Source organism: Burkholderia dolosa, assembly GCF_902499135.1.
Classification (GTDB): domain Bacteria; phylum Pseudomonadota; class Gammaproteobacteria; order Burkholderiales; family Burkholderiaceae; genus Burkholderia; species Burkholderia dolosa.
Genome location: NZ_CABVPR010000041.1, coordinates 1 through 57,000, shown reverse-complemented (window position 1 = coordinate 57,000; position 57,000 = coordinate 1). Strand labels below are relative to the sequence as shown.

51 protein-coding genes are annotated in these 57,000 nt (G+C 67.0%); 37 read left to right on the top strand and 14 right to left on the bottom strand.

Annotated elements, in window-relative coordinates; translation table 11 throughout:
* Window positions 1–250 precede the first annotated feature (250 nt).
* Together BUB20358_RS18630 and BUB20358_RS18625 are read left to right on the top strand one after the other, a co-directional pair.
* On the top strand, window positions 251–721 hold the full coding sequence (locus BUB20358_RS18630) for a PM0498 family protein (RefSeq protein ID WP_223296978.1): 471 nt from the start codon (window positions 251–253) through the stop codon (window positions 719–721).
* A gap of 73 nt (window positions 722–794) precedes the next feature.
* Window positions 795–2,555, top strand: a complete 1,761-nt coding sequence (locus tag BUB20358_RS18625) for a ShlB/FhaC/HecB family hemolysin secretion/activation protein (protein ID WP_045552248.1) — start codon at window positions 795–797, stop codon at window positions 2,553–2,555.
* Between the two features lie 553 nt (window positions 2,556–3,108).
* On the opposite strand, the gene BUB20358_RS18620 is transcribed toward BUB20358_RS18625, so the two are convergent.
* Entirely contained in the window at window positions 3,109–3,252 is a 144-nt protein-coding gene (locus tag BUB20358_RS18620) for a hypothetical protein (protein WP_158380438.1), read from the bottom strand.
* Between the two features lie 207 nt (window positions 3,253–3,459).
* The gene (locus BUB20358_RS18615; protein WP_006765906.1) at window positions 3,460–3,867 is read right to left on the bottom strand and encodes an Ohr family peroxiredoxin; all 408 of its coding nucleotides are present in this window, start codon (window positions 3,865–3,867) and stop codon (window positions 3,460–3,462) included.
* Between the two features lie 521 nt (window positions 3,868–4,388).
* Between BUB20358_RS18615 and BUB20358_RS18610 the strand changes: the two genes are divergently transcribed.
* On the top strand, window positions 4,389–5,324 hold the full coding sequence (locus BUB20358_RS18610; protein ID WP_035975269.1) for a universal stress protein: 936 nt from the start codon (window positions 4,389–4,391) through the stop codon (window positions 5,322–5,324).
* A gap of 759 nt (window positions 5,325–6,083) precedes the next feature.
* Window positions 6,084–6,341, top strand: coding sequence for a DUF3562 domain-containing protein (locus BUB20358_RS18605; protein WP_006765908.1), 258 nt, complete (start codon window positions 6,084–6,086; stop codon window positions 6,339–6,341).
* A 47-nt stretch (window positions 6,342–6,388) separates the two neighbouring features.
* Here the strand turns inward: BUB20358_RS18605 and BUB20358_RS18600 are convergent, their stop codons facing one another.
* A complete protein-coding gene (locus BUB20358_RS18600; RefSeq protein ID WP_123806712.1) occupies window positions 6,389–6,571 on the bottom strand; it encodes a hypothetical protein in 183 nt (60 codons plus the stop codon).
* A 33-nt stretch (window positions 6,572–6,604) separates the two neighbouring features.
* Between BUB20358_RS18600 and BUB20358_RS18595 the strand changes: the two genes are divergently transcribed.
* A complete protein-coding gene (locus tag BUB20358_RS18595; protein WP_035974110.1) occupies window positions 6,605–8,404 on the top strand; it encodes a methyl-accepting chemotaxis protein in 1,800 nt (599 codons plus the stop codon).
* A gap of 86 nt (window positions 8,405–8,490) precedes the next feature.
* Here the strand turns inward: BUB20358_RS18595 and BUB20358_RS18590 are convergent, their stop codons facing one another.
* Window positions 8,491–9,537 (bottom strand): sigma-54 interaction domain-containing protein, encoded by a 1,047-nt coding sequence (locus BUB20358_RS18590; RefSeq protein ID WP_006765910.1) that lies wholly within the window; start codon window positions 9,535–9,537, stop codon window positions 8,491–8,493.
* Between the two features lie 342 nt (window positions 9,538–9,879).
* Between BUB20358_RS18590 and BUB20358_RS18585 the strand changes: the two genes are divergently transcribed.
* The 4 genes from BUB20358_RS18585 (at window position 9,880) to BUB20358_RS18570 (ending at window position 13,676) form a co-directional block, all read left to right on the top strand.
* Entirely contained in the window at window positions 9,880–11,853 is a 1,974-nt protein-coding gene (locus BUB20358_RS18585; RefSeq protein WP_035974112.1) for a hybrid sensor histidine kinase/response regulator, read from the top strand.
* 49 nt (window positions 11,854–11,902) lie between these two features.
* Window positions 11,903–12,319: a BON domain-containing protein gene (locus tag BUB20358_RS18580; RefSeq protein ID WP_035974113.1), complete on the top strand. Its 417-nt coding sequence runs from the start codon at window positions 11,903–11,905 to the stop codon at window positions 12,317–12,319.
* Between the two features lie 77 nt (window positions 12,320–12,396).
* Window positions 12,397–12,942 carry a hypothetical protein gene (locus tag BUB20358_RS18575; protein ID WP_006765914.1) on the top strand — a complete coding sequence of 182 codons (546 nt, stop codon included), beginning with the start codon at window positions 12,397–12,399 and terminating at the stop codon, window positions 12,940–12,942.
* A 146-nt stretch (window positions 12,943–13,088) separates the two neighbouring features.
* Window positions 13,089–13,676 (top strand): DUF4142 domain-containing protein, encoded by a 588-nt coding sequence (locus BUB20358_RS18570; RefSeq protein ID WP_223296985.1) that lies wholly within the window; start codon window positions 13,089–13,091, stop codon window positions 13,674–13,676.
* Window positions 13,677–13,697: 21 nt separating this feature from the next.
* Here BUB20358_RS18570 and BUB20358_RS18565 read toward each other — a convergent pair whose 3' ends face one another.
* The 3 genes from BUB20358_RS18565 to BUB20358_RS18555 form a co-directional block, all read right to left on the bottom strand.
* Window positions 13,698–14,198, bottom strand: coding sequence for a PRC-barrel domain-containing protein (locus BUB20358_RS18565; RefSeq protein ID WP_006765916.1), 501 nt, complete (start codon window positions 14,196–14,198; stop codon window positions 13,698–13,700).
* Window positions 14,199–14,304: 106 nt separating this feature from the next.
* The gene (locus tag BUB20358_RS18560; protein WP_035975275.1) at window positions 14,305–14,736 is read right to left on the bottom strand and encodes a CBS domain-containing protein; all 432 of its coding nucleotides are present in this window, start codon (window positions 14,734–14,736) and stop codon (window positions 14,305–14,307) included.
* A gap of 336 nt (window positions 14,737–15,072) precedes the next feature.
* Complete coding sequence (locus tag BUB20358_RS18555) at window positions 15,073–15,321, bottom strand: hypothetical protein (protein WP_006765918.1); 249 nt, start codon at window positions 15,319–15,321, stop codon at window positions 15,073–15,075.
* A gap of 139 nt (window positions 15,322–15,460) precedes the next feature.
* Here BUB20358_RS18555 and BUB20358_RS18550 point away from each other — a divergent pair, with 139 nt between their 5' ends.
* From BUB20358_RS18550 to BUB20358_RS18530, 5 genes are all read left to right on the top strand, one after another.
* Complete coding sequence (locus BUB20358_RS18550; protein ID WP_006765919.1) at window positions 15,461–15,760, top strand: hypothetical protein; 300 nt, start codon at window positions 15,461–15,463, stop codon at window positions 15,758–15,760.
* Between the two features lie 308 nt (window positions 15,761–16,068).
* Window positions 16,069–16,380 carry an ATP-binding protein gene (locus BUB20358_RS18545; protein ID WP_006765920.1) on the top strand — a complete coding sequence of 104 codons (312 nt, stop codon included), beginning with the start codon at window positions 16,069–16,071 and terminating at the stop codon, window positions 16,378–16,380.
* Between the two features lie 205 nt (window positions 16,381–16,585).
* Complete coding sequence (locus BUB20358_RS18540) at window positions 16,586–17,467, top strand: MipA/OmpV family protein (RefSeq protein ID WP_035975282.1); 882 nt, start codon at window positions 16,586–16,588, stop codon at window positions 17,465–17,467.
* Between the two features lie 93 nt (window positions 17,468–17,560).
* On the top strand, window positions 17,561–19,255 hold the full coding sequence (locus BUB20358_RS18535; RefSeq protein ID WP_006765922.1) for a VRR-NUC domain-containing protein: 1,695 nt from the start codon (window positions 17,561–17,563) through the stop codon (window positions 19,253–19,255).
* A complete protein-coding gene (locus tag BUB20358_RS18530; RefSeq protein WP_035975284.1) occupies window positions 19,252–21,552 on the top strand; it encodes a helicase C-terminal domain-containing protein in 2,301 nt (766 codons plus the stop codon). The genes BUB20358_RS18535 and BUB20358_RS18530 overlap by 4 nt, the downstream gene beginning before the upstream one ends.
* Before the next feature lie 30 nt (window positions 21,553–21,582).
* Here BUB20358_RS18530 and BUB20358_RS18525 read toward each other — a convergent pair whose 3' ends face one another.
* The 3 genes from BUB20358_RS18525 to shiA form a co-directional block, all read right to left on the bottom strand.
* Window positions 21,583–22,353 (bottom strand): IclR family transcriptional regulator domain-containing protein, encoded by a 771-nt coding sequence (locus BUB20358_RS18525; RefSeq protein WP_006765924.1) that lies wholly within the window; start codon window positions 22,351–22,353, stop codon window positions 21,583–21,585.
* Between the two features lie 386 nt (window positions 22,354–22,739).
* Window positions 22,740–24,041 (bottom strand): UDP-N-acetylglucosamine 1-carboxyvinyltransferase, encoded by a 1,302-nt coding sequence (locus BUB20358_RS18520; RefSeq protein ID WP_035974115.1) that lies wholly within the window; start codon window positions 24,039–24,041, stop codon window positions 22,740–22,742.
* A gap of 237 nt (window positions 24,042–24,278) precedes the next feature.
* The gene (shiA, locus tag BUB20358_RS18515; protein WP_035974117.1) at window positions 24,279–25,583 is read right to left on the bottom strand and encodes a shikimate transporter; all 1,305 of its coding nucleotides are present in this window, start codon (window positions 25,581–25,583) and stop codon (window positions 24,279–24,281) included.
* 344 nt (window positions 25,584–25,927) lie between these two features.
* On the opposite strand from shiA, the gene BUB20358_RS18510 reads away from it, so the two are divergent.
* Entirely contained in the window at window positions 25,928–27,055 is a 1,128-nt protein-coding gene (locus tag BUB20358_RS18510) for a 4-hydroxyphenylpyruvate dioxygenase family protein (protein ID WP_035974119.1), read from the top strand.
* Between the two features lie 286 nt (window positions 27,056–27,341).
* Here BUB20358_RS18510 and BUB20358_RS18500 read toward each other — a convergent pair whose 3' ends face one another.
* The 3 genes from BUB20358_RS18500 to BUB20358_RS18490 all read right to left on the bottom strand — a co-directional run bounded on the left by BUB20358_RS18500 (window position 27,342) and on the right by BUB20358_RS18490 (window position 30,163).
* The gene (locus BUB20358_RS18500) at window positions 27,342–28,676 is read right to left on the bottom strand and encodes a type II toxin-antitoxin system HipA family toxin (protein WP_035974121.1); all 1,335 of its coding nucleotides are present in this window, start codon (window positions 28,674–28,676) and stop codon (window positions 27,342–27,344) included.
* Between the two features lie 2 nt (window positions 28,677–28,678).
* On the bottom strand, window positions 28,679–29,137 hold the full coding sequence (locus BUB20358_RS18495) for a helix-turn-helix transcriptional regulator (protein ID WP_035974123.1): 459 nt from the start codon (window positions 29,135–29,137) through the stop codon (window positions 28,679–28,681).
* A 360-nt stretch (window positions 29,138–29,497) separates the two neighbouring features.
* On the bottom strand, window positions 29,498–30,163 hold the full coding sequence (locus tag BUB20358_RS18490) for a cation diffusion facilitator family transporter (RefSeq protein ID WP_035974125.1): 666 nt from the start codon (window positions 30,161–30,163) through the stop codon (window positions 29,498–29,500).
* A gap of 453 nt (window positions 30,164–30,616) precedes the next feature.
* Here BUB20358_RS18490 and BUB20358_RS18485 point away from each other — a divergent pair, with 453 nt between their 5' ends.
* Window positions 30,617–32,956 (top strand): ATP-binding protein, encoded by a 2,340-nt coding sequence (locus BUB20358_RS18485; protein ID WP_045552246.1) that lies wholly within the window; start codon window positions 30,617–30,619, stop codon window positions 32,954–32,956.
* A gap of 42 nt (window positions 32,957–32,998) precedes the next feature.
* Here the strand turns inward: BUB20358_RS18485 and BUB20358_RS18480 are convergent, their stop codons facing one another.
* A complete protein-coding gene (locus BUB20358_RS18480) occupies window positions 32,999–35,848 on the bottom strand; it encodes a glycosyl hydrolase family 18 protein (RefSeq protein WP_081293669.1) in 2,850 nt (949 codons plus the stop codon).
* 311 nt (window positions 35,849–36,159) lie between these two features.
* Between BUB20358_RS18480 and gbpA the strand changes: the two genes are divergently transcribed.
* From gbpA to BUB20358_RS18375, 21 genes are all read left to right on the top strand, one after another.
* Window positions 36,160–37,617, top strand: coding sequence for an N-acetylglucosamine-binding protein GbpA (gene gbpA, locus BUB20358_RS18475; RefSeq protein ID WP_006765932.1), 1,458 nt, complete (start codon window positions 36,160–36,162; stop codon window positions 37,615–37,617).
* Window positions 37,618–37,883: 266 nt separating this feature from the next.
* Window positions 37,884–38,300 (top strand): type II secretion system major pseudopilin GspG, encoded by a 417-nt coding sequence (gspG, locus tag BUB20358_RS18470; RefSeq protein ID WP_035975287.1) that lies wholly within the window; start codon window positions 37,884–37,886, stop codon window positions 38,298–38,300.
* Between the two features lie 192 nt (window positions 38,301–38,492).
* A complete protein-coding gene (locus BUB20358_RS18465; RefSeq protein WP_035974126.1) occupies window positions 38,493–39,677 on the top strand; it encodes a type II secretion system F family protein in 1,185 nt (394 codons plus the stop codon).
* 61 nt (window positions 39,678–39,738) lie between these two features.
* Window positions 39,739–41,373 (top strand): GspE/PulE family protein, encoded by a 1,635-nt coding sequence (locus BUB20358_RS18460; protein WP_035975289.1) that lies wholly within the window; start codon window positions 39,739–39,741, stop codon window positions 41,371–41,373.
* Window positions 41,354–42,169 (top strand): hypothetical protein, encoded by an 816-nt coding sequence (locus BUB20358_RS18455; RefSeq protein ID WP_105774031.1) that lies wholly within the window; start codon window positions 41,354–41,356, stop codon window positions 42,167–42,169. The genes BUB20358_RS18460 and BUB20358_RS18455 overlap by 20 nt, the downstream gene beginning before the upstream one ends.
* Window positions 42,166–42,696, top strand: coding sequence for a hypothetical protein (locus BUB20358_RS18450; protein ID WP_035974128.1), 531 nt, complete (start codon window positions 42,166–42,168; stop codon window positions 42,694–42,696). Before BUB20358_RS18455 ends, BUB20358_RS18450 begins: the two co-directional genes overlap by 4 nt.
* Window positions 42,693–43,244, top strand: a complete 552-nt coding sequence (locus BUB20358_RS18445; protein ID WP_006765937.1) for a hypothetical protein — start codon at window positions 42,693–42,695, stop codon at window positions 43,242–43,244. The genes BUB20358_RS18450 and BUB20358_RS18445 overlap by 4 nt, the downstream gene beginning before the upstream one ends.
* Entirely contained in the window at window positions 43,241–43,711 is a 471-nt protein-coding gene (locus tag BUB20358_RS18440; protein WP_006765938.1) for a hypothetical protein, read from the top strand. The genes BUB20358_RS18445 and BUB20358_RS18440 overlap by 4 nt, the downstream gene beginning before the upstream one ends.
* A 31-nt stretch (window positions 43,712–43,742) precedes the next feature.
* Window positions 43,743–45,863 (top strand): secretin GspD/PilQ domain-containing protein, encoded by a 2,121-nt coding sequence (locus tag BUB20358_RS18435; RefSeq protein WP_105774033.1) that lies wholly within the window; start codon window positions 43,743–43,745, stop codon window positions 45,861–45,863.
* Window positions 45,864–45,871: 8 nt separating this feature from the next.
* Entirely contained in the window at window positions 45,872–46,348 is a 477-nt protein-coding gene (locus BUB20358_RS18430) for a prepilin-type N-terminal cleavage/methylation domain-containing protein (protein ID WP_105774032.1), read from the top strand.
* On the top strand, window positions 46,323–46,718 hold the full coding sequence (locus BUB20358_RS18425) for a type II secretion system protein (RefSeq protein ID WP_006765941.1): 396 nt from the start codon (window positions 46,323–46,325) through the stop codon (window positions 46,716–46,718). The genes BUB20358_RS18430 and BUB20358_RS18425 overlap by 26 nt, the downstream gene beginning before the upstream one ends.
* Complete coding sequence (locus tag BUB20358_RS18420) at window positions 46,705–47,262, top strand: type II secretion system protein (RefSeq protein WP_035974130.1); 558 nt, start codon at window positions 46,705–46,707, stop codon at window positions 47,260–47,262. Before BUB20358_RS18425 ends, BUB20358_RS18420 begins: the two co-directional genes overlap by 14 nt.
* A gap of 12 nt (window positions 47,263–47,274) precedes the next feature.
* Entirely contained in the window at window positions 47,275–47,958 is a 684-nt protein-coding gene (locus BUB20358_RS18415; protein WP_006765943.1) for a response regulator transcription factor, read from the top strand.
* 153 nt (window positions 47,959–48,111) lie between these two features.
* Complete coding sequence (locus BUB20358_RS18410) at window positions 48,112–48,663, top strand: cytochrome b (RefSeq protein WP_006765944.1); 552 nt, start codon at window positions 48,112–48,114, stop codon at window positions 48,661–48,663.
* A 153-nt stretch (window positions 48,664–48,816) separates the two neighbouring features.
* Window positions 48,817–49,437, top strand: a complete 621-nt coding sequence (locus BUB20358_RS18405; RefSeq protein ID WP_006765945.1) for a TetR/AcrR family transcriptional regulator — start codon at window positions 48,817–48,819, stop codon at window positions 49,435–49,437.
* 214 nt (window positions 49,438–49,651) lie between these two features.
* On the top strand, window positions 49,652–50,695 hold the full coding sequence (gene curA, locus BUB20358_RS18400; RefSeq protein ID WP_006765946.1) for an NADPH-dependent curcumin/dihydrocurcumin reductase: 1,044 nt from the start codon (window positions 49,652–49,654) through the stop codon (window positions 50,693–50,695).
* A 91-nt stretch (window positions 50,696–50,786) separates the two neighbouring features.
* Entirely contained in the window at window positions 50,787–51,086 is a 300-nt protein-coding gene (locus tag BUB20358_RS18395; protein WP_006765947.1) for a putative quinol monooxygenase, read from the top strand.
* A 95-nt stretch (window positions 51,087–51,181) separates the two neighbouring features.
* Window positions 51,182–51,637, top strand: coding sequence for a (2Fe-2S)-binding protein (locus tag BUB20358_RS18390; RefSeq protein ID WP_006765948.1), 456 nt, complete (start codon window positions 51,182–51,184; stop codon window positions 51,635–51,637).
* A gap of 1 nt (window position 51,638) precedes the next feature.
* Window positions 51,639–53,858, top strand: coding sequence for a xanthine dehydrogenase family protein molybdopterin-binding subunit (locus BUB20358_RS18385; protein ID WP_006765949.1), 2,220 nt, complete (start codon window positions 51,639–51,641; stop codon window positions 53,856–53,858).
* Window positions 53,859–53,872: 14 nt separating this feature from the next.
* Window positions 53,873–55,183, top strand: coding sequence for a c-type cytochrome (locus BUB20358_RS18380; protein WP_006765950.1), 1,311 nt, complete (start codon window positions 53,873–53,875; stop codon window positions 55,181–55,183).
* A 161-nt stretch (window positions 55,184–55,344) separates the two neighbouring features.
* The gene (locus BUB20358_RS18375) at window positions 55,345–56,790 is read left to right on the top strand and encodes an NAD-dependent succinate-semialdehyde dehydrogenase (RefSeq protein WP_035974132.1); all 1,446 of its coding nucleotides are present in this window, start codon (window positions 55,345–55,347) and stop codon (window positions 56,788–56,790) included.
* The last annotated feature ends 210 nt before the right edge of the window (window positions 56,791–57,000 follow it).

Genomic DNA, 57,000 nt, shown 5'->3' with positions numbered 1-57,000 from the left:
GAGCATCTTTCATCGCCTGACAGTTTTGCCAATTGCAGCCCTCGTATCGTTCGGGGTTCATGCTGAACAGGCTCCGACGCCTGCCGCCCAAGCCGAGCCGCGTGTGCGAATGCAGAACAAGATCGGCAGGCGCAACGATCCGAATACGAACTCGTTCCCGGGCGCACCAAACTCAGTTAACAAGCTGCTAAACAATCCGAGCTTCAATTCCCGCAATTCAGAAGGGACTCAGCAAGTACCTTGGAGGTAAATGATGAAAATTAATCGCGCTATGAAGGGGGCATTGAGTGAAGTGCGACTGGACGGGCCGCTCAATCCATCGCTAAAGAGCATCGCAGATAGTGGATTCGATTTGCTTGAAGAGTGCTACTTCCTTCGTGGTCTATTAGGGGCAACGAACGTGACGCGAGGGAGTTTTACCGATTGCACGGGCTATGAATGCTTCGTTAATTCTTTGCATGTTGAAGACTACGATTCGGTGGCGCCACTTACACAGGCTGTCCTGCTTGTGAAGGAGGTGTTTATGGTTTGGAATGCAATGCAACGAACATCGCGAATCACCGCCATCATAAGTGCTGATGAATTTAGTGTTGTGACCAAATTTCATGTCCAACGACCCGGAGAGCAATGGTTAAGCGATAACATCGATGGTTATGATGATCCAGTTATGTCGATTGATTCAGACGAGGATGTTCTTTCTCAAATAGCGACGATTCGATGAACGGATACGTCGCGGAATGTGATGACGAACAGTTGTGCCACTTAATCTACCTCAGGGTTCTGCCCGTCTGACAATGAAAACAATTAAACGGCTGGCGGCAGTACCGCTTGCGGCTTTTGTATCGTTTGCGGTTCAGGCGCAACAAGCTCCTACGTCAGCCGACCAAGCCGCCGCCGCGCGTGCGAATGCAGAACAAGATCGGCAGGCGCAGCAGCAACGCGACGCGCAGCAGCGCGACGCAGCCGTGCGCGCACCGTCAGTGCGTTCGGAAGTGCCGCTTGTTGAAGCGTATCCAACGCTTCCGACCGAAACACCGTGCTTCCGCATTGACCGCTTCACGCTCGATGTTCCCGATTCGCTGCTCGCAATAGTGAAATCGCAAGGCGCGTCCGCGTTTCCAATGGACCGTTTTGCTTTCGCACGTGAGTGGCTTGAACACTACACCGGACAGTGCGTCGGCAAGCAAGGTCTTGATGTGCTTGTCAAAGCGTTATCGCAAGACATTCTTTCGCGCGGCTACATCACGACGCGCGTACTGCTGCCCGAACAGGATTTGTCGTCCGGTACGTTGAAAGTCTCGCTGATTCCCGGCGTGATCCGACACGTGCGCTTCGCCGATGAAAAACTGCGGGGCACATGGAAAACCGCGTTTCCAACACGCGACGGCGAACTGTTGAACTTGCGCGACCTTGAGCAAGGTTTGGAGCAGATGAAGCGCGCACAGAGTCAAGACGTGTCGATGCAGATCGTTCCGGCCGATGTACCTGGCGAAAGCGATGTCGTGCTCGATGTGAAGCGTGGCAAGCCGTGGACAGTCGTTGCATCGATCGACAACTCGGGCACGCGTGCGACCGGCAAGCTACAGGGCAATCTGTCGATCGGTATTGATAACCCGCTCGGGCTAAACGACGTCTTTAATGTCGGCGTGAGCCAAGACCTTGAACTTGGCGACAAGCGCCTTGGTTCGCACGGCTGGAACGGTTTCTATTCGATCCCGTGGGGCTATTGGACCGCGACGTTATCGGCCTACACGAACACGTACTACCAGCAAATCGCTGGCGTGAATCAAACATTCGTTGCAAGCGGCAATTCAAAGACGATCGATTTCAAGCTTGCCCGAGTGCTTGCACGCAGCCAGAACGACGTATTCGGCGGCTATGTCCGCTTGTCGCGCCGCTTCGGTCAGAGTTTCATCGAAGATACGGAAATCCCGCAGCAGCGTCGCAACAACACGTTCGTTGAATTCGGCCTGACTGATCGTCACTACTTCGACGGCGCGCAGTTCGACGGCACGCTGGCGTACCGACAGGGCGTCGGAGGCTTGGGTGCACAGGACGACATTCTTGCTGCCGGTGGCGGTCCGACTTACCGCTTCAGGATGGCGGTACTTGATACGAACCTGTCCGTGCCTTTCGCGATCGCGAAGCAGCCGTTCCGATACGTGACGAACATCCACGGCCAATATACCGGGAACTCGCTGTACTACATCGATGACTTGACGATCGGCAGTCGCTACACAGTTCGCGGTTTCGACGGCGAAACGATGCTGGCGGCGGCGCGCGGCTTCTACTGGCGCAATGAACTGCAGATGCCGATCGGACAGACCGGACAGGCGATCTATGCGGGATTGGATTACGGCCGCGTTTGGGGGCCGCAGCCGGTTGCGTTGGTCGGCACGCAACTGGCCGGTGCAGTGATCGGCGTGAAGGGCAGCGTCGCGACGCGCTTCGGCGGCTACGGCTACGACCTGTTCGCCGGTACGCCGGTCTACAAGCCGTCCGGATTCCCGACTGCGCGTGTGACGGTCGGCTTTCAGGTGACCGCGCAGTTCTAAGGAAATTCGAGGATGCAGAGTCGGGCGCGTGCACGGATCAAAGATTCGAAATCGTCGGCTAATGGCGAGGTCGATGAGAAGGCGTTGCGTCAGAGCCGCCGTGCGTTTGAACAGGCGCTACGCGACCACGTGCAAGCCTTGCTGTCGCCCGACGCAGACCCTGTTCCGTCGTGCCCGCGCTGCAAAGGAACGGCGATCGACAAAAAGGGATACACGCATCGATACACGGGGCGGCTGCCGACCTACATTTGCAGAGGCTGCGGCCAGTATTTCAACCGCCTCAGTTTCACACCGCTTGCACAACGTTGTCGAAGTGACGTTGTGAGGCCGTCTCTGACGGGCGAGGCAAGCCTCGACGGAATGCCTATGTCGAGCGATTCAATCGGACCGCGATACGCATGATCGCCGCGGTAACACCGGGAAGATCTGTCCCGCGTGCAGCGTCTCGTGGCCGACTGGATGTGGACTCGCAATCACGCCGGCCCGCACAACGTCGCCTGCAGGACCTTCGCTGCACCGAGGCGGCAGGCCGCGCAGCCGGCCCGCGCGCGAATTACTGCGGCGAGCCGTAGAGCGTGAAGCGGCTCAAATGCAGGCCGCTCGATGTCGTTCCGCTTGGGCAGGTGAGGTAGAGCAGGACGCCGACAGCACACAGCCACACCACGATTCCACCTATCCAGATTGAAATGCGCTTCATTTGGATCCCTCGTATTTTGGTCTTGACGGGACGTTCAACCGTCCTCTTTTAAGCATCGGATTCGGACCCGCCGGCTGCCGTGCGGGCGATGCGATGCGCAAATCATCGCTGTGCGCCTGAGTGGCGATTGCGACGGATCCGAATCCGCTGAGCCGTCGCGGATGGAACGCTGCGACCGGCGACCTCGACAGCGCCGGTTTTCCGGCGTCACACGAGCGTCAGCGTGACCTTGACGTTGCCCCGCGTCGCATAATCTGCGTTGTCGATCAGGGAGCGGGCGGTATGGCGATCCATGCGCGGCAGCGAGACCTTTAGCTCCGCCTCGATACCGAACCCGCCCACGACGGGGCCGAGCGCGATATGAGCATCGACTTTCGCGTCAGCGGGCATCTCGATGTTGTCGCGCGCTGCGACAAACTTCATGGCGCCGAGAAAGCAGGCGCTGTAGGCGGCAGCAAAGAGCTGCTCGGGATTGGTTTTTGTACTGTTGCCGCTGCCGGTCTGGTGCGGTTCCGAAAGCGTGAACCGCATATTGTTCTCGGGAATGACCGCGTGTCCGTTACGTCCACCTGTTGCGGTTGCGTGAGTGCGATAAAGAACCTTCTCGAGCGTCATGATGGATCTCCTGTGCAGTTATGCCGACGCCGTCGCGCGATCGATTGAACGACTTGTACGGGTAGCGCCGCCATGCGGTAATTTTCAGCGAGCGGCGTATCCGGTGATATGGGATGGTTCCCAAAACGAGATGGGACAGCCGTCTGAGCGGAAGACGAGCGGGTATCCCTTTTACGAACCTCGCGCTGAACGTGGCGCCGCGTACGCCTTTGCGCTCGGTGAGGGTTGCGGGCCGCACGCGACGCGACGCTTCCAAGCGCATATCCGGTGCGCGCGACGCCGAACAAATAATTGTCCGGCCGTCCCGCGTGCGCGACGGCGGTCGCACGCGCGTTGATCGAGGTCATGCACGCGCGGGCCGGACGTTCTATGCTGTCCGCATCGCTCGTCCGCGCTTCGCGTCGCGGCTACCGATGCCGGCAGCGGCACACACGCCGTGCGTCCGCCGCTCGCCACGGCCGCATCCGCGCGAAGCTTTCGTCGCCGTTTCGCGGCGACGCGCCCGCCCGGAGATCTTCGTCATGCAGCCTGCCCAGCCCGCCCCATCGCTCGACCGAATCGCGCTGGCCGTCGATCCGACGCCCGAATCGCTGACCGCCGCGCGTTATGCGCGCACGCTGCTGCGTCCCGGCATGCACTTGCGGATCGTCTGCGCGATCGACAATCCGCGTCTCGTGCTGCCCGACATCCCGCGCATCGACGCGCTGCTCACGTCCGCACGCGACGACATGGTGCGCGAAGCGCGCGCAACGCTCGAGCGAATCGCCGCGCTGTTCGCCGACAGCGGCGCGCACGTCGAACAGGCGATCGTCGATACGTCGGTCACCGGCGGCACCGTGGCCGATGCGCTCGCGAACGACACGTCCGCGTGGCGGGCCGACGTGCTGATCGTCGGTGCGAATCCGCATCACGGGCTGCTGCGGCTCGTCGAAGGCACGATGTCGGATACGCTGGCTGCACGCGCGCGCTGCGCGCTGCTGATCGTGCCGGCCGCGTATGTACGCGCATCGGACGGCCCGTTGCAGCGGCTGATGTTCGCGGTGGACGGCAGCGAACCGTCGATGCACGCGGTGCGGGTCGGGCTCGGCTTCGCGGCGCCGACGACGCTGCTGTATGCCACGTATGTCGTCGATCGCGCGGTTCGGCTGACCGACATCGTGCCGGTGCGCGCGCTGGAGGATGCGTATCGCGCGGAGGGCGAGGACGTGCTCGCGCGCGTCGCTCCGTTGCTGCAGGCGAGCGGGAACCCGGCGCGGCGCGCGCTCGTCGAAACCCGCCCGACGAGCGACGACGTCGCGCATGCGCTGATGCGCGAGGCCGTGCATTGGCGAGCGGAACTGCTGGCGGTCGGCACGCACGGCCGGCGCGGCATCGCCGCGTGGCTGATCGGCAGCGTCGCGCGACGTGTCGCCCATCTCGCGCAAGTGCCGGTGCTGCTGGTGCGCGGTGCCGGATGACACGTCGCGGCGTCAGGTGGCCAAAGCGCGTTCCGGTTGACCTGCGTCAGAAACCGCGCGCGCATCGCGTGAGACAGTGCCGCAACATCGAGCGCCGACGCAGTCCGCGACGATCGTCGTCGCAGCATCCGTCCGCGTATCGGCTGACGATGCACGATGCATCGCCCGCTCGCGACCGTTTCATTTCAACCGTTTTCCGGAGCCGGCCGCCTGTGCGCGGCACGTCGATTCCGGTCCGGAACTCTCCGGCACGAGGGTAGGCAACCGCCGGTTGCCTTGGAAGAGGGCGGGGTGCGCGTCACCCCGTCCGCTTTCGCGGCCCGCATCGCGACGCATTCGTCGCGGCCCGTGTGCGACATCCCGAATCCGCGGACGAGCACGCGCGCCGACCGCGCCGCGGCGAATCCGCCGATCGTGCACGTTCGACCGGACGAATGCCGCGTGCGCGTGCGTTGCTTGACGCATGGTTTCGATGGGTCTACGTTGTCCGCTGCGTCGACGCCGTACAGCTTTGCATCGTTTGCGCGACGCACCGACCCTACATTCCGGGGAATGCGGGGCAACGCTTCAACACGTTCGCGGGCACAATGCGCCGCGGACGCTGCGCGCAGCCGGCCTGTCGACGGCCGGCTCGACGGCACGCAACGTGCGGTCGATCGCGCGCAACACGCTTCGGCGCATCGCACGCCGGGCGACGATCCAACGTCCAGACTTCCAGCATCGTTAACCGCTTGTTCCTCGACCGTCAGGAGCCTGTCGATGTCCCAGGACAATTTGCTCGATTCATTGAAGGAAGCCGCCGCGCAGCGCGCGATCGGCACGGACGAACTGCGCGCGATGCTCGACGACGAGATGCGCGCGCTTGCGTCGGACGCACGCGTTCACGACTACATCCACGTGTTCGCGATCCGGCATCTGCGCGAACGGATGCGCAGGCAGCCCGATTCCGACCGCGACGACGCGGCCGACGATGCGCGGCACGCGGTGCGGGAGCCGCGCGCCGGCAGTAGCCGGTAACGCGCGCTCGCGTGCGCCGATCCACTCGAATGACGTCCGCGCGGCGATCACGTCACGACGAGAAGTTCGGCAGCCGACGAATGCACCGCGCCGGCGCCCGATCGCAACTGCCCGCCGGCGCCTGCGATCCGCGCCGCCGCAGCGGCGACGCGTTTCGTCATACGTATCATCGAGCCGTCATGGCGCTCAAGTAAGCGGCGCGGCTGCCGTTTACCGGTGAATTCGTCCACCGGGCGTTCGCGCGCCCTTACCGAGTCGTTGCCATGTTCTCGTCCATCCGCGCCCGCATTCTTGCCGCGTGCGTCGCCATCGTCGTGTTCGCGCTGGTCGCCACCACACTGATCAATTACTTCATCGCGCAGTCGTACAACGACGACGCGATCGACCGCAATCTGACGTCGGTCGCAAGCGGCCACGTCGTCGGGATCGCGGACTGGGTCGCGACCCGCAGCCGGATGATCGCGTCGCTGCAGGACGCCGCGCTGTCGCCCGATCCGCTGCCGGTGTTCAAGCAGATGGCGGCGGCCGGCGGTTTCACGAACGTCTACGCGGGCTACGCGGACAAGACGTTTCGCTTCTCCGATCCGACCGGCATTCCGCCGGACTACGACCCGACCGCGCGTCCGTGGTACAAGCAGGCCGCGCAGGCGGGCAAGCCGGTCGTCACGCCGCCTTACGTCGACGCGGGCACCGGCAATCTCGTCGTCACGTTCGCGGTACCGATCCTGCGCGACGGCGCGCTGAAGGGCGTCGTCGCGGCGGACGTCGCGATGGACAGCGTGATCGCGAACGTGAAGTCGATCCGCCCGACGCCCGCGAGCTTCGGGATGTTGATCGACGGCAGCGGCCACGTGGTCGCGCATCCGGACCCGAAGCTGACGCTGAAGCCGGTCGCCGACGTGTCGCCGGATCTCGGCAGCGCGAGCGCGGCGTCGCTCGCGACGGCGAACGCGCCGGTCGAAGTGCGCGTCGGCGGCGACGCGAAGCTCGCGCGCGCGCAGCCCGTGCCGGGCACCGACTGGTATGCGGCGGTGCTGCTGGACAAGGCCGAAGCGACGGTCGGCATGCGTTCGCTGCTGACGACGTCGCTCGTCACGCTGATCGTCATCGTCGGCGTGGCGTCGCTGATCGTCGGCGCGATCACCGCGACCGCGTTCCGTCGGCTGTCGCAGGTGCGTCACGCGATGGCCGCGATCGGCTCCGGTGCCGGCGACCTGACGCAGCGGCTGCCGGCCGAAGGCCGCGACGAAGTCGCCGATATCGCCCGCTCGTTCAACAGCTTCGTCGGCAAGCTGAACACCGTGATGCGGCAGATTCGCGACGCGAGCGAATCGGTACGCACGGCCGCGAACGAGATTGCGGCCGGCAACCAGGATCTGTCGTCGCGCACCGAATCGGCGGCGGCGAGCCTGCAGCAAACGGCCGCGTCGATGGAGCAGATCACCGCGACCGTCGGCCAGTCGGCGGCCGCGGCGGGGCAGGCGGACGAACGCGCGGCCGCCGCGTCGCGGATCGCGTCGCATGGCGGTGCGGTCGTGTCGGAAGTCGTGTCGACGATGGGCAGGATCGAACAGGCGTCGGGCCGGATCGGCGACATCATCGGCGTGATCGACGGGATCGCGTTCCAGACCAACATCCTCGCGCTGAACGCGGCCGTCGAAGCGGCGCGCGCGGGCGAGCAGGGCCGCGGCTTCGCGGTCGTCGCGCAGGAAGTGCGCAGCCTCGCGCAGCGCAGCGCGCAGGCCGCGCGCGAGGTGAAGGTGCTGGTCGAATCGACGGTCGAGAGCGTGTCGGCCGGCTCGGGGCAGGTGCGTCAGGCCGGCGACACGATGCGCGAGATCGTGTCGAACGTCGCGAACGTGACGACGATCATCTCGGAGATCACGCATGCGGCGAACGAGCAGACGCGCGGCATTCAGGAAGTGAACCGCGCGGTCACGCAGCTCGACGAAATGGTTCAGCAGAACGCGGCGCTCGTCGAGCAGTCGACGGCGGCCGCGACCGCGCTGCAGACGCAGGCGAACGCGCTCGCGTCGACGGTCGGACAGTTCAAGGTCGCGTGAGCGTAGCGGCTGGAACAACGGGCTCGAACGGCGGCCGCTGAAGCCGCGCACGCCGCGACGACGCGCGGCGCGAGCGGCCGCGCCGATCAGGAACTGCCGCCCGGCTCGTTGTCGCGCATCAGCGCGAGCCGGTTGTACAGCGTCTTCAGGCTGATCCCGAGCGCCTTCGCGGCGCGCGGCTTGTTGCCGTCGAAGTGGCGCAGCGTCGCCGCGATGAAGTGCTGCTGCGCGTGATGCAGCGTCGCGCCGAGCGGCAGCGCCATCGCGTTGTCGGACGTGATCTCGGGCTGCGCAGTCTCCTTCGGCAGCGTGACGTCGATCCGCTCGTCCGCGAGGATGTACGCGCGCTCGATCGTGTTGCGCAGCTCGCGCACGTTGCCGGGCCACGAGTATGCGCGCAGCGCGGCGATCGCCGCGTCGGTCAGCCGCTTGTGCGAACGATGGCGCGCGTTGAGCGCATCGACGAATTCCTGCGCGATCGTCTCGACGTCGCCTTCGCGCTGACGCAGCGGCGGCACGTACAGCGCGAACGCGGCGAGGCGATAGAACAGGTCCTCGCGCAGCCGGCCGTCGCGCACGGCTTCGGCCGGGTTGTGGCGGGTCGCGGACACGATCCGCACGTCGAGCGGAATCGTCTCGGTGCCGCCGACGCGCATGATCGTGTTCGACTCGAGCGCGCGCAGCAGCTTCACCTGCAGCGCCGCCGGCATTTCGGCGATCTCGTCGAACAGCAGCGTGCCGCCGCGCGCGGCTTCGAAGAAGCCCTCGCGCTGCGCGATCGCGCCGGTGAAGCTGCCTTTCTCGTGACCGAACAGCTGCGACTCGGCGATGTCGGCCGGAATCGCGCCGCAATTGACCGCGATGAACGGGCCGTTGCGGCGTTCGCTGAGCTCGTGCAGCCGACGCGCGACGATGTCTTTGCCGACGCCGCTTTCGCCGGCGATCATCACGCTCGCGCCGGTCGGCGCGATCTTTTCGATACGGGACAGCAGCGTACGCATCGCGGCGGAGCGGCCGGAGAGCCGGCGGCCGTCTGCGCGCTGCTTCGAGCGGTTTGCGGATTCACCCATCGGTATTAACGCACCATTTTGAAAATTGGCAACACGTCGATTGGACGTTGCAATATTTATCATCGACAGTCGGATCCGTGTGAAGGTGCCGTGTAATAGAAAATTTCAATCAGCGCGTGCGAGCTAAAAGGACCGTCCGCCGCGCCGTGCAAGGGACTGGCTCGCGACCGTATCGATCCGTTTTTACAGCGCCCCGATGAAAAAATCGGAACGGCCGCGCAAGCGCGCGCGGCGCGCGACCCGATCCGTCCGACGATACGCGGCAGCCACAGCCGGCACCGCGCCGCGGCCAGCCGGGTACGGCCGTTGCGGGCGCATCCCGACTCGCCGGGCACGCGGCGGGATGCCGGATCGCCGGCGCGGCATGGCCGATGGCGGCAGAAGCCGGCGCGATTCAAGGAAACGATGACGACCCTTACCCGTGAGCTGTGCAAGCAGGCCGCGTGGGTCGTGCTGGCCGTCGGGGTGGCGTCCGCGCTGCAGGCGTGGGCGGCTCGCGTCGTCGGCATGCACGCACCGCTCGCGCCGCTGCCTTTTTATGCAGCCGTCGCGGTCGCCGCGTGGCAGACCTCGTTCGGCGGCGGTCTCGCCGCCGTCGCGACCAGCGCGATCGCGATGGCCGCGCTGGCATCGCGCCACGCGCCGCTGCCGCATCTGCTCGCGCATGCCGGCACGTTCGTCGCGATCGCGTTCGCCGAATGCGTGCTGGTCGCGATCGCCAAACCGCTGTTCAGGAACGATCGCTTGCCGGACAACGCCGGTGTCGCTCCCGGTGCCGGTGCCGGCGCCGGTTCGCCACGGCGCGAACCGGCCGTCGCGCCGCGGATGGCGGACGACATGCTGCTGCGACGCGTGGTCGACGCGGCGCCCGACGCAATCGTCGGCGTCGACGCCGAACGACGGATCACGAGCTGGAATCCGGCCGCGCAGCGGATCTTCGGGATCGATGCCGGTGCAGCCGTCGGGCGGGACGTCACGATGCTGATCGCGCCGCGCTGGCTGCGGCTGCATCCGGTGCCGACGTCGTTCGCGAACCTGCGTGCGCCGATCGGCCCGCTCGACGTGCTGTGCATGCGCGGCGACCGCAGTTGCTTCCGCGCGACGTTCGCCGCGTCGCCGATCGTCGATGCGCAGGGCAGGTCGGCCGGCTTGTCGATGACGCTGCGCGAAGCGCGCGAACGCCGCCTCGGCGAACGGCGCGACCTGCGCTCGCTGCGCGGGGCGCGCGACGCGCGCGTGCAGGCGGACGAGTCGAACCGGATGAAGGACGAACTGCTTGCGACGGTATCGCACGAACTGCGCACGCCGCTCAACGTGATCTACGGCTGGGTCGAGGTGCTGCGCAGCGTCGACGGCCAGGGGCTCGCGCAGCAGGCGGTCGACGCGATCGATCGCAGCGCGCGCTCGCTGTCGCGCATGGTCGGCGATCTGCTCGACGCGTCGTCGCTTGCGACCGGCCGGCTGCAGCTCGAACGCGTGCCGGTCGATCTCGTGCGCATCGTGCGCGAAACGGCCCGCGAACTGGCGGCGACCGCGCAGGCGAACGGCATCGTGCTCGCGACCGACTGCGCGATGCCGACCTGCGTGATTCCGGCGGACGGCGAGCGGCTGCGGCAGGTGCTGTCGAACCTGCTGTCGAACGCGATCAAGTACACGCCGCCGGGCGGGCGCGTCGACGTGTCGTTGACGCGGGCCGGCGAGCACGTGCGGCTGTCGGTCGCCGATACCGGGCAGGGCATCGCGCCGGAACATCTGCCGCATCTGTTCGACACGTTCAACCGGCCGCACGGTGCGCCGACGTCGCCGAAGCGCGGGCTCGGGCTCGGACTGTCGATCGTGCGCAACATCGCGCACCTGCACGGCGGCGACGTGTCGGCGACCAGCGACGGCGCCGGGCGCGGCACGACCGTGACCGTCACGCTGCCGGCCGGCTGGGACGCCGACGATCCGCCGCCGCGGCCGGGCGGTACGCCGACTGCGGTCGCGCTCGACGGCCGGCGCGTGCTCGTCGTCGACGACGACCCGACGTCGCTCGCCAGCCTCGCGGCCGCGCTTGAAACGCTCGGCGCGCAGGTGGCGACCGCGCAGTCGGGGCGCGACGCGCTCGCCGCGATGGAGCGGGAGCGTCCGGACGTCGTGCTGTCCGATCTCGCGATGCCGGACGGCGACGGCTTCTGGCTGCTCGACCGGATCCGCCATCTGCCGGACGGCGGTGCACGGCTGCCGGTGGTCGCCGTCACCGCGCACGCCGGAAGCGCGGACCGCAGCCGCGTGATGGCCGCCGGCTTCGACGCGTATCTGTGCAAGCCGGTCGACATGCCGACGCTTGCGAGCACGATCGTCGACGTATCGCGCGACGACGAGCGGCGGACCCGATGACGCGGCCGCGCAGCGACAGACGAAACCGGACGAAGAACCAGGAGGCACGATGAACGGAACGAAACGCGCGCGACGCGGCCGCCCGGCCGGCACGGCTTCGCCGTCGGATACGAAGCGGATGCCGCCGGCCGTGCGGATCGCGAGCATACTGATGGTGTCGTGTGCGTGGTTCGCGATGCCTCGCCACGCGTCGGCCGAACAGGGCACCGGCGCGAAGCTCGCGAGCCAGGCGTCGGCCATCGGCGGCCAGCTCCGCGATGCGACGATCGTGTCCCGTGCGCGGGCTGCGCTCGTCGCCGAGCGCGGGCTGGCGTCCGGCGACATCGACGTGCAGGTACGCGGCCGCGTGGCGGAGCTGACGGGCACCGTGCCCGACGAACAGCAACGCGCGACCGCGGTCCGGATCGTGCGCGGCATCGACGGCGTCCGCAGCGTGCGCGACGAGCTGCAGGTCCGCCGGAAGTAACGTATGCGCGGGCAAGCGCCGGGCCGGTCGGGCGTCGCGCGCCTCGCGGCCGTGCGCACCGGGCAGGAGGGTTCGACATGGACACCATCATCGCGGGTCGTTTCTCGACGCTCGAACAGGCGGAACGCTGCGCCGCGCAATTGCGCGGCCACGCGATGCACCGGGACGACGTGAAGGTCTTCTTTCTCAATCCACCGGGGCAGCACGCGCTGTTCTGGCTCGGCGGCGACGCGTATGCGGATTCCGCGGCACGCCCGGGCGGCGTCGGCGCGCTGGAAGGCGTCGGGATCGGCGCGGCGGTCGGAGTCGGCGGCGCGGCGCTGCTCGCCATCGCCGGGTTTCATTCGCCGCTCGCGTGGATCGGCGTGCCGCTCGTCGGCGGCTATGTCGGCGCACTATGCGGCGCGCTCGGCCGGATGAACGGCGATGCGCCCGAAGGCCACGGCGCATTGAAGCAGTGCGAGAACGGCGTCGTGCTGGCCGCGCACGTGACGCGCCGCACCGCGACGTTCGCCGAGCGCACGCTGCGGGCGGCCGGCGCACTGTCGGTCGAGCGCGTGCAGGGCGCATGGCAGAACGGCGCGTGGACCGATTTCTTCACGTCCGCGCACCGGCCGGCGTGACTCGCATCGGCTTGCCGTGCGCGGCCGGCGCGACGCATCGATCCTCGACGCAGGCGGAGGCGCGGATGAATGAAAAAGGGAAGCGCAGTAGCGGGCGTCGGCACGCAAGTCGGGTGCGCGCCGCCCGGACGCTGACGAAGGTCGCGATGGCCGCGATCGTCGGCACGCTCATCTGCGCGCCGGCGCACGCGGAAGCGACGCCCGCTTCGTCGGCGTCGTCAGCTTCGTCTGCGCAGGTCGCGCCGGGTGTCGTGCGTCCCGGCGACACCGCCGACGAGGACATCGCGCGACGGCCGACCGGCATCGACGCCGAGTTCGTCGACAAGGCAAGCATGATCGGCAAAACGGAACTGCAGGCGAGCCAGCTCGCGCTCGATCGCTCGACGCATCCGGACGTGAAAGCGTTCGCGCGGCGAATGCTCGACGAGCACGGCCGCATCGTCGATGAACTGCGGCGGCTCGGTGCCCGGAAGGGCGTGCCGGTCCAGACGCGGATGCTCGTCGATCCGGCGGTGACCGCGCTGCGCGCGCAGCAGGGGCGCGCTTTCGACACTGCGTACGTGGCGTTGGCCGGCACGCGCGCGCACGAAGAAGCGGTACGGATCTATGAAGAGGAAGCGCGGACCGGCCGCGATCCGCAGTTGCGCGCGTTCGCAGCCGACGCGCTGCCCGCGCTGAAAGCGCATCTGGCCGCCGCGCGGCAGCTCGCGAAGAAGATCGACGCGGCGCGCTGAACGCGCGACGCGCGAGGCTGGTCAGTGACGACGCGTGTCGTCCTCGGGGCCGCCGGGCGACGCCTCGTACGGCGGCGAATCGATCGCCGTTTCGCCTTCTTCGATCAGCCAGTACGGCGAACGGCCGTAGTACGCATGGACGGCCTCGGCCCACGACGGATCGGCCATCGCGGGCCAGCGGTCCTTCGCGAAACCGGGCGCTTCGCGCACGCGCTCCGTCGGCACGGGCAGGACGAAGCACTTGCGCTCGACGTCGAGCGTGAGCGCGCTCCACGGCACCGCGAGCAGCTTGTCGCCGATCCCGAGAAAACCGCCCGACGCGACGACCGCGTACGCGATGCGGCCGGACCGCACGTCGAGCATGATGTCCGTCACCTTGCCGATATCGTGGCCTTCGGCCGTCAGCACACGATCGCCTTCGAGCGTGCTCGCGGCCATCACGTCGGGCCCCGGCCCGCGGCCCGAGCGGCCGCTGCTGCCGGCGATGCGCGCGCTCGCGCGCGGCGGTTTGTCCGTAGTCATCGATCACCTCGTCGTCGAAGCGGCATGCCGGCGCGGCCGCCCGCGCAACGCACGGGCGGCGCGGGACGCATGCGGCGGCGCCGCGAATCCATCGCGCGTGCCGCGCTCACCTGCGGCGCGGCAGCGACACGTCCTCGAGCGTATTGGCCAGTTCGTCGCGGGCGGGGCCGCCTGCGCGCGTCGCGATGTCGCCGAGCGACACGATGCCGACGACGTGCCGGTTGCGATCCAGCACCGGCATCCGGTGCAGTTGCACGTCGGCCATCCGCTGCTGGACGTCGCCGACGCCGTCGTCCTCGATGCACCACTGCACGGGCGCCGATGCAACCGCCTGCACCGGCGTGTCGGGTGAATGCCCGTGCGACAGCGCACGCACCGCGAGATCGCGGTCAGTCACGATCGCGACGAGCTTGCCGCCGTCGCAGACGGGCAGCACGCCGATGTCGAAGCGCTGCATCAGCTGCGCCGCATGGCGAATCGTGTCGGTCGGGGCGACGCAGACGACGTCGCGCGACATGATCTCGTTGACGCGATACATGAAGGCCTCCTTCGTGAGCGGAGCGACCCGGCGGCAGACGCCGTGCCGCATGCAATCGGTAGACACTGCCCGCTCACCGCGACGGGCACGGAGAAATTTGCCAGCTCGCTTGTACATCTTCCACGGCGGCGACGGGCAGTGTGCGACGTCGATCAGTGGCCGACGCCGGTCATCGCGACGATCGCGAGCACCACGGCGCTCTCGATGGCTGCCAGCGCCGCGACGCCGGCGGCGCCGCTGACTTCGTGCCATGCACGTTCCATCCGTTTCATCAGTTGCTCCGGTTCTCGCCGGTCCGGCGGTACGCCGCCGCGCACCCGAGCCGGCTGCCGCCGCTTAGCCGTGATCGCGGGGCGGTGGTGGGACGTCCGGCGCGCGGCGGTCGCGATCGCCGGACGGCTTCGCGGGGTCGATGCGGGATCCGCCGCCGACGGCGGGCGGGTCGCTGGCCGGAAACGTCTCCTCCAGCCCTTCGTCGATGCGTTGTTCCGTCTTGTCGGCAGACGGCTTGCGCGACGGTGCGAGCCGGAGCGATTCGGCAGCCGGCGACACGGCATCGCGGCGGCCGGTAACGTGAGCGGTCATGGTCGAACCTCCTATGGGTATGGACGGACGCAAGCGCCGTACCCGTACGGCACCGACGGCATGGTGCTTGCCCGCCGGCGAGGCAGGCGCAACGGTCGGGCGATCCGCGAGCCGTCGGCGTGGACAACCGGAAATCGCGATGAATGCATCCTCGGAAAGAATACGTTACGACGCGAACGTGTGCGGCGGCGACTTCGCGCACGTGCGCGCGCGCTTCCAGACATGGAAGCGCGAATCGCTCGTCTATCGGCCGGAGCGGCGCATGTTCGCCGGCAAGGACGACGTGCGGCAACTGAACGACACCGTCTACGACGGCCCGGAGCGCGCGCAGCGCGCGCTCGTCGAGCACTGCAAGCCGTCCGACACCTTCGCGCTCGCGGTGCGGCTGACGTCGGACGGACGCAGCATGTGGCTCGTGATGGCCGCGTACGACGACTGAGCCACGCGAGGCGAGCAGCACGTCGTCGCGCCGGGCAGGCACGGCGTTTGCGACGGTGGCCGCGCCATCGACACGCGCGAGCCGTCGCGCAGGAGTGACATGAATACGCGATCCATGCTGCACCGTCCCGAGCCGACACCCGACGTCGACCCCGAGCCGACCCCTCCGGAGCACGACGATCCGTTCGATCCGCCCGTGCCCGACCAGTCGCCGCACGGCGACCCGCCGTCGCAGCCGCCGCCGATGCGGATGCCGGGCGGCGACGGTGCATCGCGGCCGGCCGCGCGAACACCGAAAGGAGGACCGTCATGGACATCCATGTGCAATCGCCGGACAAGCGCGCGATCGCCCAGGTGCTGGGCCGCTATTTCGAATCGCGTTCGCTGCGCTATCGCATCGAGGAATTGCCGGGCGGCGTGCTGCAGATCGGCTTTCGTGCGAGCGGCCGGCCGGCTGCCGTTACCGTCTCGTTCGACGATTCCGCTTACGACGCCTATACCCATTGGGACGCGAGCCAGAAGCAGCTCGCGCTCGGACGGCTCGGCGACGGGTTCGCACGCATGATGTCGAACCGCAGCCCGGCCGCGCTCGCCGGTGATTACCACGTCGAGCGTTTCTGATTACGCAACCATTCGCCGGCCTGTGCCGGAATTCGGCAAAGTGCCCGCGTACCGCGGGCGCTTTGCTGCTACGCGCGTGTCGCGTAGGATGTCCGTTAATTCAGCGTCCGCTACGTTCGCGCCGCAGGCCGACCGCCGTTGCGGCGAAGCGCGTCGTACGCCGTTGCTCAGGGTCGTTTCACGCAAACTGATGGAGATCGCCTTGATGACCGTTGCCCGCCCGTTGCTGTCACCCCGCGCACGCCGGCTCGTATCCGGCCTGTCGGCATTCGCCGCGCTCGCGGCCGCCGGCGCCCGGGATGCGTCGGCCCAGACGCCATCGCCGCTCGGCGAGTGGCAATACTCGGCGGGCGTGCCGCTGCAGAAGCTGTTCCAGCCGAATCCGCCGCCGACGTGGCAGGTGAGCGTCGGCGCGGCGACGACGCTGCAGCCGCGCTATCCGGGCTCCGACCGCTATCGCGTGAGGGGCGGGCCCAACCTCGACGTCCGCTATCGCGACCTGTTCTTCCTGTCGACCGGCGACGGCCTCGGCGCGAACGTGCTGCGCGGCCCGAACTGGCGCGTGAGCCTGTCGGTCGGCTACGACCTCGGACGCCGTTCCGCCGACGATCTCGGCCACCTGAACGGACTCGACAACATCAACGCGGCGCCCGTGATGAAGCTCGCCGCCGACTACGTGGTGTCGAAGGACTTCCCGCTCGTGCTGCGCGCGGACGTCCGGCGCAGCATCGGCGGCTCGAACGGCTGGGTCGGCGATTTCTCCGCGTACATGCCGATGCCGGGCAGCAACGAGCACTTCTTCTGGTTCGCCGGGCCGACGGTGTCGTTCGCCGATTCGCGCTACATGAACAGCTGGTTCGGCGTGAACCAGGGCGCCGCCGCGCGCTCCGGGCTGCCCGCCTATTCGTCGCGTGCGGGGATCAAGTCGGTCGGCGCGGGCGTCACGATGGTGTGGTTCGTGAACAAGCACTGGTTCGTGACGGTGGACGGCGCGGTCGAACAGCTTGTCGGCCGCGCGGCGCGCAGCCCGATCACGCAGCAGTCGACGAACGGCGTGTTCGACATGTCGGTGAACTACCAGTTCTGACCGGCCCGCGGCTACCGCTGCAGGCGGCGCGCGGCGCCGGCCGTCACATTTGCTATGATTCCGACCTGTACAAACGTACAGTGATCGATCCCCGTGACGCCATCTCCGCCGCCGCCCCCGGCGTTCTACTACCTGACCAATTTCGAGCGCGCGCTCGCGTGGCTCGCCGAGCGTTACGACGATCTGCTCGACGCAGCCGAGCACGGGTTCCTCCTGCATTTCGCGCAACTGCCGCAGGCGTCGCGCGCGCTGCTCGTGCGGATGCTGATGCGCAGCGGGCCGGACTTCCGCGCGAGCAAGCTCGTTTATGACGAGATCGGCTGCCCGGTCACGGCCGCCGCGCCGCTCGTCGAGCTCGGCTGGGTCGATCCGGCGCCCGCACTGACGCTCGACGAACTGTTCGCGCTGTCGACCAAGGCCGAGCTGCTGACGATCTTTCCGTCGCTGGCCGCGCATGCGGGCGAGCGCAAGCTCGACTGGCTCGAACGGCTGCGCCCCGCGCACGACGTCGCGCAGCCGCTCGATGCGTGGTGCGCGGGCGCTGCCGACCGCGTGTTGCGCGTAACGGTCGGCGCGCTGTGCGACCGGCTGCGGCTGATGTTCTTCGGCAATCTCCATCAGGACTGGAGCGAATTCGTGCTCGCCGATCTCGGCGTGTTCCAGTACGAAAGCGTGCCGTTTGCGCCGTCGTCGCGCGCGTTCCAGCAGCGCGGCGACGTCGACGCGTATCTCGCGCTGAACGCATGCCGCGAAGCGCTCGACGCATGGCCCGACGACCAGCCGTTCGATGCGCTGCTGCACGCGATCGACGCGGTGACCTGTACACAGCCGTGGCTGCAGACGCGCCGTGCAAAGCTGCTGTTCACGCTCGGGCAGGCGTGCGAGCGGCGTGCCGACTGGCCGGCCGCGCTCGATGCGTATGCGCGCAGCGCGTGGCCCGGCAGCCGCCATCGGCGCATCCGCGTGCTCGAGCGCTGCGGGCGCGACGACGATGCGCTCGCGCTGGCGCTCGACGCGCGCGGCAGCTTCGAGAGCGACGAAGAGCGCCAGCGCGTCGAGCGCATGCTGCCGCGCCTGCTGCGCCGCGCCGGCCACCGGGCCGAACGCGCGGCCGCGGCGCCCGACGTGCCGCGCGAGACGCTCGTGCTCGCGCGTCCGCACGCATTCGTCAGCGTCGAATTCGCGGTACGCGATCATCTCGCCGAGCCGGGCGTGTCGGTTCACTACGTCGAGAACACGCTGATCAATTCGCTGTTCGGGCTGCTGTGCTGGGAGCCCGTGTTCGCGGCCGTGCCCGGCGCGTTCTTCCATCCGTTCCAGCGCGGGCCGGCCGACCTGCATGCGCCCGATTTCGCCGCGCGTCGCGCGCAGGCGTTCGCCGCGTGCTTCGCGCAGCTCGAGTCGGACGCGTATCGCGACACGATTCGCCGGCATTACGCGACGAAGACGGGGCTGCAGTCGCCGTTCGTGTTCTGGGGCGTGTTGAGCGAGCAACTGCTCGACGAAGCGCTGGCGTGCCTGCCGGCCGCGCATCTGCGGCTGTGGTTCGAGCGGCTGCTCGCCGACGTTCGCAGCAACCGGTCGGGGCTGCCGGATCTCGTGCGCTTCTGGCCGGACGAGCGGCGCTACGAGCTGATCGAAGTGAAAGGGCCCGGCGACCGGCTGCAGGACAATCAGACGCGCTGGCTCGCGTACTGCCGCGCGCACGGGATGCCGGTGCGTGTCGTCGACGTCGAATGGGCCGGCGCGGACGTCGCGCGCGCGGAAACGGCGGGACTGTCCGCATGACCTACGTCGTCGCAGTACGCGCGATGTGCGAGTTCACCGCGCGGCGCGGCGACCTCGACCTGCGCTTCACGCCCGCGCCGACCGCGCTCGAAGGCATCGCGGGCCACGGCGCGGTCACGTCGAATCGCGGCGCGCGCTACGAAACCGAGATTCCGCTGAGCGGCACGTGGCGCACGCTGACCGTGCGCGGCCGCGCGGACGGCTACGATCCGGTGTCGAACCGGCTAGAAGAGATCAAGACTTATCGCGGCAGCCTCGACGCGATGCCGGACAACCATCGCGCGCTGCACTGGGCGCAGGCGAAGGTGTATGCGCACCTGATGTGCGTCGCGCGCGGTTTGGCCGAGATCGACGTCGCGCTCGTGTATTTCGACATCGTGTCCGAGCGCGAGACCGTGCTGACCGAAACGCTGAGCGCAGATGCGCTCGCCGCGTTCTTCGCCGAACAGTGCGCGTGCTTCGTCGGGTGGGCCGAGCGCGAGACCGCGCATCGCGCGGCGCGCGACGCGGCGCTGCGCGCGCTGACGTTTCCGCACGGACGGTTCCGCAGCGGGCAGCGCGAGCTCGCGGTCGCCGTCTATCGTGCGGCGCGCGACGAACGCTGCCTGATCGCGCAGGCGCCGACCGGCATCGGCAAGACGCTCGGCACCGTGTTCCCGATGCTGAAGGCGTGCGGCGAGGGCGAGCTCGATCACGTGTTCTTCCTGACCGCGAAGACGCCCGGCCGCGCGCTCGCGCTCGAGGCGGCGACGACGCTCGGCGCCGGCACGTCCGCGCTGCCGCTGCGCGTGCTGGAGCTCGTCGCGCGCGACAAGGCGTGCGAGCATCCGGACCGCGCGTGCCACGGCGAATCGTGTCCGCTCGCGCAAGGGTTCTACGACCGGCTGCCGGCCGCCCGCGACGCGGCGATCGACGCGGGGCTGCTCGATCGCGACGCGGTGCGCGCGGCCGCACTCGCGCACGACGTCTGTCCGTACTACCTCGCGCAGGAGCTTGCGCGCTGGTCCGACATGGTGATCGGCGACTACAACTATTACTACGACGGCAGCGCGATGCTGTACACGCTCGCGCAGCAGAACCAGTGGCGGGTCGGCGTGCTCGTCGACGAAGCACACAACCTGCTGGACCGTGCACGCAAGATGTACAGCGCGTCGCTCGATCCGTTCGCGTTCGCCGCCGCGCGCGAAGCGGCGCCGCCCGCGCTGCACAAGGCGTTCGACCGGCTCGCGCGCGCGTGGGGCGCGCTCGGCCGCGCGCAGGCCGAACGCTATGCCGCATATCCGGACATTCCGGGGCCGATCGTGTCGGCCGTGCAAAACCTCGTCGCGGCGATCGGCGAATATCTGGCCGACGCGCCGCGCTCGAACGGCGACGCACTGCTGCGCTTTCACTTCGACGCGATCCAGTTCGGCGTGCTCGCCGACGCGTTCGACAGCGCGTCGATCTTCGATGCGACGCTGCACGGCGAACCGTTGCCGCGCCAGCCGGCGCTCGACGGTGTCGCGCCGGCCGCTCGCCGGCGCCGCGTGCAGTCGACGCTGTGCGTGCGCAACGTGATCCCGGCCGGCTTTCTCGCGCCGCGTCACGACGCCGCGCGCGCGACGGTGCTGTTTTCCGGCACGCTGAGTCCGTTCCATTTCCATCGCGACACGCTCGGGCTGCCGGACGACACGCGATGGCTCGACGTCGACGGGCCGTTTCGCGCGGAGCAGCTGACGGTGCGCGTCGCGAGTCACGTGTCGACACGCTGGCGCGACCGCGACCGTTCGCTCGAGCCGATCGCCGACCTGATCGCCGCGCAGTATGCGGCGCGCCCGGGAAACTATCTCGGCTTTCTGAGCAGCTTCGATTACCTCGCGCGCGTCGTCGCGCTGATGCAGACGCGCCACCCGGACGTGCCGGTGTGGGCGCAGGCGCCCGGCATGGCCGAAAGCGAGCGCGACGCGTTTCTCGCGCGCTTCGACGCGGGCGGGCGCGGCGTCGGGTTCGCCGTGCTCGGCGGCGCGTTCTCGGAAGGCGTGGACCTGGTCGGCGAGCGGCTGATCGGCGCGTTCATCGCGACGCTCGGCCTGCCGCAGGTCAACGACGTCAACGAGCAGATGCGGCGCGCGATGGACGCGCGCTTCGGCAACGGGTACGACTACATGTATCTGTATCCGGGCTTGCAGAAGGTCGTGCAGGCGGCGGGACGCGTGATCCGCACCGAACACGACGAAGGCGTCGTGCACCTGATCGACGACCGCTACCGGCGCCGCGAAGTGCGCGAGCTGCTGCCTCGCTGGTGGCGGGTCGGGTGAGCGGCGCGACCGCCGGCCTTCGACGACGCGCTACAGCACGTTCAGCATCGCGAGCGCGGCTTCCTGCAGATGCGGCAGCACGCGCCGCACGGCCGCTTCTGTCGTCTCCGCGCCGATCGGCATGTTCGTGCTCAGCGCGGCGACGACTTCGCCGTGACGGTTCTTCAGCGGCACCGCGAGCCCGCGCACGCCGACCTGCAGCTGCTGTTCGATCACCGCGAAGCCGGCGTCGCGCGCTTGGTCGATCTGCTCGAGCAGGCGCGCCTTGTTCGTGATCGTGTGCGGCGTGAACGGCGGCAGTTCGGTGTCGTCGAGCCACGCGCGCACGGCGTCGCGGTCCGGGTGATGCGCGAGCAGCACGACGCCCGGCGACGTCAGCGGCGCCGGCACGCGTGCGCCCAGCACGAAGCCAGTCGTCATCACCCGCGATACGCCGTTGCGCGCGATGAACACGAGCTCCCATCCGTCGAGCACGCTCACGTACGCCGATTCGTTCAGCGATGCGCTCAGCTGCTGCAGATACGGCTGCACGGTGCGCGGCAGGCGCGCCGAGTCGAAGTACGACCAGCCGACCCGCAGCACGCGCGGCGTGAGCCCGTACAGCTTGCCGTCGGTGTACACGTAGCCGAGCGATTCGAGCGTCAGCAGGTAGCGCCGCGCGGCCGTGCGCGTGAGGCCGGTGCGTGCGGCGGCTTGCGTCGGCGTCATCCGCGCGTGCTGGCTGTCGAACGCCTCGAGGATCATCAGGCCTTTTTCGAGGCCCGCGATCCAGTCGCGTCGGTCGAGTTCGGGTTTTTTCATCGTCGGCGGAGTGTCGGTCGGCTGGCGAAGCGAAGTGTGCGAGCGTTGATCGCACGGAAGCGGGCGATTATCGCGCAAGTCGGACGGGGCGCGACAGCGGGGATGACCCGCGGCCGGACGTGCGGCGCGGAGGCGGCGAGCGGAGACCGTACGGCAACGACGACGCTGTCGGCGACAGCGACCACGGACGCGACGACGGTATCGGCGGCGAGCAAGCGGCGATCACGGCGAAATGGGCAGCGAGCGCCGCTCGACGCGGATGTCGCAGTGCCGGCTCACGAGGGCTCGGCGAGTCGGCGCGGCGGCGTTGCCGATCGGGCCGCGCGACAGAGGAGGGTGGCAGCGAATGCGGCGCGCTCACCACGCGCGCCGCATCCGCTTCCGCGTTACTCGCTGCTCGTCCACTCGACGTTGGCGCCGACCGAGCGCAGGTTCTCGACGAAACGCGGATGCGCGCGACGGATCGGCAGCGCGTTCATGATTTCCGAGCGGCCTTCGATGCTCGCGGCCACCATCAGCAGCGCGATCGCGACGCGGATGATGTACGGGCTCTCGACGCGTGCCGGCGTCAGCTTCAGCCCGCCGAACGTGATCAGCCGGTGCGGGTCCGACAGCAGCACGTGCGCGCCGAACTTCGACAGCTCGCCCGACCAGCCGAGCGCGCCGTCGTACACCTTGTTCCAGAACATCGCGCTGCCTTCCGCCCGCACGCCGAGCGCGATGAAGATCGGCAGCAGATCGACCGGCAGATACGGCCACGGCGCGGCTTCGACCTTGGTCAGGATGTTCTGCGTGAACGGCCGGCGCACGCGCAGCGGGCCGTCGCGTTCCGCGCGCGACCAGCCGTCGCGATGCGTGACCGTCACGCCGAACTTCGCGAACGTGCGGTCGATCAGCGGGAAATGCTCGGGCGACGAGTTGCGCACCGTGATGTCGCCGCCGGTGATCGCGCCGAGCGCGAGGAACGTCGCGATCTCGTGAAAATCCTCGGCGAAGCGGAATTCGCCGCCGCCGAGCTTGCGGCCGCCGGTCACGCAGAGCCGCGACGTGCCGATCCCGTCGACCGCGACGCCGATCATCGCGAGGAATTGGCAGAACTCCTGCACGTGCGGTTCGGACGCCGCGTTCATCAGCGTCGACGTGCCGTTCGCGGCGGTTGCGCACAGCGCGAAGTTCTCGGTGGTCGTCACCGACGCGTAGTCGAGCCAGTGATCGTTGGCGGTCAGCGGACCGTCGGTGCGCACGATCAGCGAATCCGGCGTGCGCTCGATGTGCGCGCCGAAGCGCTCGAACACCTCGACGTGCGGATCGATTTCGCGCACGCCGAGCGTGCAGCCCTTCACGTCGTTTTCGAGCCGCGCGACGCCGAAGCGTGCGAGCAGCGGCGGAATCAGCATGATCGACGAGCGCATCGCTTCCGGCAGCCGATGGACGGCCGGATCGAACTTCGTGTTGCGGTGATGGAGCTCGAGGAGGCCCGTCGTGAAATCGACCGACACGTCGCTGCCGAGCGTGCGGAAGATGTCGAGGATCTTGCGTACGTCGGTGATGTCCGGCACGCCGACGAGGCGCAGCGGCTGATCGGTCAACAGGGTCGCGCACAGGATCGGCAGGACGGCGTTCTTGTTGGCGGACGGCTTGATGTCCCCGCGCAGCGGAGTGCCGCCGTGGACGATGAGATTCGACATGATATGGGGGCGTATCGGTGACTGACGTAGGCCCATATGATGCCATTGGTCGGCACGCGGCGTCGCGTGTTCGGCGCGGAAAACGAACGCGCGGCGCGCGTGCTCGACGGTCTTTGACGTCGTCGTGCGTTGCGCCGCTTTGCCTGCTGCGTGGCTGCGTTGGCGCTGGCTGTCGGGCTTGGCGGACGACGAGGCCGAGCGCGGAAGGCCGGCCGGAAGTGGCCGGCGATGCCGGTGTCAGCCCGCGGCCCGCATCCGCGCGGCGACCGCGAGCGAGATCAGGCAGCCGGCCGCGAGATAGCCGGCGACGAGGTGCCACGAGCCGCCGGCCAGGCTGACGAGGCCGACCGCGATGAACGGCGTGAAGCCGCCGCCGACGACGCTCGCGAACTGATAGCCGACGCCCGCGCCGCTGTAGCGGTATTCGGCGCCGAACAGCTCGGTGAACAGCGGCTGCTGGACGCTCACCACCATGTCGTGCGCGGCGTTCGCGAGCAGCAGCGAGAAGACCACGATCCACGCGACCGAACGCGACTCCAGCGCGATGAAGAACGGCACGGCGGACGCGACGCCGATCAGCGCACCGATCAGGTAGATGCGGCGCAGCCCGAAGCGGTCGGCGAGCCACGCGAAGCACGGGATCGTCACGCAGCTCACCGCGCCGACCAGCAGGCCGATGTTCAGGAACAGGTCGCGCGACATGCCGAGGTTCGACGTCGAATAGCTGAGTGCGAACGCGGTGACGATGTACATCGTGAACAGTTCGGCGAGCCGCAGCGCGACGATCAGCAGGAACGCCTTCGGATGGCGCGTGAGCGCCTCCAGCACCGGCAGGCGCAGCTTGCGGTTGCCGTGCTCGACCTTCTCGACGAACTCCTGCGATTCGTCCATGCTCTTGCGCACCCACAGCCCGATCAGCACCAGCACGATGCTGAACACGAACGGCAGCCGCCAGCCCCACGACTTGAACGCGGCTTCGCCGAGCACGTGACTGAGGATCGACACGATTCCGGTCGCGAGCACGAGCCCGACGCCGTAGCCGACCTGCACGCCGCTGCTGTAGAACGCCTTCTTTTTCTTCGGCGCGCTCTCGACCGCCATCAGCGCCGCGCCGCCCCATTCGCCGCCGACCGCGAAACCCTGGATCGCGCGCATCAGCACCAGCAGCACCGGCGCCCACCAGCCGATCGTCGCGAAGGTGGGCAGCAGGCCGATCGCGACGGTCGACAGCCCCATCAGCATCACGGTCAGCACGAGCATGCGCTTGCGGCCGAGCCGGTCGCCGTAATGGCCGAACACGACGCCGCCGAGCGGTCGGAACAGAAAGCCGACGCCGAACGTCGCGAACGCGGCGAGCGTGCCCATCGTCGGACTGACCTTCGGAAAGAACTCGGAGTTGAATACGAGCGCGGCGACGATCCCGTACAACAGGAAGTCATACCAGTCGACGACGGCGCCGACGAAGCTGCCGATCGCAGCCTTGCGGGCCTGGCCGCGCGCGCGGACGCCGGCGGCGTCGAGAGTGTCGAAGGTGGGGGTCATGGCGGTGTCTCCTGGCACGGCGCATCGTGAATCGCGGCGATGCCGCGTCCGATGCTGCATTGAAGTCGATGGGTGAACGGAGGATAGGGCGCAACGCCGCGCGGCGGCAATCGGCCGAACGGTCGAGGCGCGCGATTATCGTTCAAGTCCGTGCGTTTATCGAACGATTTCGGGGTTAGCACTAGGCGGCTCGCCGATATCCCGTTCGGCCAGGGTGTGCGGCGATGAACGGTCTGGTTAAAATCTGCACCATCCGAAACTCGCCCGAACCGGGCGGACGTCCGGCCGGCGCCCCGGCCGGGCCTGCCGCACGCGCCGGGCACTCTCATGCCCCGGAGACTGGAATGCCCGGCAATCCCCATCCGCTGCCCAGCGATACGCCGCCCGTTGCCGATCCGGCCGCCAATCCGCTCGGGATGGCCGGCCTCGAATTCGTCGAGTTCGCGGCGCCGAAGCCCGACGCGCTCGCGCAGCGCTTCGAGCAGCTCGGCTTCAAGGCGATCGCGCGACACGTGAGCAAGGACGTCACGCTGTACCGGCAAGGGCAGATGCACTTCCTGATCAACGCGGAGCCCGACTCGTTCGCCGCGCGCTACGCGGAGGAATACGGGATGGGCGTGTGCGCGATCGGCATCCGGGTCGACAGCGCGCGTCGCGCGTTCGAGCGGGCGATCGAGCTCGGCGCCTGGGCGTTCGAGGGCGAGCGTGTGGGCGTCGGCGAGCTGAAGATTCCGGCGATCCAGGGAATCGGCGATTCGCACCTCTATTTCGTCGACCGCTGGCGCGGACGCGGCGGGCAGCGCGGCGGCGTCGGCGACATTTCGATCTTCGACATCGATTTCCGGCCGATCGACATCGCGACCGCGCATACCGATCTGCATTGCGCCGGCACCGGGCTGCTGCAGGTCGACCACTTCACGCAGACGGTCGGCGCCGGCCGCATGCAGGAGTGGCTGGACTTTTACCACGACCTGCTGCATTTCCGCGAAATCCACGAGATCGATGCGCACTGGCATGTGTCGGAGGAATCGCGCGTGATGGTGTCGCCGTGCGGCGCGGTGCGGATTCCGGTGTACGAGGAAGGCACGCGGCGCACCGAGCTGATGCACGCGTATCTGCCCGACCATCCGGGCGAGGGCGTCCAGCACGTCGCGCTCGCGACCGACGACATCCTCGCGAGCGTCGATGCGCTGCGTGCGAACGGCGTCGAGTTCATCGAGCCGCCGGCACGCTACTACGACGACGTCGACGCGCGGCTGCCGGGGCACGGTGTCGATCTCGACGCGCTGCGCCGCCGCTCGGTGCTGATCGACGGCGAGATCGGCAGCGACGGCGTGCCGCGCCTGTTCTTCCAGACTTTCGTGAAGCGCCGGCCCGGCGAAATCTTCTTCGAAATCGTGCAGCGCAAGGGGCATCACGGGTTCGGCGAGGGCAATCTCGCCGCGCTGGCCCGTGCGCGCGATGCAGGCTGAGCGGGCTTCGTGTCGCATCGCGCGACGCGCGCTGCTTTCGCGCAACGGGGACGACGGAGCCAAGCGAGCACGACATGCGGTGACGGGCTGCGGCCGCCGCGCGCACGCGGCGGCAATTGACCAGTCGGTCGGTTGGTCGGTTGGTCGGTTGGTCGGTTGGTCGGTTGGTCGGTTGGTCGGTTGGTCGGTTGGTCGGTTGGTCGGTTAGCCGGTAGCCGGTAGCTGGTAGCCGGTAGCTGGTAGCTGGTAGCCAGTTAGTCGACCAATCGGTTAATAGACGAATCGGCTAATCGACCGCAGCCAGCTTGCGGCTCTGCCGCCGCATCCCGTCGAAGATCGCGTCGGCCACGTCGGCCGGGAAATCCGCCGGCATGCGCGACGCGACATCGGCAATCGCGGGCTCCGTGCGCGCCGCCACGTCGGCCATCGCCGTGCGCACGTCGTCTTCGGTCAGTCCGACGCGGCGGCCCTGAGCGATCCAATGGCGCGGCTGGATGTCGCCGATCACGTAGTGGCGGTTCTTCCCGCACACGGCCATCGCGAGCCGCGCGCGGCGCGGCGGCAGCTGATTGCGGCGCGTGCCGATGATCGGATGCGCGGACAGCACGTCGTACAGCGGCGTGCTGCGATACGCGTTGCCGGGCAGATGCGCGATGCTGAAATTCTTCGCATGACCGTCGATCGCCGCCAGCACCCAGAACACGAGCTGCGCGACGAAGAAGTTGCGCCGGTCGTGCGCGGCGTCGGCGGAGTTCGCAAGAATCTCCATGATCGTCGCGATCCCCGGCCCGCCGTCCGCTTCGTACTTCGCCGCCGACGGCGTGCCGGTCGCCTGACACATGTCTTCCTGCGGCAGCCGCAGGATCCACGTACGGTCGCGGGACGGACGCCGGTCGAAGCGTTCGACGATCAGCGCCTTCTGGTCGTCGAACCGGCCGATGTCGCAATGGGCGACCGGCAGGCCGTACGCGGCGACGAGCTTCGAGCACAGCCATTCATTTTCGACGGACGTCCGCATGTCGGCCTGCATGTTGCCGACGCGCCCGAGCGGCAGCTTGAAGATATGCGTGGTCGGCGTGCTGCCGGTCGGCAGCATCCAGCGATCGCCGTGCCGCAGCAGCGCGGTCTTTTCCTGCGCGCCGGCGATCGACAGCCGCAGCTCTTCGTCCGGCTCCGGCTGGCCGGGCAGCGGCGCGGCGGTCGCATGGCGCAATACGTCGGCGACGGCCGCGTCGTCCAGCGGCGTGCCGTCGATTTTCTCGAGATCGACCGGCGTCTCGTCGGGCGGCAGCAGCTGCAGCGCGCCGACGCAATCGCGGCCGATCGATGCGAGCAATTCGAACGGCGCCGTCGATCCGAGCCGGTAGCGCTGCGCGATGCGGCGGCGAATCGGCTGGCTGTCCGGCAGCAGGTTGTCGAAATAGTCGGCGACGATTGCGCCGTGGTGCGGCTGATTGCCGGGCGTGAACGGCAGCGACAGCGATAGCGGACGTCCTTGCGGATCGTCGATCCACGTCGGCAAATAGACGAGGCGTTCGACGCCGCGCGTCACTTCCCAGTAGCCGACCGGAATACCGTTCATCCACAGGTCGAGACGGTCGTGGCGGGTGCGCCGGGCCATCGTCACCAGTCCTCCCGCTTCGTACGGACCGATTTGCGGGGCGCTGCGGCGGGCCTCTTTCGCGCGCTGGCAGCTGCTGCTGCTGCGGCCCGCGCGCCCGCAGCGGCCTTCGTGGCCCCGGCGGCTTTCGTGGCTTTGGCGACTGCCGGCGGGCCGATCGGCGCAGACGTCGAGCGCACACGCGCGCCGTGGCCATCGTCGCGAGCACGCGCCATCTCGACGTCGGGCGTCGACGCGTCCGCCGCTGTGCCGGGCTCCAGCGTCAGACGCACGCCGAGCACGGTCAGCACCCTGAACAGCCGTTCGATGCTGACCGCGGCCGGATTCGCTTCGAGCTGCGCGTACGATTGCTGGGTGACGCCGAGGCGGGCCGCGAGCTGCGCCTGCGTGAGCCCCGCGGATTTCCGGAAGCCGACGAGTATCGGCCGCAACTGGCTCAAGGTCTGGACGGGGAATCCCATGGTTCTTCGCGAAACGACAGGCGATCGCTTGTGTTCGAAAAATACAGTCTATGACATGTATTTACGAAATACAAATCGCAGCCTGTATTTCTAACAAACAAACGGTAGCCTGTTATCGCGAAGCGCAATCCGCGACCGCGCGGCCGTCGGCGAGCCGCGTCGCTCGACAGGGCGACAACGGCCGCCCCCGAGGATGACGTTCCGACTGCACCGTGCGAAAGAGGCTGGCAACACGCGAGCCTCTTTTCGATTCGAAGCAGCAAACGACCGAATGCCGGACGTTTCACGACGCGCGAACCCGCGTCCGACGACTTCACCGTATCGATGGACGCGGCGTCCGATATCGCGCGGCGTCACGCGTCACGGCCCGCGCGTAGGGCGGCTTGCACACGCGAGCGCCGGCCACTGCGCATAGCCGCGCCGGACGAAGCCGGCACCGGTCCGGATCACGAGCGCGCCGATCGTAAGAGCGGCGACATCGTCGAGGCGGCCGACGCCCGCCCACGCCGCGCTCATCGCGAGCGCCGCCAGCAGCGACGAAAACGCATCGGTGCGCACGTGCCAGCCGCTCGCCTCGAGCAGCGCGGAGCCGGTCTCGCGCGCGTTGCTCAGCATCCAGTGCGACAGTGCCGCTTTGCCGACGAGCGTGACGGCGACGAGCACGAGCGCGATGCCACCCGGCTGCACGACCGGCGGCGCGTCGAACCGGCTCACCGCTTGCCAGACCATTCTGGCGCCGGTCGCGACGAGCAGCGCGCCCAGTGCCGCAAGCGCAAGCGGCTCATAGGTCGGACGCCGCTCCGTCGGCAAGCGCGCGTCGAGCCGGCACGCGACGAGGATCAGCGCGTCTGCCGCGAGGTCGATCGCTGCGTGCGCAACGTCCGCGAGCAGGCCGGACGAATGCGCGGACCACGCGGCGCTCGTTTCGACCGCAAGCAACAGCAGATTGATCGCGAGGCTGATCGCGAGCACGCGCGACGCGGCGGTATAGACCGCAAGACGTGAAACGTGCAACGGCCGCTGCATGATCGATCCATTGGTGAAATCCGGGCAGCTTCGAACACTATCCGACGCCCATGGCAGAGCAATGACAATGTTGTGCATGGGCTGCGACTCGGATCGCATCGTCGCACGATGACGTTCCGGTGCCCTGATGCAGCGACCAATGCCGGCGCGATCGCCGTGATGCCGATAAGCGCACGGCCGGTAGCCGCGCGATGTGCTCGTTCGCGCTGCGACGCGAAAGCGCCCGATCTCGCAACGGCATTGCTAGGTTGCCGTCGACAAGCGGCAGACGCGTTCTCGTCTGTTCGACGACATGCCGCAACACGTGCCGTTCGGCGGAAACGACGCTAGACTGTCGCCCCGGGGAAATTAGCCAAAATATGATGCGCGTCAACACACATATTCGTGGCCATATGTGCCGTAGTACCTACGTCGACCTCCAGCACGACATCGTATCGGGAGAAGTGCCGTCCTATGTTTGATTGGTTCCGCCGGGCTCCCAGATTCGCCGCGTCGGTACGCGCCGCATGGCTGCCACTGATTGGCACGCCCGCACTGGCGGCGCTCAGTTGCACCGCGTCCGTCGAGGCGCTGTTCTCGCCGCTGGATCGAATCTATTGGCACGCCGTCTCGTCGAATATCGATCGAGGTCGGCACCATAAGGTCGCCGTGATAGCGGTCGACAAGAAGACCGTCGACGAGTTGGGCGGCAACGCGAGCTATGCACGTACCGGCTATGCATCGATCCTTTCCCGCGTGTCCGGTGCTGCGAGCGTCGTACTGGACATCACGATGGTTACCCCGACGCAGCATGACGATCTGTTGGCGGCCGCGATCGCTGCGCACGGCCGCGTCGTATTGCCGGCGGAGGTGTCGCCGGTTCACGGCAGGGCGGATACCGTGATTCTGCCCGCACGTCGACTGCGAGAGGCTGCCGCGGCGCTCGGCCAACGCAGCGTTGTGCTCAGCAGCGACGATCTGGTGCAAGGCATCGTGCCTTACGTCACGATCGGCAACGGCGACGAGATTCCGCACGTCGGGCTGCAGGCGATCCGCATCGCAAAAGCGCCGTTGCCCGAGAACGAGATACGCAGCCACGTGCAGCCGCACGTCACTCGAATGGGACACGTCGAAGACGGCTCGATCCTCCTGCGCCTGCCGCTGTACTTCCATCTCGATCGCTACTCGTTCGTGGACGTGCTCAAGGGTCGCGTTCCCGCGTCGGCATGGCGCAACCGCATCGTGTTCATCGGCGACGGAATGTCGGAATTGTCGGGCGTGTTCCACCTGTCGTCAGGCAGCGACGGGCGTGTGCATCGCGTGGAGGTGGATGCGCTTGCGACCGAAGCGGTGCTGGACGGCCGGCTGTTGCGCAACGTTCCGCTCGGGATGCGCATCGCAATCAGCACCGCCGTTGCAAGCGGCATGCTGCTGATCTGCATGCTTGTGCCGGGACGCCGCCTGTACGGATTCGCGCTCGGGTGGCTCGCGGCATACGTCGCAAGCCAGGCACTGCTGCTTGCACACGGCGCTTACTGGGCGCCGGTCGGTCCATCGCTCGCGATGTGCGTGACGGTCTTCGCCCTCTGCGGCTGGCGGCGGGCCGGTAGCCTGAGCGCCGCGCTGATGAGGGAATATCGTCGTCTACGCGGCATGGCGGGCCGACACGCGATAGGTAGCGCCGAACAACCGGTGGATGCAGGCGATGCATTGCCGGACGAAGAAGTTGCCGAAGCCATATCGCGCATTCGCGAATGGCAGTCGACCTATGTCGACGTGATCCACACGCTGCCTTATCCGATTTTCATCGAACACGAAGGCACGCTCCTGATGTGCAACGAACGCGGCCGGGCGATGCTGGCATCGATCGATGTCGACGGCACTGCCGCGGTACGGCAGGTGATCGGCACCGCATATCACGAAATCCGCGCAGCAAAGGAGACAGGGCGGATCCACTCGGCCGAACTGACGTTGAATGCCCGTACTTACATGGTGATGGTCACGCCGTTCGACGACGGCGATCACCGTCGCTCCACGGCGAGCATGATCAGCCTGGTCGACATTCACAACATCAAGGCGGCGGTCGAAAGTGACCGCATGACGCTACGCCACATGGCACACGATCTGCGCAATCCGCTGTCGACCGTGCTGTCGCTGCTCGAGCAGCACAGCAGCGGCGGCGTATCGGATCCGGACTTCCTCGCGAACCTGCACAAGCTCGTGAACTACAGTCTGCGTGTCGCGCAGGACTTCACGCAGTTGTCCCGTGCCGAACATCTCGATCGGACCGCTTATGTGATGGTGTCGGCGAGCGACCTCGCCATGGAGGCGATCGATCAGGTGTGGCACAGCGCGAGCGCGAAACACATTTGCGTCGAAGGGCCCAACGACGACGGACATGACGCGTTCGTCCTCGGCAATCGGGACATGCTGCTGCGTGCGTTGACCAATCTGCTCGACAATGCCGTCAAGTATTCGAACGACGGGACGGTCGTCAGCGTATGGATCCGCACCGGCGACGGCGATGTTTCGATCGCCGTTGAGGACCAGGGTATCGGCATTCCTGCCGACGCGATGCCGCGGTTGTTCGAGCCGTTCTTCCAGGCGGGCGGCGCGTGTCGCGATCCGAGCCGGGGCGTCGGCCTCGGATTGCCGTTCGTGAAAACGGTCGTCGAGCGCCACGGCGGCTCGGTCGACGTAACGTCTACGCCGGGAGAGGGAAGCCGCTTCAGCATGTGCTTGCCGACCGCCGCAGCGGAAGCGGAACGACGCTGGCTTGGCGGACATCGCAAAAGCGCAAAAGCCCACGCCTGACGCGAGGGCAGACCGGCGGTCCGAGCCGCCGGCCGCTTCTCGTCAGTTCGTGTACACCTCCCACGCCTGATCCCACGCAGTGCCCTTGCCGGGCTCGTACGCCCATGCCGACATCGAGCACCAGTTGGAGTACGGGAATGGCTTGCAGCGATACAGCTTGCCGTGGTTCGACACGATGTCGCCGGCGCCGTACGGGGTGCCTTCCTTGTATTGCGGGTAGTCGCCGCCACCTTCGCCACCGCCTTCACCGCCGCCTTCACCGCCGCCTTCACCGCCGCCTTCACCGCCGCCTTCACCGGTATCGTACGGCGTCCACGCGTCGCTCCACGCCGAGCCCTTACCGGGCTCGTACGCGGCCGGTACACCGGCGCACCAGCCGCTGTATGGGAACGGCTTGCACTCGTACAGCTTGCCGAGATTCGACACGATATCGCCGGCCTTGTACGGGATTCCAGGCTTGTACGCCGGGTACTTGCCGCCTTCTCCTCCCGAATCCGTGGCCTTCACGAGGACCACGTGACGTGCGTCCGACGACAGCTTGCCGTTGCCGACCTTGACGGAGAACGCAAACGAGCGGTCGTGCGAAAGCGTCGGCGCGGTGAAGCTGACGGTCGCACCCACCGGTTTCGCGTCGATGCCGGGCGGAACGGTCCATTGGAACGTCAAGCTGCCGCCCGCCGGATCGCTCGATTTCGCGGCCGACAGCGTAACGGCCTGACCGCCTTTGACCTGCGCCGGCCCGTCGATGAGCGCAACCGGCGGCCGATTCTCCTCCGGCGGCTCGATCGGCGGTTTGGCCTTGGCCGTCACGACGGTCTGGGCCGAGTCCTTCAAACCCGCCAGATCGCTTACGGTCACGCGGAACGTGTACCGCGTATCCTGCTCCACCTCGGGAACGTCGACCGTCGCCTTCACGTTGCCCGGGTTCGCGATTTTCAGCGGATTTCCGCCGATCTGCTCCCACTTGAACGTCAGCTTGTCGCCATCCGGATCGCGGGATTTCGACGCGTCGAGCGTCACGGTGGCCGGGCCGGTAACCGTCACGTCCGCGCCGGCGTCCGCGACCGGTGGACGATTCTCCGACGCGCCGCCGTCGTGACCGAGCCCCTCGTGCATCGCATTCAGGATGTCGCCGTTGTCCGCGTCGATCTCCCACGAGAACATGCCGGCCAGCTGGTGCTTGCGCACGTAGTCGCCTTTCGCGAGAACCGACCGTCTGTCGTCGAACGTGACGAGTTCGCCGGTGCTTTTGTTGAACACGTACGGCGCTTCGGCCGTCTGATCGTAGTGGTATTCGTAGCCGTTGATACCGTTGTTGTCCGGCCCCACCATCTTCGACGCGACGGCCTTGTAGTCGAGAATGCCCGGCTCCCATCCGCCGGCGACTGGTCCCTTCGCGGTGCCGGTGAACGGATTGCCGTCGGTATAGCCGGACACGCCCGACCAGCCGCGGCCGTACATCGCCGCACCGATCACCAGCTTCTTGCGATCGACCCCTTGCTCGATCAGTGCCTTGATCGAGTTGTCGGTCGTGTACCGGGTGTCGGGTCGCCAGGCAGGCGCGTAGAGCGCCGTCTGGTGGCCGAGCTCCGTCAGGCTGAACGCGCCGTAGAAGTCGTACGTCATGTCGAACAGGTAGTCCATGTACTTCGTGGCTTCCTTGTAGTCGACCACGTCGATCTTGTCCTTGCCTGCGCCGATTGCCGACGTCAGCTGGTACGTTTTGCCGGTATCCCGGGACAACCGGTCGAGCATCTGCCGCAGCTCTTTCATCAGCGTCACGTAAAGCGCACCGTCCTTTGCAGGATCGCCGAGCGCACCGTTCGCACCCTTGCCGCCCGGGAATTCCCAGTCGATGTCGATGCCGTCGAAGAATTTCCAGGTGCGCAGCAGCTGTTCGGTCGAATCGACGAAGACCTTGCGCTTGGCCGGGTCATGCATGTGGAAGAACGGGTCCGACAGGGTCCAGCCGCCAATCGACGGCAAGATCTTCAGATTCGGATTGCGTTTTTTCGCGGCCATCATCTGGCCGAGCACGCCCTTGAGCTTCGAATTGGCCGTCTGGCCGGGCAGCGTCGCGCCGATTTCGCCCCACGTGTCGTGAATCGCGACGCTGAAATCCGGTAGGCCCGCACACGTTTGCTGCAGCGCGCGAAACGAATTTGGCACGTCGCGTGCGAGCGATCCGTTGATCGATGCGCCGCCGCAGATCGGGATGAAACCGTACAGCATGTGGGTCAAATTCTCGATCGGCACGTTGTCGACGCTGTACTTGCGGTCGTAGATCGACCATGTCGTGAAATACGCGCCGACGACCGAACCCGACGCATTCACGAACGGCTTGTTCGTCTTGCTCGCGTTGTTCGGCAGCGTATCGGCGAGTTCCGGAATCGTGTCGAACACGACCACGTCGAGCGGCGCGCTATCGGCCGACGCGCCGTTCGCATCGAACACGCGAACCTGCATCTTCTTCACGCCCGGCGTCTTCACGTTGGCGATCACCGTACCGTTCTGGCTGCTCCCCGGCGTCATTCTGACCTCCGAAGCGGGATCCACGGTACCGTCGATCACCGCGACCGCCTTCACCGCAGTTCCGTTGCTCCAGATATCGAACGGTAGTGGCACGTCCACCTTCGCGTTGAGTTTCACAATGTCCTTGTAGGGAGCACTTCCGGCCCTCTGCACATCGATCTCGACGAATCCATGCGGCTTCGACGTGATCTCGTATTGCTTGAGACTCGGTTTGCCCGGGGCCGCGAGCGCGGGATTCGCGAAGCATAGCGCGCCGGCCGTCGCGACGGCCGCGAACGCGAGTCGTTGCGTGGACCCAGGTCGGGATGCTCGGTCGATGCGTGCACGACCGGCAGATGGAATATTCGAGCGCAATTTCATCGTCTTCCTCGAAAGATTGAAAGAGTGTCGGAATCGACGGGCGCATTGTTTTCGTGGCGCCGGCCACCGCCAATCAATCTCAACGAAATCTCAGCGAAATCGCGCGAACGCGCAGCGATTCATTTTTTAAAGCCGATCGGCCGATTTTATGAATCATTGAGGAAGATTTCCGGACCGTACGGTCGCCACGACAATGGCTCTCGTCGCGTCTCGGCCGACACGCGACGCCTACGAGCCGGGCACCGTCTCGGTACCGATCCACCTCTCGTTCGAAAGCCGTATCGACAGATGCGGTCGATTACATACAAACCATGAAAAATCGCACTCCAAGCCGAACGCTTTTCACGTTTTCTCCGCTCGTTGCATGCGCATCGATGTTCTTCGCACAGCACGCGTTCGCCCACGGCTTCTTGTCCGATCCGCCGTCGCGCAGCTTGTTATGCAGCTCCAAGCAGGGCCCCGCGAAGAACTTCAACTGCGGCCAGGTCACATGGGATCCGCAGAGCATCGAAGGTCGGCAGGGCTTCCCGCAAGCAGGCGCGCCGGACGGACACATCGCAAGTGCCGGGGTGGACATGTTCGGTGCACTCGACGAGCAGTCGGTCGATCGATGGAAGATCAACGAAATCGCATCCGGCCCGCACCAGTTCAAGTGGACGTTCACGGCGCCGCACGTGACGAAGGAGTTCAAGTATTACCTGACGAAGCAGGGCTGGAATCCGAACATGCCGCTGACGCGCGGCCAGTTCGATCTCACGCCGTTTTGTACCGTCGACGGCGGCATGAAAAAGGCCGACGCGATCGGACCGCACAACTGCACGATTCCTTCCGACCGTACCGGACATCACGTCATGCTTGCGACGTGGGAGGTCGGCGATACGAGCGGCATGTTCTACAACGTCGTCGATCTCGACATCAAGCCGGACGGCGGCCCCGTCGATCCGGGCAAGCCGGGTTGGACGCCCGTCGGCAACATCGCGCCGACCATCGACCTCAAGACCGGGGACAGGGTGATCAATCGCGTCTTCAAGTCGGGCGGGGAAGTACCGTCGATGACGGCCAAGGTGACGATCGAGAAGGCGGAGGAGGGCGAACGCAACACGTGGCCGATGCTGCTCGCGAAGGAAATCAACCGCACGCAGTCGGCAAACCTGTCGGCCGGCTTCCTGCACAACGGACGCATCGAGCCGCGGCTCGGCGCGAACGAGGTGTTCGCGAAGAACGGCAGCGGCATCGTCCGTACCGAAACGACGATCGAGCAAAAGCCGGCAACGGGCATCGATGAACGCTTCAGTATCACGAGCGACCCGGAATTCAGGATCGAGAACGGCAAGGCGACTGCGAAATTCTTCCTGAAATTCAACCACGCGAAGGACACGAAAGTCATCGTGAAGGTGTACGACGCGACGCAATCGCTGGTGGGCTCCAAAGCGGCGACGATGCGGATGCAGGGCGAGCTGCGCATCGACATCGCGAACGCGAAGGCGGGTATGCATACGGCCGTGGCGACTTCGCAGATCGACGGCGGCAAGCTGATGCAGGACACCGTGACGTTCAAGCTGGCCGGCGGCGACACCCCGGAAGGCGCGCAGTGTCATGCGGCGTGGCGCGAGGGCACGGCATACACGGGCGGCGCCAAGGTACAGCACGACGGACGCAACTATCAGGCGCGCTGGTGGACGCAAAACGAGGTGCCGGGTGTGCCGGCCACGACGGGCGGCGACCAGTCGGGTAAGGTCTGGAGGGACCTCGGCACGTGTGCCAAGTAAGGCTGGCAGGAGTTGCGCGCGCCGTCATCCGCGGTGCGCGCATGCGTAGCGCATTGCCCGATGTATTGAGATTTCCTTTAGAAAAATCGCCGCCCCAGCGGCTCGCTTTCACAATGACGTCGTCGACCGGCGCACCGGTTCACTCGAACCGGTGCTCGCCGCCACGCGTGATCGGTCGACCGCCACACGCGACGGCGCTCGAGGCGGGAAACACGCCGCAATTTCAACCGAGGGCTTACAACGTGACGACAAACGATACGAAATGGATGAACCGGCGAGGCCAGCATGGCTTCACGTTGCTCGAACTGCTGGTGGTGCTGCTGATCATCGCGCTGCTGGCGACCTATGTCGGTCCGAAGCTTTTCTCGCAGGTCGACAAAGCGAAGGTCCGGGCGACCGAGTCGCAGATGAAAACGCTCGCCGATGCGGTCACGCGATTCAGGCTGGACACCGGCCGCTATCCAACCGCCCAGGAAGGCCTCGACGCGCTCGTCAAGCGGCCGCAGGACGCCGACGGCTGGAATGGGCCCTATCTGGCAAAGGAGGTGCCGAAGGACGGCTGGGGCCGCCCCTATCAGTGGAACGTGCCGGGTCGCGACAGCGAAGCAGAAATCGTATCGCTCGGCCGGGACGGTCGGGTCGGAGGAAGCGGTAGCGATGCGGACCTCGTATATGGGATGTAGCGCGTTACGCCGCTGCAGAGTCGCGACGGCGGCGTACGCGTCCCGCATCCGGGGCCACGACCGCCGGCCGCGTCCGCTACGAGGACGGCCGGCACGGCGTCGGCTCATCGCGGCCCGTGTGCTCCGCGTACCGGGCGCCGACCCGCGATGGCGCGGACGCATCGCGCTGATCGACAGATGGCGGAGGTAGCAATGGAATCGTTTCGGGTGCGCGTGCTCCGCGGCGACGGCAAGGTCACGCAACAGACCATCGAAGCCGCCAACGATGCGGACGCGAGACGCCGGATCGCGGCGAGCGGGTGCGTGTTGATCGAGATTCGGCGTGCGCGGCCCTTCGGCGGCAAGCGCGCGCCGGCATTCGGTCTCGCGCTGTTCCTGCAGGAACTGTCGACGCTGCTCGATGCAGGCCTCGTGCTGATCGAAGCGCTCGAGGCGCTGCGCGACAAGAACGAGGCGGGCCGGACATCGAAGCATGTGATCGATCGAATCATCGCGGCGATGAAGCAGGGACAGTCGTTCTCGACGGCACTCGCCGGACAGCCGGACATCTTTCCGCCATTGCTCGTGGCGACGATAGCGTCGTCGGAGGACAGCGGACAGTTGCCGATCGTGCTGAAACGCTATCAGCAATACGAAGGGCGGATCGAGCAAATGCGCAAACGCGCGACCGGCGCGTTGATCTATCCGTCCGTCGTCATCGGTGTCGGCATCGCGATCCTGCTGTTCATGGCCTTCTTCGTGATTCCGCGCTTTGCGGTCGTGTTCGAATCGCTGATTACGCTGCCGGCGAGTGCGCAGGCGATGCTGTGGTGGGCGACCGTGCTGAGGGAGAACGGCGCAACGGTCGGTATCTCGGCCGCCGCCATCGCCGTGGGCGCCGTGCTGATGCTGCGCTCGGGCGCCGCGAAGCGTGCGACGCAGCGGTGGATGTGGCGCACGCCGAAGGTGCGCAACGTCTGTGCGTTGTTCGCGCTCACGCGCTTCTATCGCACCGCCGGCCTGCTGATTGCCGGCGGCACGCCGGTGATCGACGCGCTCGCGCTGTCCGGGAAAGTGCTCCCCGAGCCGTTGCGGCCGCGCATCGCCGCCGCACTGACAGAGCTGCGCGCGGGACGCCCGGTGTCCGCCGTGCTGACTGCCCACGCGTTGACCACGTCCGTCGCCGAACGCCTGCTGCGCGTCGGCGAGCAAAGCGGCGACCTGGCCGGCATGTGCGAACACATCGCGCAGTTTCACGATGGCGCGCTCGACCGCGCGATCGAAACGATCAGCAAGATCTTCGAGCCGGTGCTGATGCTGGCGGTTGGCGCAACGGTCGGCGCGGTGGTTTTGCTGCTTTACATGCCGATCTTCGAATTGGCAGGCAGCGTCGGATAGCGATCGCGGCATCGACGCGCTGCGATGCGATCCCGCTGCCCGACTGGAGATGAAATACACGATGAACACGCAACACCTCGTTCAACGCTGGCTGGCGGAGTTTGAAATATCCGGTGTCGGCTTCGCGCAGTACGTCGACGATCTGATGCGGGCCGACGCTGCCCGGCTTCCCGAAGTGGCGGCCTGCCTGGGCGTCGAACCGATCGAAGGCGCACGGCTGCGCGCCGCGCCGACTCGTTTCGACCTGTTGCCGCTGCACGATGCGCTGTCGCTGCGCGCGTTGCCGGTCGAAATCGACGGAACCGTGCGCATAGTCGTGGCCGACCCGTTCTCGCGTGCCGTCCGCGACGAGCTGCTCGCCCGTTTTCGCGTGCAACCGGTCGGCGTCGCAATGAGCCTGCCCGGCGAGGTCGCGCGCGTGCTCGACGAGATCGAGTCGAGCGAGCGGCTAATGGACGATGTGACGATCGATGCGCCCGACGAGACGTTCATGCAGGTCGCCGAATCGATCTCGCTTGCCAGCATCGCGAAAGACGAGAGCCCGATCGTGCGACTCGTCAACTCGACGCTGTACGATGCGCTTCAGAGCCGCGCGAGCGACATCCACCTCGAATCCGTAGCGGGCGGCCTGTTCATCCGCTACCGGATCGACGGCGTGCTGCAAGCGGTTCGCCACATCGCGGGCACCGACGCGGCGACACAGGCGATGTCGCGACTAAAAGTGCTCGCCGCGCTCGACATCGCCGAAAAACGCGTGCCGCAGGACGGCCGGTTCAAGGTCGTTATGCATGGCCGCGACATCGATTTTCGTGTATCGGTCATTCCCGGCACCCACGGCGAAAACGCGGTGATGCGCGTGCTCGACAAATCGCAACGCGGCGACGGCGTGAGCCTCGACGTGCTCGGTTTCGACGCACCGACCACGCGCCGTATACGGGCGCTTGCGCATCGCCCATACGGACTCATGCTTGCGACCGGACCGACCGGCAGCGGCAAGTCCACGACGTTGTACGCAGTGTTGTCGGAGATCAACACCGGCGACGACAAAATCATCACGATCGAGGACCCGGTCGAATACGAGCTCGACGGCGTGCTGCAAATTCCGGTCAACGAGCGCAAGGGGCTCACCTTCGCACGCGGCTTGCGTTCGATTCTGCGTCACGATCCGGACACGGTGATGGTCGGCGAGATCCGTGACGAAGAAACCGCGTCGATCGCAGTGCAATCGGCGCTCACCGGCCACCGCGTACTGTCGACGGTGCACGCGAACGACGGCTTCAGCGTGATCGACCGCTTCATCTACATGGGCGTCGAGCCGTCGACCTTCCTGGAGGCGCTCAACGGCGTCGTGTCGCAACGTCTGGTCCGGCGCATCTGCGCGGGCTGCAGCAGCACGACGACCGACAGCACCAATCTGGCCGACGCATCGCTCGACGACCTGCGCCGCGAAGTGACGCCGGGTACCGGCTGCGAAAGGTGTCGCGGCACCGGCTATCACGGCCGGATCGGGCTCGCCGAAGTGCTGGAGCTGGACGCACCGCTGAAAGCCGCGCTGCTCGAGCGCTCGCTGGACAAGCGCGCGCTCGCGCTGGCGAACAATCCCGACTACCAGTCGATGCGCGATGCGGGTCTCGCGGCCGTCCGTGCACGCCTCACGACGTTTCAGGAGGTCCAGCGTGCGATCGCCGTGGAATGACGTCACCGCGCTGATCGACGCCGACATACTGGGCCTCTGGGCGCACGCGGGCCGCCGCCCGCGGCGCGGTAGCGCACCGGATGCCGCCGTCGCGCACGAAGGACGGCCGGCGGACGCGCTGTCGTACCTGCTGCCGGGATTGCCGAAAGCGCGCTTGCCGATATGCAACCGCATTCACGTCGTCGCCGGCCATCCGTGGTCGCACAGCGTCGTCCTGCCGTGGCAGGAAGGCCTCGTATCCGACGCTGCATGGGACGCGTATGCGCGCATGCTATTCGCCGCCCGTGCGCAACGCGGCGCGCTCCGCATACGCATCGAGGACGAGCGGCACGGCCGCGCACGGCTCGCGGTGGCGGCATGCGACGAGGTGATCGCAGCGCTCGTCGAGGCCAGCCGCGCTGCCGGCTGGAGAATCGCTTCGTTTCACGACGCGCTGTCGGCGTCGCTCGGCGCGCACGCCGTCGAGCTGAGTGCCGACGATTTCGGCTTCGTGCTGCGCCAGCCGCGCGTCGTGACGTGCATTTTCCGGCGCTCGGGCGAATGGCGCGATGTGGTCACGCTGCCGCGCGTCGGCGAGCGCGCCGCCGACTGGTTCGCTGCGGCGGCGCTGCTTGCCGGCCAACCGCCGAGCGTCGACGCATACGAAGGCCAATTCGACGGCACGACGTTCAGCGCTGGCGACGATGCAGGCGCGCCGCCTCGTATCGCGCAGACGGACCTGACGGCGTGGCCGGAACCGACTGCACCGACGGCGTTGACGGAACCCACGACGGCCAGCGCGGAGGCGCCTGCATGAGACGGCTCAAGGAACTGAATTTCGTCGCGTCGCGCCTGCGCATCACCCGTTGGGCGTCTATCGCGTTCGCTTGTGCGTTCGCGGTCGCGATTTTCGCCGGCACCGAATGGCAACGCGCGGAAGCGCTTCGCGACGAAGTCGATCGCATCGAGCAAAGGATAGACCAGCGCAAGCGCATCATCGAGCGGGACCGGCTGCGCGAGAGCGCGAAAACACCGGAGCAGCGGCACATCGATCGCATGATCGCCGAGCAGACGATGAGCTCGCAGGGATCGGGCCTGCCGGTAATCGACTGGATCGAGCAGGCATGGACGCCGCAGATCGCGCTGAAATCGCTGACGGTGGACAACGGCGGCCGTGAAGCGCGCATCGAAGGCGGTGCCGCCGACCTGTCCCATATCTACATGTTCGTCGGCCGCCTGAGCGCCAGCGAACCGGAGCCCAAGATCGGCCTGCTTCAGCATCGAACCAAAATAGAAGACGGCAAGCAGATCTTTCACTTCAGCCTGAGCATCGAACGCCCATGACGAATCTGAACATCGATACGACAGCGCTCGCCGCACGCCTACGGTGGGGCGTGTACGCTGCGACTCGCAAGCTGCGCACGCCGGGCGTGCTGGCCGCCTGCGCCGCCGTCGCGCTTCTTGGCCTGCACGCGCTGTACCTGCAGCCGGGCGTCGTGCGGCTCGGTGCGATGCGCGACGCGCTCGCGCAGGAGCTGGCCGAACTACGAACACCGAGCCCCGCCGTCGGTGCCGGTGGCATGACGTTGAAGGAGGTTCAACAGCTGCGTACCGGCGAGCGAGCGTATTCCCTGTTCGAGATCCTGTCGCAGTACGGCATCGAGCGCAAGCAGGCGACCTACCGACGCGATACCGAAGCCAAAGGGAAGCTGCGGCGCCTGACGATCGACATCGCGCTGGCCGGTCATTACGTCGGTCTGCGCGAAGCGATGCGGAAAATCGCCGACCAGCCGATGGTACGCATCGAGCGCGTGGTCATCGAGCGCGACAAGGTCGACAACCCCGTCGTCGACGCCGACCTGCAGGTCAGCCTGCTGGGGCCCGACCGATGACGGCACGATCGATCATCGGGCTGGCGGCCGCACTGGCGCTCGCTGCCGCGTCCGGCAGCGTCTTCGGGCAACAGACTGCCGGACCGGCGCACGTCGTCGACGTGTTCCCTTCTCAGCAGTGGACATCTCTCGGTGCGGAAGACGTAGTCGCCGCCGACACCGCGCCCGATGCGCCTCAAGAAATGCCGTCCACGGCGCAGCAGGACGGCGAGTCCGCGCCGGCCGCGCAGCCGATGCCGTTCGGCATCGCCGGCGAATGGCGCGAACGCGGCCAGCGCATCGTCGTGCTCGAGCGCGGCGGCAGGACTTTCCTGTTGTGCGCGCAGGCGTGCCCGGTGCGGGACGCGGTTCTGCCGGGCGGCGAAATTGCCGACGGCTACCGGCTCAAACGACTCGGCGAAGCGGCCGTCATTGCGTCCGGAAACGGCCCGGACATCGAGCTGTCGCTTTCTTCGCCCGCCCATTGAATCGCGACTTGAACCTCGCTCCGACACCATGATGAAACGAACCCTTTGTCTGCTGAGCCCGGTGCTCGCGCTGACAGGATGCTCGAGCCTCCCGTTCAACGGGACGTCGGCCGGCACCGGGACGCCGGCCGAACGGCTCGGCAGACTCGAGCAGCGGCACCAAGCCGCGCCCGACAACATCGAGGTCGCCGCCTCCGTCGCACTCGCACGGCAGGAATACGTGCGTGCCGAGCTGCGCTCCGCCGAGCTCGATGCATTGCAGGACAACCATGCGGCCGCGATCGACCATTTGCACAACGTGCTGGAGCAAGACGCGGACAACCTGCGCGCGCGCCAGGAACTCGAACGGGTGACGCGGCGCCAGCAGACGGCAGTCGAGCTCGCGCGCGCCGAGCGTATCCGAGACGACGAGCCGCAAGCAGCGCTTGAAATCGCGCGGCGCGTGCTTGCCGAACAGCCGAATCACGCCGAAGCCAAGCGGTTGCGCGATTCGCTGATGCGTGCATCGCAACGGCGGCAGTCCGTGCGTCCGCAACTGTCCGACGCGCTGCGCAAGCCGGTTTCGCTCAATTTCAAGCAGCAGCCCATGTCGAACATCTTCGACGTGATTTCGCGCGTGTCCGGCGTGAACTTCGTGTTCGATCGCGACGTCGATACGAGCCAGCCCGCTACGCTGTTTGCCGAGCGCACGACCGCGCAGGACGCGATCAATCTGCTGCTGCGCACGAACCAGCTAGAGAAGAAGGTGCTGGACAAGCACACGCTGCTCGTCTATCCGTCGCAGCCAGACAAGAGGCGCAACTATACCGAGTTCGCGGTCCGGACGTTCTTCCTGTCGCACGCAGATGCGAAATCGGTAATGGCCGCACTGCGCCAGATCATCAAGCCGAAGGACGTCTACGTGGACGAGCGCGTCAATGCGATCGTGCTGCGCGACACGCCGGACACGGTGCAGGTTGCTGAGCGTGTCGTCATGGGCCTCGACATCCCGCAGTCCGAGGTCACGCTCGACGTGCAGGTGCTGGAAGTCAACATGAACGACAGCCTGGATCTCGGCGTTCAGTATCCGGGAAAGCTCCAGTTCAGCGCACTCGCCGGCGCGGACGGCGGCGCGCTGACGCTCGGCGACCTGCTGCGTCTGAACCGAGACCGGATCGGCGTGTCGAGCGAATCCGGCGCACTGTCGATGGCAATCGATTTGCTGCAGAAGCAGGGCAAGACGCGGACGCTCGCGAATCCGAAGATCCGCGTGCGGAATATGGAAAAGGCCAGCATCAAGATCGGGGAACGCGTGCCGATCGTCACGACGACGAATGCGAACGGCGTCGTGACGGAGTCCGTCAGCTACCAGGACGTCGGCCTGATGCTGAAGGTGGAGCCCCGCATCAGCCTCGACGACGAGGTCAGTGTGAAGGTCAACATGGAAGTCAGCAGCATCCTGTCGAAGGAAACGACCAAGACGGGCCTCGTCGCCTACTCGCTTGGCACGCGCAACGCGGAAACGCTGATGACCGCGAGAAACGGACAGACGCAGATCCTGGCCGGCCTCGTCAAGCGCAACGAAACCGACAACGCGTCGGGTTTGCCCGGCGTGTCGGGCCTGCCGATAGTCGGCCGTCTGTTCGGCTCGCACGGGCGCAGCCACGACCGCTCGGAAATCGTGCTGCTGATTACCCCGCACATCGAGCGCAACCTCGACTTGCCGATGTCGGCGGTTACCACGTTCCTGTCCGGAACGGAGACGCGTGTGACGACCGACGCGCTGACGCTCGAAGCGACGCCCGACATGCGGCCGGCCACGCCGAGCGGCATCGACCTGGACGCTCCGATCGCGCCCGCGACGGCCGTCGGCGCGGCCGCCGTTACGCGCGGCACACGGCCGAACGGAAACGGGCGGCCGGACTCCGCGGAGGAACCGCGAGCCGCCGTCCCCGAAGAGCCGGCGGACGACGAGAACCGGCCCGACGCACGCCCGAAGGGAGCTGGCATGACGCGTGGGCAAGCGCAGCCGCCGGCCGGGCCGCTGGCCGGTCGGCGCAACGCGCGTCAGCTGGCGATTCGCATTGCGTCGACCGCCGACGAACGCATCCGCGGCGCGACGCGACACGCTGACACGCAAGGGTTGTCAGCATGTGGCGCGCACTTCGCATGAGGCGCCGGATGCACGGTCGGATGCGCGGCTTCACGCTGATCGAGCTGATGGTCGCTTTGACGTTGCTCGCACTGCTCGCAGCGGTCGCGTTGCCGCTCAACGAACTCGTCAAAAGGCGCGCCGACGAAGCCGAGCTGCGTCGATCGCTGATGGTGATCCGCGCGGCGCTCGACGCGTACAAGGCCGCATCGGACGACGGACGCATCGAGCGCAGCGCCGACGCCAGCGGCTATCCGCCGAATCTTCGCACGCTCGTTGACGGCGTCGAGGACAAGACGTCTCCCGGCAGCGCGCGGCTGTATTTCCTGCGGCGGATTCCAGCCGATCCGATGTGCGAATGCAACGGCAAAGCGGCAGACGAGACTTGGGAGACGCGCAGCTACGCGAGCGACCCCGCATCCTTTTCGTCCGGCGACGACGTATTCGACATCCGTTCAACGAATCGCGAGGAGGGCCTGAATGGCGTCCCTTACAGCCAGTGGTAGACATGCGCGCAGGACCGCCGGCTTCACGCTCGTCGAACTGCTGGTCGTGATGGCGATCATCGCGGCGCTGACGGCGTTCGTCGCGCCCGGCTATCTGAAGCAGGGCGACCGCGCGAAGGAAACCGTGCTGCGTCACAACCTCAACACGCTGCGCCAGTCGATCGACGATTACCGCGCGGACCACGGCCGCAGCCCTGCGTCGCTCGATGCGCTCGTCGACGAGCGTTATTTGCGCGAAGTGCCGCTCGATCCGGTCACCGGCAAGCGCAACTCCTGGATCGAGATCGCCGGGAACAGCGGCGGTGTGGCGGACGTGAAGAGCGGCGCGAAGGGCCGAGCGCTCGACGGAAGCAGCTATGAGACGTGGTAACCTGCGCCCGCGCCCGCGCCCGCGCCCGCGCCCGCGCCCGCGCCGGCAACGCGGCATCGCGTACGTCGGCGTGCTGATGCTGGTTGCGGCGCTCGGACTCGGAATGACCGAGGCGACGCGCATCTGGCACACGGTCCGGCAGCGCGAACGAGAGGCCGAACTGCTCTTTGTCGGCGATCAATATCGGACGGCGATCGGACGCTACTACTCGGCCGCCGGGCAGTATCGCTATCCGGCATCGCTCGACGCGTTGCTCGAAGATCGCCGTACGCTGCCAACACGACGTCATTTGCGGCGCCTGTATGCTGACCCGCTGACCGGATCGCCTCGCTGGGGCATCGTGAAGGCGCCGGACGGCGGAATCATGGGCGTATTCAGCGAAGCGTCCGGCAAGCCGATGAAGCGTGCCGGATTCGCGACGCCGTACGAGACGTTCGCCGACCGTGACAGCTATGCCGAATGGGCTTTCGTTTACCTGCCTCCCGCAGCCGATGCCGGTTCCCCGAGCGCGGCCGGCCCATCGTCTGCTGCGCCGATACATTGAGGACAATACAGCGTGATCGTTGCAATCCTGGAAGACGTCGTGACGCAGGCCGAGCTCGTGGCCCGCTGGCTGGAGAAGGCCGGCTACAAGACGGAGGTGCGCCACGACGGCGCGAGTTTCGTCGAGATGGTGCGCGCCCGGCGTGTCGACGTGCTGCTGCTCGACTGGGACGTGCCGGGCATGTCGGGCATCGATGTCATGCACTGGGCACGCGAGTCGTTTGCGGCCGCGCAGCCGATCATCATGATGACGCAGCACGATGGCGAGGACGACATCGTTTTCGGACTGAACAGCGGCGCGGACGATTATCTCGTCAAGCCGTTGCGCGAGCGCGAACTGGTCGCGCGCGTGAGCGCGCAGGCGCGGAAATACTATCCGGACACGCAGCGCGCCAGGCTCATCCAGTTGGGGAAGTTCGTGCTCGACGCGGGCACGTATGTCGCGACAGTGGACGGCGAGCCGGTCGAACTGTCTCAGCGGGAGTTCGAGCTCGCCCGGATGCTGTTCGAAAGCATCGGCCGCATCGTGTCGAAGGACATGATGATCAAGCACGTTTGGGGTGTCGTCGACCGCAAATACGACGCGACGCTCGCCACCTATGTGAGCAAGCTGCGCAGGAGCCTCGGGCTTCGGCCGGCGAACGGGCTCGTCATTTCGACGATCTACAACTACGGATACCGTCTGGAGCGCACGTAGCGCCGCGTGCGTGCTGCGGCGGCCGGCGATCGATTCGGTATAGCGGACGCGTTCAGAAATCGTTCACGATCTTTTCCGTTCGAAAAGGCGGTCGAGACAATTCGGATCCTGAAACGATGCCGAACGGTCGGCATCACTGAAAGAGATCGATTCATGTCTACCGCTTTCCGACCCTATCCGCTGCGTCCCTCCGCAGCCCCCGTCCGGTACGACCGGCTCTCCCGCGCGATGCACTGGATATTCGCAGCCATCATCCTGTACACGATGGTGGCAGGCGTCTCGCTTCATTTCATCGCACATCCGGCGATCTGGCGCTTCGTGTCGACCCTGAACATGTCGCTCGCAACATGCCTAATCGTGCTGTTTCCGGTGCGGTACGTGTGGTCGTTCTTCCGTCGCACGCCGCCGGAGACCCGTTCCATTCCGCCGCAGCAGCGTTCGCTCGCGCACCTCGTCCATTCGTTGATTTACGCGCTCGTCGCCGTCGTGCTCGTCAGCGGCTATATGATGGTGCCGGATGGATACCTGCTGTTCTGGACGATATTCGTGAAGACCCCGTTCTCCGCCGGACCGGTCACAGACCACTGGTTCGCCATTCATAAAGTCGCGTGCTATTCGCTGGCGGCTCTGGTCGTCGCGCATGTCGCTGCGGCACTCAAGCATCATTTCCTGGCCGGAAACGACGTCTTGAAACGGATGCTCTGACCGATCGCCTCTCGATCGATCGCAGGAAGTCGCGGGGCAACGTCGTGTGCGCGTGGTCCGCGACATCGACCGGAGTGGTCGGTAAAGCCCGGCTCGACGTGTCGGTTCCACGCTGCTAGACGACCGGTCTAATCGTTGCTACCATACGCAGCCATGAACGCATCGTCCGGCGCGGAAGTTCGCCAGCACATCCTCAATATCGCGAAGCCGATCATGCTCCACAAGGGGTTTTCGGCGGTCGGTCTGAACGAGATTCTCGCCGCGGCGGGCATCCCGAAGGGGTCGTTCTACCATTACTTCGGTTCGAAGGAGGCATTCGGCGAGGCGCTGCTCGAATCGTATTTCGAAGGCTATCTCGAGCATCTGGACAATCTGCTCAAACGTCAGCCAGGCACCGGCGCCGAGCGCCTGCTGACGTACTGGGGCAACTGGCTGCATACGCAGTGCGCGGACGATCCCGAAGGCAAATGCCTCGCGGTGAAGCTCGGCGCCGAGGTGTCGGATCTGTCGGAAGCGATGCGTGCGGTACTGCGGCGCGGTACCGGCCAGATCATCGAGCGGCTCGCAGGCGGCATCGAAGCCGCGCTGGCCGACGGTTCGTTGAGCGGCGTCGACGATCCCGCGTACACGGCCGCCATCCTTTACGAACTGTGGCTCGGCGCAACGCTGCTGGAGAAGATTCACCGCGACCGCAAGCCGCTCGAACGAGCGATGGTCGAAACGCGACGGCTGCTGAATCTGCCGCCAGCCGAACATGACGACGTATCGTCGTAAGCGGGGCGCGCGATGGCGCGCCTTATTTTCGACCCCAAACTAGACGACTGGTCTACTCATGCCGACAACGCCTTTCCCGATCCATCTTCGATCGCTCGACTCACGCACCCGCGCCGACGGCAGTCCGATCGCGAATGCGCGGCATCCGTGTCCGGTCGCTCGGTTCTGATCCGTTCGTGCCAGTCGCACGCACATTCCCTCGACGGAGGTTCACATGCCGCAAAGCAAGAGCGTCAATCGCAGAATCGTGCTGAACTCGCGCCCGGTCGGCGCGCCCACCGCGAACGATTTCCGTATCGAAACCGGCGACGTGCCCACGCCGGGCGCCGGCCAGGTGCTGTTGCGCACCGTGTGGCTGTCGCTCGATCCATACATGCGCGGCCGGATGAGCGACGCGCCGTCGTATGCGCCGCCGGTCGCGCTCGGCGACGTGATGGTCGGCGGCACGGTCAGCAGCGTCGTATCGTCGAATCTGCCCGCGTATCGCGAAGGCGATCTGGTAGTCGCCGCGGCCGGCTGGCAGGACTACGCGCTATCCGACGGCAGCGACCTGATCGCGCTCGGCCGCGACTTCGCGCATCCGTCCCATGCGCTCGGCGTGCTCGGCATGCCCGGCTTCACCGCGTACACGGGGCTGCTGAAGATCGGCGAACCGAAGGCGGGCGAAACCGTGGTCGTCGCGGCAGCGAGCGGCGCGGTCGGCGCAGTGGTCGGGCAGATCGCGAAGCTGAAGGGCTGCCGCGTGATCGGCGTGGCCGGCGGTGCCGACAAATGCGCATACGTGACGGACACGCTCGGCTTCGACGCGTGTCTCGACCACCGCGACCCGGCATTCGCCGCAAAACTGAAGGAAGCCTGCCCGAACGGCATCGACGTCTATTTCGAGAACGTCGGCGGTGCGGTGTTCGACGCGGTGTGGCCGCTGCTCAACGACGACGCGCGCGTGCCCGTGTGCGGGCTGATCGCGCATTACAACGACACGGCGCCGCCTGCCGGGCCGGACCGCGTGCCCGCGCTGATGACGACGATTCTGCGCAAGCGCATCCGGATGCAGGGTTTCATCATCCTCGATCACTATGCGACCGGCTATGCGCCGTTCCTGAAGGACATGAGCGAGTGGGTCGCGCAGGGCAAGGTGAAGGCGCTGGAAGACGTCGTTCCCGATCTGGCCGACGCGCCGGCCGCGCTGATCGGCCTGCTCGCCGGCAAGAACTTCGGCAAGGTCGTCGTGCGCGTCGGGCCCGACGAACTGGCGTGAGCGCGCTGCCCGGCGCGTCCGTTTTTGCACGCTGGCGTCACGCGACGCCGGCTTGTGGCATTCTCGTTTCCGTTTCCGAAGGAGTGAAAACATGGCGCTTTACGTGATGGCTTCGTTGTTCCCGAAACCCGAACATGCGCAGGCCGCCGAGGCCGAATTGCGCAGCATGGTCGCGCTCACGCGCACCGAGCCGGGCAATCGCCGCTACGACCTGTTCCGCGAACAGGGCGATTCGCCGAATCTGCATCTGTTCGAAATCTACGACGATCAGGCCGCGTTCGACGCGCATCTGGCGAGCCCGTACTTCACCGCGTTCCGCGAGAAGTCGGCCGACTGGTTCGCGGCGCCGCCCGCGATCCGCGTGCTGTCGGAAATCGACGTCGCCGAGTGATAGCGGCCGAATCGCCGTCGCGCCGCGCGACGGCAATGAAAACATGGCGCGCCCGCCGCGCCGCTCCCCACACTACACCGGCCCCGGAGGGCTGAATGGTCACTCTCAACATCAACGGCGACACGCGTACGGTCGACGCGCCCGACGACATGCCCTTGCTCTGGGTGCTGCGCGACATCGTCGGGCTGACCGGCACGAAGTTCGGCTGCGGAATCGCGCAATGCGGCGCGTGCACCGTGCATCTCGACGGCGTCGCCGCACGTTCGTGCGTACTGCCGGTCGCGGCGGTGGCCGGACGCAAGATCACGACGATCGAAGCGATCGGCGCGACGCCGGCCGGCAGCAAGGTGCAGCACGCGTGGCGCGAACTCGACGTCGTCCAGTGCGGCTATTGCCAGTCGGGGCAGGTGATGGCGGCCGCCGCGCTGATCGCGTCGAACCCGAACCCGAGCGACGCCGACATCGACGCGGCGATGGCGGGCAACATCTGCCGCTGCGGCACGTACAACCGGATTCGCGCGGCGGTCAAGCAGGCCGCGAAGGGAGCGTGACATGTCGCGAGGACTGATCGAAGCCGGTCGGGCCGGCACACGCGTGTCGCGCCGTTCGTTCCTCCGTTACGGCATGTCGCTCGGCGCGGCGGCCGGCGGCGGACTGCTGCTCGGCTTCAGCGTGCCGGCGGCCGGCGACGACGCGCGGCGCTCGGTGATCGGCGGCGACGCCGACGAAACGCCGCGCGCCGGCGTATTCGCGCCGAATGCGTTCGTGCAGATCGACCGCGGCGGCCAGGTCACGCTCGTGATGCCGAAGGTCGAAATGGGGCAGGGCGTCTATACGGCATTGCCGATGCTGATCGCCGAAGAGCTCGAGGTATCGCTGTCAAGCGTGACGCTCGACCACGCGCCGCCTAACGAGAGGCTGTTCCTCGATCCGCTGCTCGGCGGCCAGCTGACGGGCGGCTCGACGTCGGTGCGCTATGCGTGGGAGCCGCTGCGTCGCGCGGGCGCGACCGCGCGCACGCTGCTGGTGTCGGCGGCCGCGAAGCAGTGGAACGTCGACCCGGCCGCGTGCCGCGCCGAGAACGGCGAGGTGCTGCATCCGTCGAGCGGCCGACGCGCGTCGTATGGCCAGCTGGCCGATGCCGCCGCGAAGCTGCCGGTGCCGAAGGACGTCGCGCTGAAGAAGCCGGAAGATTTCAAGCTGATCGGCAAGCCGGTGAAGCGGCTCGACTCGCCGGAGAAGGTCGACGGCACCGCGCAGTTCGGGCTCGACGTGCGTCTGCCCGGCATGCTGTACGCGGTGATCGTGAACAGTCCGGTGTTCGGCGGCACGGTCGCGAGCGTCGACGACACGGCCGCGAAAAAGATTCCCGGCGTGCGGCAGATCGTGCGCGCCGACAACGCGGTCGCGGTGGTCGGCGATCACACGTGGGCCGCGAAGCGCGGCGCGTCGGCGCTCGTCGTGAAGTGGAACGAAGGCGCGGACGCGAAGCTGTCGACGAAGGACATCGTCGCCGATCTCGCGCACGCGGCCGCGAACGGCAAGGGCGCGGTCGCGCGCAAGGACGGCGACGTCGACAAGGCGTTCGGCAACGCGAAGACGCGCATCGATGCCGTCTACGAACAGCCGTTCCTCGCGCACGCGACGATGGAGCCGGTGAATTGCACGGTGCACGTCCGCGGCGACGGCTGCGAGATCTGGCTCGGCACGCAGGTGCCGACCCGCGCGCGCGACACCGTGCAGCAGTTGACGGGCCTGCCGCCCGACCGGATCGTCGTGCACAACCATCTGCTCGGCGGCGGTTTCGGCCGTCGTCTCGAGATCGACATGGTCGCCCAGGCCGTGAAGATCGGCAAACAGGTCGCCGCGCCGGTGAAGGTCGTGTGGACGCGCGAAGAGGACATTCAGCACGACATGTACCGGCCGTACTACTACGACCGGATCTCGGCCGGCCTCGACGCGAACGGCAAGCCGGTCGCGTGGCAGCACCGGATCGTCGGCTCGTCGATCCTCGCGCGCTTCGCGCCGCCCGCGTTCAAGAACGGCGTCGATCCCGACGCGGTCGAAGTCGCGGCCGATCTGCCGTACGACGTGCCGAACCAGCTCATCGACTACGTGCGGCAGGAGCCGCGCCATGTGCCGACCGCATTCTGGCGCGGCGTCGGGCCGACGCGCAGCACGTTCGTCGTCGAGAGCTTCATCGACGAGCTGGCCGCGCAGACGAAAACCGATCCCGTCCAGTACCGGCGCGCGCTGCTCGACAAGACGCCGCGCGCGCGCAACGTGCTCGACATCGCGACGAAGATGGCCGGCTGGGGCACGCCGCTGCCGAAAGGGCAAGGGCGCGGCGTGTCGGTGATGCATGCATTCGGCAGCTTCTTCTCGATCGTCATCGACGTCGCGGTCGAAGACGGCGAGGTGCAGGTCAAGCGCGCGGTATGTGCGGTCGACTGCGGGATGTTCGTCAATCCGAGCACGATCGAGGCGCAGGTGCAGGGCGGCATCATCTTCGGGATCACCGGCGCGCTGTATGGCGAGATCACGATCGAGGACGGCCGCGTCGTGCAAAGCAACTTCACCGACTACCGCGTGATGCGGATCAACGAGACGCCGCCGATCGACGTGCATATCGTGAAGAGCGCCGAGGCGCCGGGCGGGATCGGCGAGCCCGGCACGGCCGCGACCGCGGCCGCGCTGTCGAACGCGATCTACGCGGCGACCGGCAAACGACTGCGCAAGCTGCCGGTCGGCAACCAGTTGAAGACGGCTTGACGGAGGACGACGACATGCGAATCCTCACCGTGACACATGCCGGAAAGGCGCTCGCCGCCTCGTTGGTCGCGCTGTTCGCACTATCGGCCGGCGCTGCCGCGCAGGCTGCGCCCGTCGCACCGGCGGACGCCGCGCTCGTCGCGCGCGGCGCGTATCTCGCGAAGGCCGGCGACTGCGTCGCGTGCCACACCGCGCCGCGCGGCGTGCCGTTCGCCGGCGGGCTGAAGATGGACACGCCGATGGGCGCGATCTACACGACCAACATCACGCCCGATCGCGACACGGGCATCGGCGGCTATACCGAGGCCGAGTTCGGCGACGCGCTACGCAAGGGCGTTGCGAAAGACGGTCACCGCTTGTATCCGGCGATGCCTTATCCGTCGTACGCGAAGCTGCGCGACGACGACGTGAAGGCGCTGTACGCGTACTTCATGCACGGCGTCGAGCCGGTGAAGCAGGCGAACCGGCCGTCCGACATCCCGTGGCCGCTGAACATGCGCTGGCCGCTCGCGTTGTGGAATGCAGTGTTCCTCGACACGACGCCGTATGCGGACAAGCCGTCCAAGGACGCGACGTGGAACCGCGGCGCCTATCTGGTGCAGGGCCTCGGACATTGCGGGTCGTGCCATACGCCGCGCGGCGTCGGCTTTCAGGAAAAGGCGCTCGACGAAAGCGGCGCGGCGTTCCTGTCCGGCGCGGCGATCGACAACTGGTTCGCGTCGAACCTGACCGGCGAGCACAATACGGGGCTCGGCCGCTGGAGCGAGGCCGACGTCGCGCAATTCCTGAAGACCGGCGCGAACCGGCACGCGACCGCGTTCGGCTCGATGGTGAGCGTGATCAACCACAGCACGCAGGCGTTGACCGACGACGATCTCGCCGCGATCGCGCGCTATCTGAAATCGCTGCCGGCGGCCGGCGGCGCGGGCGCGCCGCCATACCGCTACGATCCGAAGACCACGCAAGCGACGCTGGCCCGGCCGGCGGCCGATCCCGGCGCAAAGGTGTATAACGCTTACTGCCTGCATTGCCACGGCGCGGACGGGCGCGGCTACGCGCCGCTGCTTGCGCCGCTCGCCGGCAATCCGAACGTGCTCGAGGCCGATGCATCGTCGCTGATCAACGTGACGCTGAACGGCAGCGACACGCTCGTGATCGGCGGCGTGCCGTCCGCGTATCCGATGCCGGCGTTCGCGAACGAGCTGAACGACCGGCAGATCGCCGACGTGCTGACGTTCATGCGCGCCGGCTGGAACAACGGCGCGCCGGCCGTGCAGGCCGCGGACGTCGCGAAACTTCGGAAAGCGACGTCGGCCGTGCACTGAGCGCAGCCGGACGTAGCGAGCGCCGGCCGGCACGCGTACCGCGACCGCCGGCGAACGAGCGCCGTCGCGTGCGTCGCACGCGACGGCGATGCTGTTTCTGTCAACCCGCGCGTAGCCGTTCGCGGCCGCGCGCGTTTTATCGACGCAAATAGGGTGTGTGGATGGCTAACGTGACTTATACGGATACGCAACTGCTGATCGACGGCGAGTGGGTCGACGCCGCGAGCGGCAAGACGATCGACGTCGTGAACCCGGCAACCGGCAAGGCGATCGGCAAGGTCGCGCATGCGGGCATCGCGGACCTCGACCGCGCGCTTGCCGCCGCGCAGCGCGGCTTCGAAGCGTGGCGCAAAGTGCCCGCGCACGAGCGCGCGGCAACGATGCGCAAGGCGGCCGCGCTCGTGCGCGAGCGCGCCGACACGATCGCGCAGCTGATGACGCAGGAGCAGGGCAAGCCGCTGGCCGAGTCGCGCATCGAGGTGCTGTCGGCGGCCGACATCATCGAATGGTTCGCGGACGAAGGGCGCCGCGTGTACGGCCGGATCGTGCCGCCGCGCAATCTCGGCGCGCAGCAGACCGTCGTGAAGGAGCCGGTCGGTCCGGTCGCCGCGTTCACGCCGTGGAACTTCCCGGTCAACCAGGTCGTACGCAAGCTGAGCGCCGCGCTCGCGACCGGTTGCTCGTTCCTCGTGAAGGCGCCGGAAGAAACGCCGGCGTCGCCTGCCGCGCTGCTGCGCGCGTTCGTCGATGCTGGCGTGCCGGCCGGCGTGATCGGCCTCGTGTTCGGCGATCCGGCGGAAATCTCCGCATATCTGATTCCGCACCCGGTAATCCGCAAGGTGACGTTCACCGGTTCGACGCCGGTCGGCAAGCAGCTCGCCGCACTCGCGGGCCAGCACATGAAGCGCGCGACGATGGAGCTCGGCGGCCACGCGCCGGTGATCGTCGCCGAGGACGCGGACGTCGCGCTCGCGGTAAAGGCGGCCGGCGGCGCCAAGTTCCGCAACGCGGGCCAGGTTTGCATCTCGCCGACGCGTTTTCTCGTACACAACAGCATCCGCGACGAATTCACACGCGCGCTCGTCAAGCACGCGGAAGGGTTGAAAGTCGGCAACGGTCTCGAAGAAGGGACGACGCTCGGCGCACTCGCGAACCCGCGGCGGCTGACCGCGATGGCATCGGTGGTCGACAACGCGCGCAAGGTCGGTGCGCGCATCGAAACCGGCGGCGAGCGAATCGGCTCCGAAGGCAACTTCTTCGCGCCGACCGTGATCGCGGACGTGCCGCTCGAAGCGGACGTGTTCAACAACGAGCCGTTCGGTCCGGTCGCGGCGATCCGCGGCTTCGACAAGCTCGACGACGCGATCGCCGAGGCGAACCGGCTGCCGTACGGGCTGGCCGGCTACGCGTTCACGCGCTCGTTCGCGAACGTGCATCTGCTTACGCAGCGCCTGGAGGTCGGGATGCTGTGGATCAACCAGCCTGCGACGCCTTGGCCCGAAATGCCGTTCGGCGGCGTGAAGGATTCCGGTTATGGGTCCGAGGGCGGTCCGGAAGCGCTGGAGCCGTATCTGGTGACGAAGTCGGTGACCGTGATGGCGGTTTGAGCGGCTGACGGGCGATTCGCCGAACGCGCGCCGACGGTTTTCCGCGGCGCGCGTTTTTCTTGGTCGGTTTCGTTGTGTGGTTGAGCGTAGAGGCGGCAAGACGAGGTAATCGCCGATAGTTGACATAAGGTAGATTATCGCCAGAAACGATTGTAGTGGCTAGATAGTAATGTCCGCTTTTAGCTACATAGAAATGTCCGCTTTTGTGCC

Excerpts from the sequence above, each read along its gene's own strand:
- BUB20358_RS18435 (WP_105774033.1), top strand. The coding sequence starts at position 43,743 with ATGAAACGAACCCTTTGTCTGCTGAGCCCGGTGCTCGCGCTGACAGGA.
- BUB20358_RS18395 (WP_006765947.1), top strand. The coding sequence starts at position 50,787 with ATGGCGCTTTACGTGATGGCTTCGTTGTTCCCGAAACCCGAACATGCG.
- BUB20358_RS18385 (WP_006765949.1), top strand. The coding sequence starts at position 51,639 with ATGTCGCGAGGACTGATCGAAGCCGGTCGGGCCGGCACACGCGTGTCG.
- BUB20358_RS18580 (WP_035974113.1), top strand. The coding sequence starts at position 11,903 with ATGAACGGAACGAAACGCGCGCGACGCGGCCGCCCGGCCGGCACGGCT.
- BUB20358_RS18550 (WP_006765919.1), top strand. The coding sequence starts at position 15,461 with ATGAATGCATCCTCGGAAAGAATACGTTACGACGCGAACGTGTGCGGC.
- BUB20358_RS18495 (WP_035974123.1), bottom strand. The coding sequence starts at position 29,137 with ATGGGATTCCCCGTCCAGACCTTGAGCCAGTTGCGGCCGATACTCGTC.
- BUB20358_RS18510 (WP_035974119.1), top strand. The coding sequence starts at position 25,928 with ATGCCCGGCAATCCCCATCCGCTGCCCAGCGATACGCCGCCCGTTGCC.
- BUB20358_RS18570 (WP_223296985.1), top strand. The coding sequence starts at position 13,089 with ATGGCCGCGATCGTCGGCACGCTCATCTGCGCGCCGGCGCACGCGGAA.
- gbpA (WP_006765932.1), top strand. The coding sequence starts at position 36,160 with ATGAAAAATCGCACTCCAAGCCGAACGCTTTTCACGTTTTCTCCGCTC.
- shiA (WP_035974117.1), bottom strand. The coding sequence starts at position 25,583 with ATGACCCCCACCTTCGACACTCTCGACGCCGCCGGCGTCCGCGCGCGC.
- BUB20358_RS18585 (WP_035974112.1), top strand. The coding sequence starts at position 9,880 with ATGACGACCCTTACCCGTGAGCTGTGCAAGCAGGCCGCGTGGGTCGTG.
- BUB20358_RS18615 (WP_006765906.1), bottom strand. The coding sequence starts at position 3,867 with ATGACGCTCGAGAAGGTTCTTTATCGCACTCACGCAACCGCAACAGGT.
- BUB20358_RS18625 (WP_045552248.1), top strand. The coding sequence starts at position 795 with ATGAAAACAATTAAACGGCTGGCGGCAGTACCGCTTGCGGCTTTTGTA.
- BUB20358_RS18465 (WP_035974126.1), top strand. The coding sequence starts at position 38,493 with ATGGAATCGTTTCGGGTGCGCGTGCTCCGCGGCGACGGCAAGGTCACG.
- BUB20358_RS18500 (WP_035974121.1), bottom strand. The coding sequence starts at position 28,676 with ATGGCCCGGCGCACCCGCCACGACCGTCTCGACCTGTGGATGAACGGT.
- BUB20358_RS18540 (WP_035975282.1), top strand. The coding sequence starts at position 16,586 with ATGACCGTTGCCCGCCCGTTGCTGTCACCCCGCGCACGCCGGCTCGTA.
- BUB20358_RS18445 (WP_006765937.1), top strand. The coding sequence starts at position 42,693 with ATGACGAATCTGAACATCGATACGACAGCGCTCGCCGCACGCCTACGG.
- BUB20358_RS18560 (WP_035975275.1), bottom strand. The coding sequence starts at position 14,736 with ATGTATCGCGTCAACGAGATCATGTCGCGCGACGTCGTCTGCGTCGCC.
- BUB20358_RS18590 (WP_006765910.1), bottom strand. The coding sequence starts at position 9,537 with ATGATAAATATTGCAACGTCCAATCGACGTGTTGCCAATTTTCAAAAT.
- BUB20358_RS18380 (WP_006765950.1), top strand. The coding sequence starts at position 53,873 with ATGCGAATCCTCACCGTGACACATGCCGGAAAGGCGCTCGCCGCCTCG.
- BUB20358_RS18620 (WP_158380438.1), bottom strand. The coding sequence starts at position 3,252 with ATGAAGCGCATTTCAATCTGGATAGGTGGAATCGTGGTGTGGCTGTGT.
- BUB20358_RS18425 (WP_006765941.1), top strand. The coding sequence starts at position 46,323 with ATGGCGTCCCTTACAGCCAGTGGTAGACATGCGCGCAGGACCGCCGGC.
- BUB20358_RS18460 (WP_035975289.1), top strand. The coding sequence starts at position 39,739 with ATGAACACGCAACACCTCGTTCAACGCTGGCTGGCGGAGTTTGAAATA.
- BUB20358_RS18630 (WP_223296978.1), top strand. The coding sequence starts at position 251 with ATGATGAAAATTAATCGCGCTATGAAGGGGGCATTGAGTGAAGTGCGA.
- BUB20358_RS18525 (WP_006765924.1), bottom strand. The coding sequence starts at position 22,353 with ATGAAAAAACCCGAACTCGACCGACGCGACTGGATCGCGGGCCTCGAA.
- BUB20358_RS18520 (WP_035974115.1), bottom strand. The coding sequence starts at position 24,041 with ATGTCGAATCTCATCGTCCACGGCGGCACTCCGCTGCGCGGGGACATC.
- BUB20358_RS18575 (WP_006765914.1), top strand. The coding sequence starts at position 12,397 with ATGGACACCATCATCGCGGGTCGTTTCTCGACGCTCGAACAGGCGGAA.
- BUB20358_RS18555 (WP_006765918.1), bottom strand. The coding sequence starts at position 15,321 with ATGACCGCTCACGTTACCGGCCGCCGCGATGCCGTGTCGCCGGCTGCC.
- curA (WP_006765946.1), top strand. The coding sequence starts at position 49,652 with ATGCCGCAAAGCAAGAGCGTCAATCGCAGAATCGTGCTGAACTCGCGC.
- BUB20358_RS18605 (WP_006765908.1), top strand. The coding sequence starts at position 6,084 with ATGTCCCAGGACAATTTGCTCGATTCATTGAAGGAAGCCGCCGCGCAG.
- gspG (WP_035975287.1), top strand. The coding sequence starts at position 37,884 with ATGAACCGGCGAGGCCAGCATGGCTTCACGTTGCTCGAACTGCTGGTG.
- BUB20358_RS18405 (WP_006765945.1), top strand. The coding sequence starts at position 48,817 with ATGAACGCATCGTCCGGCGCGGAAGTTCGCCAGCACATCCTCAATATC.
- BUB20358_RS18420 (WP_035974130.1), top strand. The coding sequence starts at position 46,705 with ATGAGACGTGGTAACCTGCGCCCGCGCCCGCGCCCGCGCCCGCGCCCG.
- BUB20358_RS18440 (WP_006765938.1), top strand. The coding sequence starts at position 43,241 with ATGACGGCACGATCGATCATCGGGCTGGCGGCCGCACTGGCGCTCGCT.
- BUB20358_RS18410 (WP_006765944.1), top strand. The coding sequence starts at position 48,112 with ATGTCTACCGCTTTCCGACCCTATCCGCTGCGTCCCTCCGCAGCCCCC.
- BUB20358_RS18530 (WP_035975284.1), top strand. The coding sequence starts at position 19,252 with ATGACCTACGTCGTCGCAGTACGCGCGATGTGCGAGTTCACCGCGCGG.
- BUB20358_RS18430 (WP_105774032.1), top strand. The coding sequence starts at position 45,872 with ATGCACGGTCGGATGCGCGGCTTCACGCTGATCGAGCTGATGGTCGCT.
- BUB20358_RS18450 (WP_035974128.1), top strand. The coding sequence starts at position 42,166 with ATGAGACGGCTCAAGGAACTGAATTTCGTCGCGTCGCGCCTGCGCATC.
- BUB20358_RS18480 (WP_081293669.1), bottom strand. The coding sequence starts at position 35,848 with ATGAAATTGCGCTCGAATATTCCATCTGCCGGTCGTGCACGCATCGAC.
- BUB20358_RS18490 (WP_035974125.1), bottom strand. The coding sequence starts at position 30,163 with ATGCAGCGGCCGTTGCACGTTTCACGTCTTGCGGTCTATACCGCCGCG.
- BUB20358_RS18390 (WP_006765948.1), top strand. The coding sequence starts at position 51,182 with ATGGTCACTCTCAACATCAACGGCGACACGCGTACGGTCGACGCGCCC.
- BUB20358_RS18595 (WP_035974110.1), top strand. The coding sequence starts at position 6,605 with ATGTTCTCGTCCATCCGCGCCCGCATTCTTGCCGCGTGCGTCGCCATC.
- BUB20358_RS18545 (WP_006765920.1), top strand. The coding sequence starts at position 16,069 with ATGGACATCCATGTGCAATCGCCGGACAAGCGCGCGATCGCCCAGGTG.
- BUB20358_RS18610 (WP_035975269.1), top strand. The coding sequence starts at position 4,389 with ATGCAGCCTGCCCAGCCCGCCCCATCGCTCGACCGAATCGCGCTGGCC.
- BUB20358_RS18485 (WP_045552246.1), top strand. The coding sequence starts at position 30,617 with ATGTTTGATTGGTTCCGCCGGGCTCCCAGATTCGCCGCGTCGGTACGC.
- BUB20358_RS18375 (WP_035974132.1), top strand. The coding sequence starts at position 55,345 with ATGGCTAACGTGACTTATACGGATACGCAACTGCTGATCGACGGCGAG.
- BUB20358_RS18565 (WP_006765916.1), bottom strand. The coding sequence starts at position 14,198 with ATGACTACGGACAAACCGCCGCGCGCGAGCGCGCGCATCGCCGGCAGC.